At 71.0% G+C, this 57533-nt stretch carries 50 protein-coding genes, 3 pseudogenes and 1 riboswitch (2 of these 54 running past the window's edge); of the genes and pseudogenes, 29 read left to right on the top strand and 24 right to left on the bottom strand.

Going from position 1 to position 57533, the window contains the following annotated elements:
- The 6 genes and pseudogenes from OO67_RS39990 to OO67_RS21695 all read right to left on the bottom strand — a co-directional run.
- A pseudogene (locus OO67_RS39990) lies at positions 1 to 538 on the bottom strand (pectate lyase) (its annotated part extends 152 nt beyond the left edge of the window); the annotation flags it as partial.
- A gap of 75 nt (positions 539 to 613) precedes the next feature.
- Positions 614 to 1093, bottom strand: a pseudogene (locus OO67_RS39985) (RICIN domain-containing protein); the annotation flags it as partial.
- Between the two features lie 242 nt (positions 1094 to 1335).
- Positions 1336 to 2328 (bottom strand): LacI family DNA-binding transcriptional regulator, encoded by a 993-nt coding sequence (locus OO67_RS21705; protein WP_033302717.1) that lies wholly within the window; start codon positions 2326 to 2328, stop codon positions 1336 to 1338.
- A gap of 522 nt (positions 2329 to 2850) precedes the next feature.
- Positions 2851 to 5289: a Tex family protein gene (locus OO67_RS21700; protein WP_033302716.1), complete on the bottom strand. Its 2439-nt coding sequence runs from the start codon at positions 5287 to 5289 to the stop codon at positions 2851 to 2853.
- 218 nt (positions 5290 to 5507) lie between these two features.
- Positions 5508 to 5639 carry an LPFR motif small protein gene (locus OO67_RS40510; RefSeq protein ID WP_274383015.1) on the bottom strand — a complete coding sequence of 44 codons (132 nt, stop codon included), beginning with the start codon at positions 5637 to 5639 and terminating at the stop codon, positions 5508 to 5510.
- Positions 5640 to 5706: 67 nt separating this feature from the next.
- Entirely contained in the window at positions 5707 to 6570 is an 864-nt protein-coding gene (locus OO67_RS21695; RefSeq protein ID WP_033302715.1) for an SCO6745 family protein, read from the bottom strand.
- Positions 6571 to 6704: 134 nt separating this feature from the next.
- Between OO67_RS21695 and OO67_RS21690 the strand changes: the two genes are divergently transcribed.
- Both OO67_RS21690 and OO67_RS21685 read left to right on the top strand, forming a co-directional pair.
- Positions 6705 to 7661, top strand: a complete 957-nt coding sequence (locus OO67_RS21690) for a GlxA family transcriptional regulator (RefSeq protein ID WP_033302837.1) — start codon at positions 6705 to 6707, stop codon at positions 7659 to 7661.
- A 47-nt stretch (positions 7662 to 7708) separates the two neighbouring features.
- A complete protein-coding gene (locus OO67_RS21685; RefSeq protein WP_033302714.1) occupies positions 7709 to 8344 on the top strand; it encodes a DJ-1/PfpI family protein in 636 nt (211 codons plus the stop codon).
- On the opposite strand, the gene OO67_RS21680 is transcribed toward OO67_RS21685, so the two are convergent.
- Positions 8331 to 9131, bottom strand: coding sequence for an enoyl-CoA hydratase/isomerase family protein (locus OO67_RS21680; protein ID WP_033302713.1), 801 nt, complete (start codon positions 9129 to 9131; stop codon positions 8331 to 8333). The genes OO67_RS21685 and OO67_RS21680 overlap by 14 nt on opposite strands.
- Positions 9132 to 9211: 80 nt before the next feature.
- Between OO67_RS21680 and OO67_RS21675 the strand changes: the two genes are divergently transcribed.
- Positions 9212 to 9799: an HdeD family acid-resistance protein gene (locus OO67_RS21675; protein WP_033302712.1), complete on the top strand. Its 588-nt coding sequence runs from the start codon at positions 9212 to 9214 to the stop codon at positions 9797 to 9799.
- A gap of 147 nt (positions 9800 to 9946) precedes the next feature.
- Positions 9947 to 10402, top strand: a complete 456-nt coding sequence (locus OO67_RS21670) for an ATP-binding protein (protein ID WP_033302711.1) — start codon at positions 9947 to 9949, stop codon at positions 10400 to 10402.
- Between the two features lie 23 nt (positions 10403 to 10425).
- On the opposite strand, the gene idi is transcribed toward OO67_RS21670, so the two are convergent.
- From idi to galE, 4 genes are all read right to left on the bottom strand, one after another.
- On the bottom strand, positions 10426 to 11019 hold the full coding sequence (idi, locus tag OO67_RS21665; protein ID WP_033302710.1) for an isopentenyl-diphosphate Delta-isomerase: 594 nt from the start codon (positions 11017 to 11019) through the stop codon (positions 10426 to 10428).
- 148 nt (positions 11020 to 11167) lie between these two features.
- Positions 11168 to 12421: a bifunctional class I SAM-dependent methyltransferase/N-acetyltransferase gene (locus OO67_RS21660; protein WP_033302709.1), complete on the bottom strand. Its 1254-nt coding sequence runs from the start codon at positions 12419 to 12421 to the stop codon at positions 11168 to 11170.
- Between the two features lie 218 nt (positions 12422 to 12639).
- Positions 12640 to 13581 carry a cation diffusion facilitator family transporter gene (locus OO67_RS21655; protein ID WP_033302708.1) on the bottom strand — a complete coding sequence of 314 codons (942 nt, stop codon included), beginning with the start codon at positions 13579 to 13581 and terminating at the stop codon, positions 12640 to 12642.
- A gap of 164 nt (positions 13582 to 13745) precedes the next feature.
- The gene (gene galE / locus OO67_RS21650; protein ID WP_033302707.1) at positions 13746 to 14732 is read right to left on the bottom strand and encodes a UDP-glucose 4-epimerase GalE; all 987 of its coding nucleotides are present in this window, start codon (positions 14730 to 14732) and stop codon (positions 13746 to 13748) included.
- Between the two features lie 307 nt (positions 14733 to 15039).
- On the opposite strand from galE, the gene OO67_RS21645 reads away from it, so the two are divergent.
- From OO67_RS21645 to OO67_RS39070, 17 genes are all read left to right on the top strand, one after another.
- A complete protein-coding gene (locus OO67_RS21645) occupies positions 15040 to 16794 on the top strand; it encodes a DUF5941 domain-containing protein (protein ID WP_033302706.1) in 1755 nt (584 codons plus the stop codon).
- Entirely contained in the window at positions 16791 to 17528 is a 738-nt protein-coding gene (locus tag OO67_RS21640; protein ID WP_033302705.1) for a phosphocholine cytidylyltransferase family protein, read from the top strand. Before OO67_RS21645 ends, OO67_RS21640 begins: the two co-directional genes overlap by 4 nt.
- On the top strand, positions 17516 to 18577 hold the full coding sequence (locus OO67_RS21635) for an iron-containing alcohol dehydrogenase family protein (protein ID WP_033302704.1): 1062 nt from the start codon (positions 17516 to 17518) through the stop codon (positions 18575 to 18577). The genes OO67_RS21640 and OO67_RS21635 overlap by 13 nt, the downstream gene beginning before the upstream one ends.
- Entirely contained in the window at positions 18555 to 19334 is a 780-nt protein-coding gene (locus OO67_RS21630; RefSeq protein ID WP_078598149.1) for a CDP-alcohol phosphatidyltransferase family protein, read from the top strand. Before OO67_RS21635 ends, OO67_RS21630 begins: the two co-directional genes overlap by 23 nt.
- An 8-nt stretch (positions 19335 to 19342) precedes the next feature.
- On the top strand, positions 19343 to 20215 hold the full coding sequence (locus OO67_RS21625; RefSeq protein WP_208861064.1) for a glycosyltransferase family 2 protein: 873 nt from the start codon (positions 19343 to 19345) through the stop codon (positions 20213 to 20215).
- A 110-nt stretch (positions 20216 to 20325) separates the two neighbouring features.
- A complete protein-coding gene (locus tag OO67_RS21620; protein ID WP_033302701.1) occupies positions 20326 to 21255 on the top strand; it encodes an ABC transporter permease in 930 nt (309 codons plus the stop codon).
- Positions 21248 to 22033 carry an ABC transporter ATP-binding protein gene (locus OO67_RS21615; RefSeq protein ID WP_033302700.1) on the top strand — a complete coding sequence of 262 codons (786 nt, stop codon included), beginning with the start codon at positions 21248 to 21250 and terminating at the stop codon, positions 22031 to 22033. Before OO67_RS21620 ends, OO67_RS21615 begins: the two co-directional genes overlap by 8 nt.
- A 415-nt stretch (positions 22034 to 22448) precedes the next feature.
- Positions 22449 to 23369 (top strand): squalene synthase HpnC, encoded by a 921-nt coding sequence (hpnC, locus tag OO67_RS21610; protein WP_033302699.1) that lies wholly within the window; start codon positions 22449 to 22451, stop codon positions 23367 to 23369.
- Positions 23370 to 23398: 29 nt separating this feature from the next.
- Entirely contained in the window at positions 23399 to 24319 is a 921-nt protein-coding gene (hpnD, locus tag OO67_RS21605) for a presqualene diphosphate synthase HpnD (RefSeq protein ID WP_208861058.1), read from the top strand.
- Between the two features lie 115 nt (positions 24320 to 24434).
- Positions 24435 to 25823, top strand: a complete 1389-nt coding sequence (gene hpnE, locus OO67_RS21600) for a hydroxysqualene dehydroxylase HpnE (protein WP_033302698.1) — start codon at positions 24435 to 24437, stop codon at positions 25821 to 25823.
- Positions 25820 to 26923 carry a polyprenyl synthetase family protein gene (locus OO67_RS21595; protein WP_051709636.1) on the top strand — a complete coding sequence of 368 codons (1104 nt, stop codon included), beginning with the start codon at positions 25820 to 25822 and terminating at the stop codon, positions 26921 to 26923. The genes hpnE and OO67_RS21595 overlap by 4 nt, the downstream gene beginning before the upstream one ends.
- 104 nt (positions 26924 to 27027) lie before the next feature.
- Positions 27028 to 29040: a squalene--hopene cyclase gene (gene shc, locus OO67_RS21590; protein ID WP_033302696.1), complete on the top strand. Its 2013-nt coding sequence runs from the start codon at positions 27028 to 27030 to the stop codon at positions 29038 to 29040.
- 4 nt (positions 29041 to 29044) lie between these two features.
- On the top strand, positions 29045 to 29704 hold the full coding sequence (locus tag OO67_RS21585) for a phosphorylase family protein (RefSeq protein WP_033302695.1): 660 nt from the start codon (positions 29045 to 29047) through the stop codon (positions 29702 to 29704).
- A 6-nt stretch (positions 29705 to 29710) separates the two neighbouring features.
- Positions 29711 to 30730, top strand: a complete 1020-nt coding sequence (gene hpnH / locus OO67_RS21580; RefSeq protein ID WP_033302694.1) for an adenosyl-hopene transferase HpnH — start codon at positions 29711 to 29713, stop codon at positions 30728 to 30730.
- 245 nt (positions 30731 to 30975) lie between these two features.
- Complete coding sequence (locus tag OO67_RS21575; RefSeq protein ID WP_033302693.1) at positions 30976 to 32370, top strand: aspartate aminotransferase family protein; 1395 nt, start codon at positions 30976 to 30978, stop codon at positions 32368 to 32370.
- 58 nt (positions 32371 to 32428) lie between these two features.
- On the top strand, positions 32429 to 33046 hold the full coding sequence (locus tag OO67_RS21570) for a helix-turn-helix domain-containing protein (protein WP_033302692.1): 618 nt from the start codon (positions 32429 to 32431) through the stop codon (positions 33044 to 33046).
- A gap of 118 nt (positions 33047 to 33164) precedes the next feature.
- Positions 33165 to 33338: a DUF6126 family protein gene (locus tag OO67_RS39070; protein WP_167748667.1), complete on the top strand. Its 174-nt coding sequence runs from the start codon at positions 33165 to 33167 to the stop codon at positions 33336 to 33338.
- Between the two features lie 9 nt (positions 33339 to 33347).
- On the opposite strand, the gene OO67_RS21565 is transcribed toward OO67_RS39070, so the two are convergent.
- A complete protein-coding gene (locus OO67_RS21565) occupies positions 33348 to 34172 on the bottom strand; it encodes a tyrosine-protein phosphatase (protein ID WP_033302691.1) in 825 nt (274 codons plus the stop codon).
- 411 nt (positions 34173 to 34583) lie between these two features.
- Positions 34584 to 34744: riboswitch (cyclic di-AMP (ydaO/yuaA leader) on the top strand.
- A 3-nt stretch (positions 34745 to 34747) separates the two neighbouring features.
- Here OO67_RS21565 and OO67_RS21560 point away from each other — a divergent pair.
- Together OO67_RS21560 and OO67_RS21555 are read left to right on the top strand one after the other, a co-directional pair.
- Complete coding sequence (locus OO67_RS21560) at positions 34748 to 35695, top strand: M23 family metallopeptidase (protein WP_033302690.1); 948 nt, start codon at positions 34748 to 34750, stop codon at positions 35693 to 35695.
- Positions 35696 to 35858: 163 nt separating this feature from the next.
- Entirely contained in the window at positions 35859 to 36686 is an 828-nt protein-coding gene (locus OO67_RS21555; protein WP_033302689.1) for an SGNH/GDSL hydrolase family protein, read from the top strand.
- Between the two features lie 18 nt (positions 36687 to 36704).
- Here the strand turns inward: OO67_RS21555 and OO67_RS21550 are convergent, their stop codons facing one another.
- Genes OO67_RS21550 through OO67_RS21525 form a run of 6 tightly spaced genes read right to left on the bottom strand, consistent with a single transcriptional unit; the run spans position 36705 to position 42969 of the window.
- Entirely contained in the window at positions 36705 to 37622 is a 918-nt protein-coding gene (locus OO67_RS21550) for an STM4011 family radical SAM protein (RefSeq protein ID WP_208861063.1), read from the bottom strand.
- Positions 37623 to 37636: 14 nt separating this feature from the next.
- Positions 37637 to 38995 carry an STM4012 family radical SAM protein gene (locus tag OO67_RS21545; RefSeq protein WP_033302687.1) on the bottom strand — a complete coding sequence of 453 codons (1359 nt, stop codon included), beginning with the start codon at positions 38993 to 38995 and terminating at the stop codon, positions 37637 to 37639.
- Positions 38992 to 39804, bottom strand: coding sequence for an STM4013/SEN3800 family hydrolase (locus OO67_RS21540; RefSeq protein ID WP_208861062.1), 813 nt, complete (start codon positions 39802 to 39804; stop codon positions 38992 to 38994). Before OO67_RS21540 ends, OO67_RS21545 begins: the two co-directional genes overlap by 4 nt.
- Positions 39805 to 39841: 37 nt before the next feature.
- Positions 39842 to 41050, bottom strand: a complete 1209-nt coding sequence (locus OO67_RS21535; protein ID WP_244300283.1) for an STM4014 family protein — start codon at positions 41048 to 41050, stop codon at positions 39842 to 39844.
- Complete coding sequence (locus OO67_RS21530) at positions 41031 to 42002, bottom strand: STM4015 family protein (RefSeq protein ID WP_033302685.1); 972 nt, start codon at positions 42000 to 42002, stop codon at positions 41031 to 41033. The genes OO67_RS21535 and OO67_RS21530 overlap by 20 nt, the downstream gene beginning before the upstream one ends.
- Positions 42003 to 42009: 7 nt before the next feature.
- Positions 42010 to 42969, bottom strand: coding sequence for an STM4015 family protein (locus OO67_RS21525; protein ID WP_033302684.1), 960 nt, complete (start codon positions 42967 to 42969; stop codon positions 42010 to 42012).
- Between the two features lie 261 nt (positions 42970 to 43230).
- Between OO67_RS21525 and OO67_RS21520 the strand changes: the two genes are divergently transcribed.
- Both OO67_RS21520 and OO67_RS21515 read left to right on the top strand, forming a co-directional pair.
- The gene (locus OO67_RS21520) at positions 43231 to 43557 is read left to right on the top strand and encodes a hypothetical protein (protein ID WP_033302683.1); all 327 of its coding nucleotides are present in this window, start codon (positions 43231 to 43233) and stop codon (positions 43555 to 43557) included.
- Positions 43558 to 43670: 113 nt separating this feature from the next.
- On the top strand, positions 43671 to 44672 hold the full coding sequence (locus OO67_RS21515; protein ID WP_033302682.1) for a DUF6745 domain-containing protein: 1002 nt from the start codon (positions 43671 to 43673) through the stop codon (positions 44670 to 44672).
- 69 nt (positions 44673 to 44741) lie between these two features.
- Here OO67_RS21515 and OO67_RS21510 read toward each other — a convergent pair whose 3' ends face one another.
- Positions 44742 to 45353: a TetR/AcrR family transcriptional regulator gene (locus OO67_RS21510; protein WP_244300282.1), complete on the bottom strand. Its 612-nt coding sequence runs from the start codon at positions 45351 to 45353 to the stop codon at positions 44742 to 44744.
- A gap of 217 nt (positions 45354 to 45570) precedes the next feature.
- The gene (locus tag OO67_RS21505) at positions 45571 to 46770 is read right to left on the bottom strand and encodes a Glu/Leu/Phe/Val dehydrogenase dimerization domain-containing protein (protein ID WP_033302680.1); all 1200 of its coding nucleotides are present in this window, start codon (positions 46768 to 46770) and stop codon (positions 45571 to 45573) included.
- Positions 46771 to 46923: 153 nt separating this feature from the next.
- Between OO67_RS21505 and OO67_RS21500 the strand changes: the two genes are divergently transcribed.
- Positions 46924 to 47364: a PPOX class F420-dependent oxidoreductase gene (locus OO67_RS21500; RefSeq protein WP_033302679.1), complete on the top strand. Its 441-nt coding sequence runs from the start codon at positions 46924 to 46926 to the stop codon at positions 47362 to 47364.
- Positions 47365 to 47484: 120 nt separating this feature from the next.
- Positions 47485 to 48681, top strand: a complete 1197-nt coding sequence (locus OO67_RS21495) for an MBL fold metallo-hydrolase (protein ID WP_033302678.1) — start codon at positions 47485 to 47487, stop codon at positions 48679 to 48681.
- Positions 48682 to 49032: 351 nt separating this feature from the next.
- Here OO67_RS21495 and OO67_RS39980 read toward each other — a convergent pair.
- A pseudogene (locus OO67_RS39980) lies at positions 49033 to 49278 on the bottom strand (helix-turn-helix domain-containing protein); the annotation flags it as partial.
- Positions 49279 to 49622: 344 nt separating this feature from the next.
- Between OO67_RS39980 and OO67_RS21490 the strand changes: the two are divergent.
- On the top strand, positions 49623 to 51920 hold the full coding sequence (locus tag OO67_RS21490) for an MMPL family transporter (protein WP_078598147.1): 2298 nt from the start codon (positions 49623 to 49625) through the stop codon (positions 51918 to 51920).
- A 122-nt stretch (positions 51921 to 52042) separates the two neighbouring features.
- Here OO67_RS21490 and OO67_RS21485 read toward each other — a convergent pair whose 3' ends face one another.
- Together OO67_RS21485 and OO67_RS21480 are read right to left on the bottom strand one after the other, a co-directional pair.
- Positions 52043 to 52897 (bottom strand): pentapeptide repeat-containing protein, encoded by an 855-nt coding sequence (locus tag OO67_RS21485; protein ID WP_033302677.1) that lies wholly within the window; start codon positions 52895 to 52897, stop codon positions 52043 to 52045.
- Between the two features lie 408 nt (positions 52898 to 53305).
- Positions 53306 to 54373 (bottom strand): NAD(P)-dependent alcohol dehydrogenase, encoded by a 1068-nt coding sequence (locus OO67_RS21480; RefSeq protein ID WP_033302676.1) that lies wholly within the window; start codon positions 54371 to 54373, stop codon positions 53306 to 53308.
- A gap of 101 nt (positions 54374 to 54474) precedes the next feature.
- Here OO67_RS21480 and OO67_RS21475 point away from each other — a divergent pair, with 101 nt between their 5' ends.
- Positions 54475 to 55068: a TetR/AcrR family transcriptional regulator gene (locus OO67_RS21475; protein WP_033302675.1), complete on the top strand. Its 594-nt coding sequence runs from the start codon at positions 54475 to 54477 to the stop codon at positions 55066 to 55068.
- 2103 nt (positions 55069 to 57171) lie between these two features.
- Here the strand turns inward: OO67_RS21475 and OO67_RS21470 are convergent.
- Positions 57172 to 57533, bottom strand: the final stretch of a protein-coding gene (locus OO67_RS21470) for an SDR family oxidoreductase (RefSeq protein ID WP_033302674.1). The gene runs 376 nt beyond the window's last position; 362 of the gene's 738 nt are visible here — the last part of the coding sequence; the start codon falls outside the window, past its right edge — the gene reads right to left on this strand; the stop codon is at positions 57172 to 57174.

Below are 57533 nucleotides of genomic sequence, written 5' to 3'. Positions count from 1 at the left end.
AGATCCGGGCCGTGTCACCGTAGTTGGTGTTGATGCCGACCAGGCTCGTGCCGGGGGCCGTCGCCCAGATGTTCTGCAGCTGGATGTGCCGGGCGTTCTGCGTGGAGCAGTTGCCGCAGGAACGGACCAGCTTGCCGAAGTCGTCGACCTGGAAGTTCTTCACGACCAGGGTGCCGACGCCGTTGTGCTGGAACACCTTGTCCTCGGCCAGCCTCGCCCCGCCGCCGTCGATCGTGCGGACCGTCGAGGAGGAGCCGCCGCGGAAGGTCGCGGCGTCCTCGCCCACGTCCTCCCACCAGACGTTCTTGATCGTGCAGGTGCCGGCGCAGTGCACACCGTCGGCGGCCGGAGCGCCGAGGATGACGTTCTGCAGGGTGGCGCCGTCCGCCAGCTTGATCATCGGGGGCTGGTCCTCGTCCTGACCACCGCTGCCCAGGTCACCGCTGCCGTACAGACGCTTCATGCCACCGTCGTACGTGCCCGAGACCTCGATGGTCGAGGAGACGGCCTGGCTGCCGTTGGCGCTCGGCCAGGACGGCCGGTCGGTCGGCGGGTCGGTGGGCGGATCGGTCGGCGGATCCGTCGGCGGGTCCGTGGGAACGGTGCCGGAGGCGGTGAAGGTCCAGCTCTTGCTGCTCACCGAGTCGCAGGAGTTCTGCTGGATCAGGGCGCCCGACGCGGACGAGCTGTCCTTCACGTTGAGGCACTTGCCGCCGTTGCTGTTGACGACGCGGTAGGTGTTGCCGCTGACCGCGGTCAGGGTCCACACCTGGGTGGCGGCGCCGCTGCAGTTCTGCTGCTCGACGGCCTTGCCGGCACTGGTGGAGGCGTCCCGCACGCCGGCGCACTTGGCGCTGTTCGCGGCGGCCAGGGTGTAGCCGCTGCCTGAGGCGGTGAGCTTCCAGGTCTGGTTGGCGGCGCCGTTGCAGGCACTCTGAGCGAGCTGCGTCCCCGCTGAGGCGCTGGAGCCCGGTACACCCAGACACAGACCGCTGGCGGCGTTCGCCAGTCTGTACGAGCCCGCGGCCGGAGCTGCCGAGGCGGAGCCGGTCGCGAAGAGAGCGGTGAGTCCCGCGGCGAGCAGCGAGACCACGGCGACGAAGGTGGCGGCCGCGCGGCCGCCACGTCTCCTGACGTGCTGATTATCAGTGCGCACTGGCTATTCCTTTCACCGCCTGCGGCGTCCTCCGCAGGCACCTGTCAGTGGTTGGTGCGGTGGTGAAGGCCGTCCCCGGTTCCGGAACAAGATTCCGTATGATGAACCAGGTTCGAGTATGCGAACAGCGGTGACGGTACGTCACCCATTTCGAGCGGTCAACAAGGTGGTGCGGACGATCAGCCGGCCGACGGACCGGAGGTCGCGGTGGAATCCCTGACGACCAGTGAGGTGGCCAGTGTGGTCTGCGCCGTGGCACGGGCGGTGCCGGCCGTTTCGACCGTCTCGATCAGCAGGTCGACGGCCGTCCTGCCCGCCGGGGCGGTGGGCATGGCTACCGTGGTGAGCCGCGGCCGGTTCAGCCGTCCTGCCACGGTGTCGTCCACGCCGACCACGCTGACGTCGCGCGGCACCAGCACCTCCCGGTCGTCGAGCCCTTCGATGAGCCCGATGGCGACCAGGTCGTTGTAGGCGATCACACCGGTGGCTCCTGTCCTCAGTACGGCGGCCGTCGCCTTGATCCCGCCCTGCTCCGTCGGCGCGTTGGGGCCGAGCACGTCCAGCCGGATTCCCTGCTCCGCCGCCGCCCGGCCGGCGGCCCGTCGCATCTCCGCGCTGGTCCACGACCCGCGCGGGCCGCCGACCAGGGCCAGATGCCCGTGGCCCAGTCCCGCGAGGTGTTCCACCGCGAGGGTCGCGCCGTGGGCCACGTCCATCAGTACGGCGGAGAGCCCCGTCACCTGACGGTTGACCAGGACGAACGGCAGGTCACCGCCCAGCCGGGCGATCACGTCGTTGGCCAGCCGGGGGCTGACCAGGACGATGCCGTCGACCTGGCGCGCCAGGGTCTGGATCAGCTCCTCCTCGGCGTGGACGTCCTCGTCGGTGTCCGCCACGAACACCTGGTAGCCACGGACGCGCGCGTATGCCTGGGCCGCCTTGATGAGCGGCGGGTAGAAGGGGTTGGCGATGTCGGAGACGATCAGCCCGAGATTCCGGGTGCGGCCCGTGGTCAGCGCCCGTGCCGTCTCGTTGGGCTGGTAGCCCAGCTCCGCGGCGACGGCCAGGACCCGGTCCCGGGTCTCCCGCTTCACGAGGTGGGAGGCCGAGAAGGCCCGCGAGACGGTGGAGACGTGAACCCCCGCGGCCTGCGCGACATCACGGATGGTCATCGCCACGCTTGTTTCCCCTTGCCCGTCCTGCGGCACCGGCCGCCTGCCCCTGAACGTACCTCTGCCGGCCCTCGGTGCATACAGGGGACCGCGGAGGCGTGAACGCCCTCTCGGTCCGGTGGTCTGCAACCGGTTGCACAACAGGAGGTGCGTCAAGGAGCTGACAAGGCCCGGGTGTTGCCGAGGACTCCGGCTCCGGCCGCCAGGGCGAAGGGGGTCCAGGTGGGTGCTCGTGTCGTGCGGGACATCGGCTGTCCTTTCCGCCAGGTGGTCGGTGCGTGCGCGGGAGACGGGGGGAGCCCTCTACTCCGGCATGCGCTTCTTGCTGCCGGGATGCAACCGGTGCGGTGCAACCGGTTGCATCCCGGGTTGGCCCTCAGAGTGATGGCGAGTCCTGAGCATGTCAATGCTTCCGGCAGGACTCGTTCCGCGTGACGGTGTCGTGCCCTGTCGGCGGGGCCTGGGCCCGTGAAAACGGAAGCGGGCGGACAGGGCCACGCCCCGTCCGCCCGCGCATCCGCCTCAGCGCTTGCGGCCGCCCCGGTCCGAGCCGTCCGTCAGGCCCGCGCGCCGCAGCGCGTCAGCCATCGCGCTGTTGGCCGGAGCCGCGGCAGCGCGCGGTGCGCCACCGCCGCTGCCGCCGCCCGTGCGCCTGTCACGGCGCTGACCGGCACCTCCCTGACGGCTGTCCTGCCCCTGGCCCTGCCTCTGCCGGGGAGGTCGCTCACCGCCACCCTGCGCGTTCCGGTCGCGCTTCGGGCCCTGCCCGCCGCCCTGGCCCGCCGTGGCCTCGTCATCGAGCCGCAAGGTCAGGGAGACACGCTTGCGTGGGATGTCGACGTCCATGACCTTCACCTTCACGATGTCGCCGGGCTTCACGACATCCCTCGGGTCCTTGACGAACGTCCGCGACATCGCCGACACGTGGACGAGACCGTCCTGGTGGACGCCGACGTCCACGAACGCGCCGAAGGCCGCCACGTTCGTCACGACGCCCTCCAGCACCATCCCGGGGGCCAGGTCGCCGAGCTTCTCGACGCCCTCCTTGAACGTGGCCGTCCGGAAGGCGGGCCTCGGGTCGCGGCCGGGCTTCTCGAGTTCCCTGAGGATGTCGGTGACCGTCGGCAGACCGAACTTCTCGTCCACGAACTCGTCCGGCCGCAACGACCGGAGGGTGTCCGTGTTGCCGATCAGCGATGCGACGTCGCCGCCTGTCCGCTTCACCATCGTGCGGACCACGGGATACGCCTCCGGGTGCACGCTCGACGCGTCCAGAGGGTCGTCGCCACCCCGGATCCGGAGGAAGCCCGCACACTGCTCGTACGCCTTCGGGCCCAGCCGTGCCACGTCCTTGAGCGCGCGGCGGGAGCGGAAGGGGCCGTTCGCGTCCCGGTGGGACACGATGTTCTCCGCGAGCCCGGAGCCGATGCCGGACACACGGGAGAGCAGCGGCGCCGACGCGGTGTTGACGTCGACCCCGACGCCGTTCACGCAGTCCTCGACCACGGCGTCCAGGGAGCGGGACAACTTCACCTCGGACAGGTCGTGCTGGTACTGGCCGACGCCGATGGACTTCGGGTCGATCTTCACCAGTTCGGCCAGCGGATCCTGCAGCCGGCGCGCGATCGAGACCGCGCCGCGCAACGAGACGTCCATGTCCGGGAGTTCCTGCGAGGCGAAGGCCGACGCCGAGTACACGGAAGCGCCCGCTTCCGACACCATCACCTTCGTGAGCTTCAGCTCGGGGTGCTTGTCGCACAGCTCGCCCGCGAGCTTGTCGGTCTCGCGGGAGGCCGTACCGTTGCCGATCGCGATCAGATCGACACGGTGCTCCCTGGCGAGCCGCTCCAGCGTGGCCAGCGACTGGTCCCACTTGTTCGCCGGCACATGCGGGTGGATGACATCCGTCGCGACGACCTTGCCGGTCGCGTCCACGACGGCGACCTTCACGCCCGTACGGAAGCCGGGGTCGAGCCCCAGGGTCGCCCGGGTGCCGGCCGGGGCGGCGAGCAGCAGATCACGCAGGTTCGACGCGAACACACGTACGGCCTCGTCCTCCGCGGCCGTACGCAGCCGCAGCCGCATGTCGATCCCGAGGTGCACCAGGATCCGGGTGCGCCAGGCCCAGCGCACCGTGTCGCCGAGCCATTTGTCCCCCGGCCTGCCACGGTCCGCGACGCCGAACCGGCGGGCGATCATGTTCTCGTACGACGACGGGCCCGGCTGCTCCGACGGTTCCTCCGGTTCCAGGACCAGGTCGAGCACGTCCTCCTTCTCGCCCCGGAGCATGGCGAGGACGCGGTGCGAGGGCAGCGCGGTGAACGGCTCGGCGAAGTCGAAGTAGTCGGCGAACTTCGCGCCCGCCTCCTCCTTGCCCTCCCGTACCTTCGCGACGACCCTGCCGCGCGACCACATGCGCTCGCGCAGCTCGCCGGTGAGGTCGGCGTCCTCCGAGAAGCGCTCGGTCAGGATCGCCCGGGCGCCCTCCAGTGCCGCCGCCGGGTCCGCCACGCCCTTCTCGGTGTCCGCGAACGGCGCGGCGGCGGTGAGCGGGTCCACCGACGGGTCGCCGAGCAGCGCGTCGGCCAGCGGCTCCAGGCCCGCCTCGCGCGCGATCTGCGCCTTCGTGCGTCGCTTCGGCTTGAACGGGAGGTAGATGTCCTCCAGCCGCGCCTTGGTGTCGGCCGCCCGGATCTGCGCCTCCAGGGCGGCGTCGAGCTTGCCCTGCTCACGTACGGACTCGAGGACCGCCGTACGGCGGTCCTCGAGTTCCCGCAGATACCGCAGCCTCTCCTCGAGCGTGCGCAGTTGCGCATCGTCGAGCATCTCGGTCGCTTCCTTGCGGTAGCGCGCGATGAACGGCACGGTCGACCCGCCGTCGAGCAAGTCGACGGCCGCCTTCACCTGACGCTCACGTACGCCGAGCTCCTCGGCGATCCTGCCTTCGATGGACGTCGTCACGGTTTTCCCGACTCGCCTTCTCGTACTGGCTGTGCTGGCTGTGCCACTGGGGTGGTCCACACCCGGGTGGGCCCCTTCGCCTGCATTGTGCCGGGTGGCCGGGGGCCGTGTCGCGTGACCTGGTCGGTCACGGTGCCGATCACGGCCCCGACGTCCTCTCGAACCGGCCGCCCGTCCGGATCACTCCGGGCCGGCGGGCCTGATCCGGACGAACGGTCCTACGCGCGCCGGGTCCTGCCGCTGCGCGACGCGCCGCCGAAAAGGCCTGCCAGGAGCCGGAAGGGCAGAGTCACCACGGTGGCCACGGCCGATCCGACGGTACTCAGGGCGTTTGCTATCGCACGGAACACGGTGTGCCTCCTTCGTAGGGTGTGCCTACCGCCTGGCCTGTCCCGCGCGCCGTAAACGTGTGCGGAGTCAGCCCTTGCCGACCAGGTCCTCGGGGAACGCCCCGGCGGCGGCCGCCGCGAACAGGAATCCGCGGCCCAGTTCGGTGAGCCGCTCCACGCCCTCGGCGCCCAGGTGCTCGTACGGCGCGGCGTCCATACGGTCCGTCGCCGCCTCCAGTTCCGCCCTGAGCGCGGTGCCCGCGTCCGTCAGCTCGCCCTCCCCGTCCAGCACGCCCCGGTCGCGCAGCCGCTCCACCGCCGCGTCCCAGTCCGCGCGACGCCAGCCGCGGGTGGCGAGGATCCAGCGAGGGGCCATGCCCTTGCCGGTGGCGGTGTGGCTGACCAGGGCCTCGAGGGGGTCGAGACCGGCCCCGAGCAGGGCGGCCAGGTGCCCGTCGCCGCGGTGTTCGCGCAGCAGCGTCGCCGCGTGCCAGTACGCCAGGTGCGGCTGCTCCGGCACGTCCAGATCCGCGTGCGCGGCGTACAGCGGACGGGCGTGGCGGGTGCAGGCCTCGGCGGCCCGCAGGGCGAGCCCGGCCGCCTCCGCCATCTCGGGGGAGGTGATGGTCTCCTCGCCGAGCACCCGGCGCAGCGTCGAGTCGGCCGCCCTCAGGCGTGCGTCGAGTGCCGCCTGCGGCGAGATGTCCGACCACACGGAGGGCAGGTGGCGGGCCACCAGCTCGTGGTTGAAGTTGTAGAAGGTCGCGGTGACCGCGCCCGCGCCGGTCGCGCCCAGGGCCGCGCCGCGCGCGGCGAAGTAGACCCGGCTGTCGTTGTCGACGCCGAGCTCCCCGAACTCCTTGCCGAGGTCGGGAGAGAAGTAGACACAGGAGTGCAGCGGGTTGAGCGCGTTGTGGCAGCGGCGTCCTGCACGCGGCGGAAGAGTACTCATGGCAGCACGTTACCGACTGGTTGGTACGTAGACCAGACCCCGGTGGGACGCCGACGGGCCGCGAGGAGCGCATGGCAGGAAAGGTGGGAAACTCGTCATTGCGGCCATCGGGCCGTCCGCCCAGGATGGCGGACATGAAGCAGCGATCCGTGCTCGTCGTCCTCTTCCAGGGCGTGCAGAGCCTCGATGTGAGCGGCCCGGCGGAGGTGTTCGCCGGAGCGTCCCGCTTCCCCGGCGTCTCGTACGACCTGCGCACCGCCTCCCTGGACGGCGCGCCGGTCCGCTGCTCCAGTGGTCTCACCCTTGTCCCCGACGGGACGCTCGCGGACGCCCCGGCGCCCGATCTGCTCCTCGTGCCGGGAGGCGCCGGAACGAGGACACCGGACCCGGAGCTGATCGGCTGGCTCCGGGCACACGCCCCACGGGCCCGGCAGCTGGTGTCGGTGTGCACCGGCGCCCTCCTCCTCGCCGAGGCGGGCCAGCTGGACGGCCACCGGGTGACCACCCACTGGTCGGTCTGCGAGACGCTCGCCCGGATGTACCCGGCGGTGCACGTGGACCCGGACCCGATCTTCGTACGCGACGGGCGGCTGGCGACGTCGGCCGGCGTCACCGCCGGCATCGACCTCGCGCTCGCCCTGGTCGAGGAGGAACACGGGCGCGAAGTGGCGCTCACCGTCGCCCGCCACCTGGTGGTGTTCCTGCGGCGGCCGGGCAACCAGGCACAGTTCAGCGCCCAGCTCACCGCGCAGACCGCCGTCCGCGAGCCCCTGCGCGAGGTCCAGCACTGGATCACCGGGCATCCGGACGCAGACCTCTCGGTGGAGGCACTCGCGGCCCGAGCCGGACTCTCTCCCCGCCACTTCTCCCGCGCCTTCCAGGCCGAGACGGGCCTGACCCCCGGCAGGTACGTCGAGCGCGTACGCCTGGAACAGGCCCGACGGCTTCTGGAGGACACGAACGACGGCGTCACCGGCATCTCCCGTGCCAGCGGTTACGGCACCCCGGAGGCGATGCGCCGCGCCTTCGTCAAGGCCCTCGGAACGGCGCCCGCCGAATACCGGCGCCGCTTCCGCGCCCAGCCCGCCTGATGGGACGGCGGCCCCGCCGGCCACAGCGCAGCAACGGAAGGAACCTCATGCAGATCGCCGTCGTCCTCTTCGACCGCTTCACCGCGCTCGACGCCGTGGGCCCGTACGAGATGCTCAGCCGGGCCCCCGGCGCCGAGCCCGTCTTCGTCGCCGAGCGGACCGGGGCGGTGCGCAACGACAGCGGCAGCCTCTCGCTCGTCGCCGACCGCACACTCGCCGACACACCCGCCCCCGACGTGGTGATCGTGCCGGGAGGTCCCGGGCAGAGCGACCAGATGGAGAACCAGGCCCTGCTCGGCTGGCTGCGGACGGTCGATGCCACCAGCACGTGGACGACCTCGGTGTGCACCGGTTCCCTGCTGCTCGCCGCGGCCGGACTGCTCACCGGCCGGCGTGCCACCTCGCACTGGCTCGCACTCGACGTCCTGGAGACCTTCGGAGCCGCGCCCACAGGCGAGCGGGTGGTCTTCGACGGCAAGTACGTCACCGCCGCCGGTGTCTCCGCCGGGATAGACATGGGCCTCACCCTGCTCGGCAGGATCGCGGGCGACGAACACGCGAGGACCGTCCAGCTGCTCACCGAGTACGACCCCCAGCCGCCCTACGACTGCGGATCGCCGGAGAAGGCCCCGGCGGCCATGGTCGGGGAGTGGCGGGCCAGGAGCCGGTTCATCCTGACGTAGGCGCGGGCCCGGAGCGCCCCGTCGTCCGGGCGAAGCGGGGAGTGCGGTGCTCCAGGAAGGCGGCGACCCCCTCGGCGGTGTCGCCGCTGCCGCGTGCCTGCCGCGACCAGTACGCGTCCCGGTCCCGCCGCCCGTCGGCGAACTCCTTCGCCGCGGCCTGGGTCAGTTGCGAACGCGACGCCAGAACCCGTGCGAACGTACGTACCCGGTCCTCCAGTCCGCCCTCCGGCAGCACCTCGTCCACCAGCCCCGTGCGCAGCGCCCGTTCCGTCCCGATCAGCTCCCCGGAGAACAGCAGGAACTTCGTGGTGGCCGGGCCGACGAGCGCGACCAGCCGACGCGTCGACGAGGAGGGGTAGACGATCCCGAGCTTCGCCGGGGTGACACCGAAGGAAGCACCCTCCTCGGCGAACCGCAGGTCGCACGCGGCCGCGAGCTGGCTGCCCCCGCCCACACAGAACCCGCGGACGGCGGCCAGCGTCGGCCGGGGGAAGGCCGCCAGAGCCTCCTCGGCCTGCACGGTGAGGTCCTGCGGCCACCCGTCCGGATCCAGCAGGGAGGCGATGTCCGCACCCGCGCAGAAGGTGTCACCGGCGCCGGTGAGCACGAGGACGCGTACGGCGGGGTCGGCGGCCAGCTCCTCCAGGAGCACGGGAAGCGCCCGCCACATGTCCGAGGTCATGGCGTTGCGCTTGGCGGGGTTGCTGATGACGACGGTGGCGATGCCGTCCACGACCGTGTGCTCCAGCCGCGGATCGGTCCGGGCCGTCTGCTCCCTGGGATCCATGCGCCGGATGCTATCCGCAGGGCCCGAACCTATGATCAGGAAGGGGCCGCAGAGCGGACACGCGCCGTGAGGAGCTGTCGATGGCCGGACCCACGACCGAGGGCAAGAGACTGAACCGGAGCTTCGGCGGGCTCGCGCTGCTCGGCGTCCTGCTGGTCGTCGCGGGGCTCGTCGGCCTCGTCTACACCGGGGTCGCCACACTCACCTCGATGATCCTGTTCGGCTGGCTGCTGCTCGTCGGCGGACTCGTCGGCCTCCTCCACGCGGTCCAGGCCCGTGGCACCGCCTACTTCTGGCTGGGCGTCGTGGTCGCCGCGCTGAACATCGCCGCCGGCGTCGTCGTCATCCGGCATCCGGAAGGCACCGCCGAGGCGCTGACGATGTTCGCCGCGTTGCTCTTCCTCACCGGGGGAGTGTTCCGGCTGGTCGGCAGCGTCGTCGTCCGCGGGCCCCAGTTCGGCTGGACGCTGCTCCAAGGGGCGTTCGGGCTCCTGCTGGGGCTGCTGGTTCTCTTCGACTGGCCCCACAGCAGTCTCTACGTGCTCGGCTTCTTCTTCTCCCTCGCCCTGCTGTTCGACGGGCTCGGACTGATCGCGATCGGTGTGGGCGGACGACGGGTCGTCGGTCTGGTGACGGACCAGATGACGCCCGAAGAAGGTGAGAAGTAGTCCAATCACCTGACGCTGTCATACCCGCTCGGTCAATCTGCGCCTGTAAGCGACCACTTGTGGTCAAGGCTGCGATCCGGACCACCCTGTTCCCGACACTCGTTACCCGATGGTCAGTGGCAGCGAGTCGAGAGCGGGTGGCGGTCCATGGAGAGCCGTGGGAGTGTTCCGGCCCATCCCGTGCCGTACGAGGGCGTGTGGCGCTTCACCGCCCCCGCTGTCGACGTATCGGTGCCGCAGGCCCGGCACGCGGTACGCGACCTGCTCGACCGGCAGCGTGTGCCCGTCGAGGACGACATCCTCCAGGGGCTGCTGCTGATCGTGTCCGAACTGGTCACCAACGCCGTCCGGCACGCCGCGCTCCTCTCGCCCGAGCTGGCGGTGGAGGTGGCCATCGGAGCGGAATGGATCAGGGTCTCCGTCGAGGACAACCACCCCTACCGCCCGACGGCACTGGTCACCGACTACGCGCAGACCGGCGGACGCGGGCTGCTCCTGGTGCGTGAGATCACCGCCGAGGCAGGCGGCACCTGCGACGTGGAGCACACCGCGGGCGGCGGAAAGATCATCTGGGCGGCGCTGCCACTGAAGACGCAGCTCTGACCGCCTCTGCCCGGCGCGTGGCCTCACCAGCCCGCGGACGGCCCCGTCAGTTCCCTGATCGCGGGACGCGCGGCGTCCAGCACGGTCATGAACCACGCCGAGAACGGCGCGGCGGCATGCCGTTCCGCGAGCTCACCCGAGGTCACGAAGGCCGTCTCCCCGACCTCTTCCTGGTCCGGCCGCAGGCGCTCCTGCACCATCCCGACGAACAGGTGGTTGAACTCCTGCTCCACCAGGCCCGAGACCGGGTCGGGATGGTTGTAGCGGACCGTGCCGGCGGCGGCGAGCAGTGAGGGCGAGACCCCCAGCTCCTCGTACGTACGCCGGGCGGCCGCCGCGAACGGCGCCTCTCCCGGATACGGGTGGCCACAACAGGTGTTCGACCACACGCCGGGGGAGTGGTACTTGCCGAGCGCACGACGCTGCAGCAGCAGCCGCCCCTGCTCGTCGAAGAGGAAGACGGAGAACGCGCGGTGAAGCTGGCCGGGGGCCTGGTGAGCGGCGAGCTTCTCCGCGGTGCCGATGGTGGTGCCGTTCTCGTCGACCAGTTCGAGCATGATCGCGTCTGCTGTGCCGTTCGACGAGCTGTGCGCCGCGGTGGCTGGTGTGGTCGGCATACCCATCCTTCGCTTTGGTCCCCGGCCTCGTGCGCCGGGCCCCTCGAGTGCGGTCAAGTCTGCCGTACAAAAGCCGCTTGTCCGCACTTCGGGTCCTGGCATGTCCGTCCCGCCCCGCCCTGGAAGGCGCGGCGGGACGGACACCGCGTCAGACTCCGAAGGCCGCCGGATAACGGATCACGCCCGTGGGCACCGGCACGGAATCGTCGAGGACCAGCGCCATCATCGCCTCGTCGGGTACCTCGAAGCCCGGCCTGATCCCGGACCGCGAGGCCGGTTCGAACCCGAAGGCCGGGTAGTACCCAGGATGACCGAGCACCAGGACGAGTGACTCCCCGCGCAGCCGTGCGGCATCCAGCACCGCCCGGACCACCGCCCGCCCGGCGCCCGCCCGCTGGTGGTGCGGCGCGGTGGCCACCGGAGCCAGTGCGAGCGCCGGGGCGTTCCCGACCAGGCACCGGGTCAGCAGGGCGTGGGCCGCGACGGACCCGTCCGGGGCCTCGGCCACGTACGACAGGCCGGGCAGCCACGCGCCGGGGTCCGTGCGCAGGGCGTCGACCAGATCGGCTTCGGCCCGGGTCGGGAAGGCGGCCGCCACCACCCCGTGCACCGCGTCGCGGTCGGCCGCCGTCTCAGGGCGGGTACGCCAGCGGGGATCGGAGGGGCGCAGCACGTAGCCGGCGTAGCCGTACTCCGACCCGTGGCGGCGACGCACCTCAAGCTCCTCGCGGGTGGCCGCGAGCGCCTCCGGCATGCCGGGAGCCGACGGATCCGCCGCGGCGACCCGGTCGGCCAGCGGGACGTAGTACTCGTCCCAGTCGCTGTCGGGCTGTACCAGTACGCCGAGGACATGGCAGCCCGCCTCCACGGCCGCCGCGGTGTTCTCCGCGACGGGCCGCAGCGGGGCCTGCCGGTCCCAGAAGGCGCGCGCACCGGCCGACGGGGAGCCCGTGGTCCAGACGCAGTCGGTGACCACCATCGTGCCGCCGGGGGCGAGCAGCCGCTGCCAGTCCCGCAGCGCGGTGTCGAACCCGATGATGTACGCCGAACCCTCGGCCCAGACCAGGTCGTAGGACCCGTCGTCGAAGCCGGGCCCGACGAGGTCGGCCATGTCCGCCCGGACGGTACGGATCCGGTCACCGAGCCCTCGGGCCCCGGCGGCCTCGGTGAGCTCGTCGAGGAACGGCTGGTGCAGATCGACCGCCGTCACCTCCGCGCCCGCCTCGGCGGCGAGCAGCAGGGATGCCCTGCCCGGGCCGCAGCCCAGGTCCAGAACGCGCGGACGGTCCGGCAGCGAGCCCGCCATGGCGAGCAGTCGCCGCGTCGTGGCATCGGAGCCCGGGCTCTGCCGGGGCAGCCGGTGGTGCAGTTCGAAGAAAGCGTTGTACGTGTGGTCGGTCAAGGCGGGAAACCCTTGGGTGAGAGGGTCCCGGCCGACGCCGCGTGCGGAGTGCCGAGCGGTCAGCCGGTGACCCGGAAGATGCGGACGGACCGATTGCTGCGCGGGGCAGCCTTCGTCGCGACAGTCATCGAACTCAGCGCCTTCACTCGTCACCGGCCTCCGGGCTCGGAGGCATCGACGCAGACCTTAACACCGGTCGCCGAAGGGCGTCCCCCGGCTCAGTGGCAGAGCCGGGCCTCGTGCTCCGCGTGCCCGCTGGGCTCCAGCTGGAAGGTGCAGTGCTCGACGTCGAAGTGATCGCCGAGGCAGCCCTGCAGATCGTGCAGGAGCTTCTCGTGCCCGATCGAGTCCAGCATCTCCTGGTGCACGACCACGTGGGCGGAGAGGACCGGCATACCCGAGGTGATCGTCCAGGCGTGCAGGTCATGGACGTCCAGCACGCCGGGCAGGGCCGTGATGTGGGCGCGTACCTCGTCCATGTCGACCCCCTTGGGCGCCGACTCGAGCAGGACGTCGAGCGTCTCCCGCAGGAGTTTCACCGTCCGGGGGACGATCATGAGGCCGATCAGCAGCGAGGCGATGGGGTCGGCGGCCTGCCAGCCGGTGGCCATGATGATGCCCGCCGACACGAGCACCGTCACCGAGCCGAGCGTGTCCGCGACGACTTCGAGATAGGCCCCCCGCACGTTGAGGCTGTCCCGCTGCCCGCGCATCAGCAGGGAGAGGGAGACCATGTTGGCCACCATGCCGATGGCGGCGAACGTGATGGCCAGGCCTCCCCTGGTCTCCGCCGGCGTGATGAAGCGGTCGACCGCCTCGAAGACCAGATAACCGCCGACGCCGAGGAGCAGCAGGCAGTTGGCGAGCGCGGCGAGGATCTCGGCCCGGGCGAAACCGAAGGTGCGGTTGGGGCCTGAGGGCCTGTTGGCGAAGTGGATGGCCAGCAGGGCCATGCCCAGCCCCAGGGCGTCGGTCGCCATATGGGCCGCGTCCGCGATCAGGGCGAGCGAGTCGGCGAGGAGCCCGCCGACGATCTCCACGACCATGACGCCGAGCGTGATGCCCAGGGCGACCCGGAGCCGGCCCCGGTACGCGGCGGCGGCCGTCCCCGTGGGCGGCGGTGCCCCGTGCGCGTGCCCGTGATCGTGGCCAGCCCCCATGCGAACGCCTCCGGAACCCGTCGTGCCCTTCGGGCGCACCTCGCCCGACGCGGCCAGTGAACTACGGGGGCGGGGTAGGGGGCAACACGGCACTGAACACCGTTGTCATATGCTCTGACCTGCGGAAACGACTGCAGGTCAGAGCCTTGCCGGAATGCGCGTCCTCACCGCGCGGCGCGGGCCTCCGGATGCCGCAGGCACCAGCCCTCCCAAGCCGACTCCACCATCTCGCGCATCCCGCGGCGTGCCGTCCAGCCCAGCTCCTCGGTCATCCGGGCGGCCGAAGCGACCGCCCGGGCGGCGTCTCCCGGCCTGCGCGGCTCGACCACGGGTTCCGTGGGCAGACCGGTGACCTCACCCACCAGCTCGGCGAGCCGGCGCACGGACACGCCTTCGCCCCGGCCGATGTTCACGGTGAGGTCGCCTCCGCCCGAGTCCTCGTCCAGATGCCTGGCCACGGCGAGGTGCGCCTCCGCCAGGTCGGCGACATGGATGTAGTCCCGTACAGCCGTGCCGTCCGGTGTCGGGTAGTCGTCGCCGAAGATGCGAGGCGCGTCCCCACGCGTCAGCCGGTCGAAGAACATCGGTACGACGTTGAAGACGCCGGTGTCGGCCAGCTCGGGTGCGGCGGACCCCGCCACGTTGAAGTACCGCAGGCAGGCCGTCGAGACGCCGTGGGCCCGCCCCGTCGCGCGCACCAGCCACTCCCCGGCGAGCTTGGTCTCGCCGTACGGGTTGATCGGCGCGCACGGAGTCTCCTCCGTGATGAGCTCCACGTCCGGGACGCCGTAGACGGCTGCCGAGGAGGAGAAGAGGAAGCGCCTCACCCCTGCCGCGACCACGGCCTCCAGCAGGACGGAGAGCCCGGTCACGTTCTCCCGGTAGTAGAGCAGCGGTTTCTCGACGGACTCACCGACCTGCTTCTTCGCCGCGAGGTGCACCACCCCCGTGACGGCGTGCTCCGCCAGCACCCGGTCGAGCACATCGCGGTCCGAGGCCGATCCACGCACCAGCGTGACGTCCGCCGGCAGTCTCGCCTCGATGCCCGTCGAGATGTCGTCGAGGACGACGACCCGTTCGCCGGCTCCCGTCATGGCCTTCGCCACATGTGCCCCGATGTAACCGGCCCCGCCTGTGATCAACCACGTCATGCACGTCAGCTTATGCGCTGTTCCGGACGCGGTTTGTGGGTCGAGGCGTTGATCGACGATAGTGATCGCGAGCGGCCCCGCATGGTGGCCGATTCGCCCGAACGGAGCACAAACGGGCGATGAACTCGGTCTTCCGTTCATCCGATAGCCTCAGCCGACGTGCCGCCGGCCCGTCTTCGGGCCGCCATGCCGCGCGCCGTTCCCGTTCAGCACCAAGGAGTGAGTTCGTCTGTCGACCGCCATCCTCACCGGTGCGCCGGTACCCGGATCGTCGCTCGAGGACGATCTGCGGGCACTCGGCTTTGACGTGACTGCCGCAGCCGACGCCACCGAGGCCGCCGAGCTGCTGGCCGCAGTCCCCGCGAGCAGGCGCGTGGCGCTCGTGGACCCCCGCTTCGTCGGCCACCTCCACGCCCTCAGGCTCGGACTCACCGACCCCCGCTTCACCGCCGCGTCGATCCCCGGAGCGCTCACCGCGCAGCCCGGGGCCCGCCCCGCGCTGCTCCGTGCCCTTCAGCGGGCCGTGGCCGCCGTCGGCGCCGGGAGCCCCGTCGCGCCGTCCGATGCCGCGCCCGTCACCGAGGACCGCACGGTGCCCGGCCGGCTGGCCGTGGCCCTGGACGCCGAAGGCACCGCCGTGCAACGCCCCGAGCTCGGTTCGCTCACGGCCGAGGTGCCCACCGGACCCGAGGAGCGCGCCGCCGCGCAGGCCGCCGTCGCCGCCGTCGACGACGAGGCCGTACGGCTGCGCAGCGCGGTGAAGGCCCACGACGGCTTCTTCACCACGTTCTTCATCAGCCCGTACTCCCGCCACATCGCCCGCTGGTGCGCCCGCCGGGGCCTCACCCCGAACCAGGTCACCACCGCCTCGCTGATCACCGCGCTCATCGCGGCGGGCAGCGCGGCGACCGGCACCCGCGGCGGCTACGTCGCGGCCGGGGTGCTCCTGCTCCTCTCCTTCGTCCTGGACTGCACCGACGGGCAGCTCGCCCGGTACTCGCTCCAGTACTCGACGATGGGCGCCTGGCTGGACGCCACCTTCGACCGGGCCAAGGAGTACGCGTACTACGCGGGTCTCGCCCTCGGCGCCGCCCGCGGCGGCGACGACGTATGGGTGCTCGCGCTCGGCGCCATGGTGCTCCAGGCCTGTCGTCATGTGGTCGACTTCTCGTTCAACGAGGCCAATCACGACGCGGTGTCCAACACGAGCCCCACCGCCGCCCTCTCCGACAAGCTCGACAGCGTCGGCTGGACGGTGTGGCTGCGCCGGATGATAGTCCTGCCCATCGGGGAACGCTGGGCCATGATCGCCGTGCTCACCGCAGTGACCACGCCCCGGATCGTCTTCTACGCCCTGCTCGTCGGCTGCGCCCTGGCGGCCTGCTACACCACGGCCGGCCGGCTGCTGCGCTCGCTGACCCGCAAGGCGCAGCGCACCGACCGCGCGGGCCGGGCACTGGCCGACCTCGCCGACTCGGGTCCGCTCGCCCAGGCCGTCGCGGCCGTGCTCCGGCGTCCGGGCGGCGGCTTCACAGCTCCGTTCCTGGCACTCGCCGGAGCGCTGGTGATGGTCGCAGCGGCCCTCTTCGCCCCCTACGGCGGCCCGCTGACCGTGGGCGCCGCGGCCGTGTACGTGGTCGTCTCCGGGCTGGCCGTCTCGCGGCCGCTCAAGGGCGCGCTCGACTGGCTCGTCCCCCCGGTCTTCCGGGCCGCCGAGTACTGCACGATCCTGGTGCTGGCCGCCCGCAGCGACGTGCCGCACGCCGTTCCCGCGGCATTCGGTCTGGTTTCGGCCGTCGCCTACCATCACTACGACACGGTGTACCGCATCCGGGGCGGCACCGGAGCACCGCCGCAGTGGCTGGTGCGTGCCGTCGGTGGCCACGAGGGCCGCACGCTGGCCGTGGCCGTCCTCGCCGCCCTGCTGACCCACGGTTCAGGTTTCACCACGGCTCTCACCGCGCTCGCGGCGGCCGTGGCTCTGGTGGTGCTCGTGGAGTCCATCCGCTTCTGGGTGTCCTCCTCCGCCCCCGCCGTACACGACGAAGGAGAACTCGCATGATCGGCCTCGTACTGGCTGCCGGTGCCGGACGCCGCCTGCGTCCGTACACGGACACGCTGCCCAAGGCACTGGTGCCGGTGGACGGCGAGAAGACGGTCCTGGACCTGACGCTGGCCAACTTCGCGGCGGTCGGACTCACCGAGGTCGCGGTCGTCGTCGGTTACCGCAAGGAAGCGGTCTACGCCCGCAAGGCCGAGTTCGAGGCGAAGTACGGCGTGACGCTGACCCTCATCGACAACGACAAGGCCGAGGAGTGGAACAACGCCTACTCCCTCTGGTGCGCGCGTGAGGTCCTGAAGAAGGGTGTCATCCTCGCCAACGGTGACACCGTGCACCCGGTCTCCGTCGAGAAGACCCTCCTGGACGCGCGTGGCAAGGGCCAGAAGATCATCCTCGCCCTCGACACGGTGAAGACACTCGCCGACGAGGAGATGAAGGTCATCACCGAGGACGGCAAGGGCGTCCGGCGGATCACCAAGCTGATGGACCCGGCCGGCGCGACCGGCGAGTACATCGGTGTCACGCTGATCGAGCCCGAGGCCGCCGAGGAGCTCGCGGACGCCCTGAAGGCCACCTTCGAGCGCGACCCCGACCTGTACTACGAGGACGGCTACCAGGAGCTGGTGAACCGCGGCTTCACGGTCGACGTCGCGCCCATCGGCGAGGTGATCTGGGTCGAGATCGACAACCACGACGACCTCGCCAGGGGCAGGGAGATCGCGTGCCGGTACTGACCCGCCTCATCCCGTCCCCGGTCGTCGTCGACATCCGGCGCGGCGCGATGGACGATCTGGCCGGTCTCCTTGCCGACCAGCGGATCTCCGCCTCGGGCAAGCTCGCCGTCGCGATCAGCGGGGGTTCCGGGCGTGCCCTGCGCGAGAGGCTCGCTCCGGCGTTGCCGGGGGCCGACTGGTACCCGGTCGCCGACGGCACGATCGACTCCGCGGTGAGGCTGGCCGACGGCATCAAGGGCAACCGCTACGACGCAGTGGTCGGTCTCGGCGGCGGCAAGATCATCGACGTGGCGAAGTACGCAGCGGCACGGGTGGGCATGCCCATGGTCGCCGTCGCCACGAACCTGTCCCACGACGGGCTCTGCTCGCCGGTCGCGACCCTGGACAACGACAACGGGCGCGGCTCCTACGGGGTCCCCACCCCGATCGCCGTGGTCATCGACCTCGATGTGATCCGTGAGGCACCCGCACGCTATGTGCGCTCGGGTGTCGGCGACGCGGTATCCAACATCTCGTGCGTGGCCGACTGGGAGCTCGCCCACGCGGTGCGCGGCGAGGACATCGACGGTCTCGCGGCGGCCATGGCCCGGCAGGCCGGCGAAGCGGTCCTGCGCCACCCCGGCGGGGTCGGCGACGACGCCTTCCTCAAGGTGCTTGCCGAAGGCCTCGTCCTGACCGGCATCTCGATGTCGATCGCCGGGGACTCCCGGCCCGCCTCGGGCGCCTGCCACGAGATCAACCACGCCTTCGACCTGCTGTACCCGAGGCGCGCGGCCAGTCACGGAGAGCAGGTCGGCCTCGGCGCCTGCTTCGCCATGCACCTGCGGGGCGAACACGAGGAGTCCGTCCTCATGGCGTCCGTACTGCGGCGCCACGAACTGCCGGTGCTGCCCGCCGAGATCGGCTTCACCACCGACGAGTTCGTGCGGGCCGTGGAGTACGCCCCGCAGACGCGCCCGGGGCGCTTCACGATCCTGGAACACCTCAACCTGTCCACCGACCAGATCAGGGACGCGTACGCCGACTATGCAAAAGCCATCCATAGCTGAACTCCGCCCGGTCGTGCACCCTCCGGGTGTGAAGGACCGGCGCAGTGGCGAGCACTGGGCGGGTCGGCTCTACATGCGCGAGATCTCGCTGCGCATCGACCGGCACCTGGTGAACACCAAGGTCACGCCGAACCAGCTGACCTACGTGATGACCGTCGCCGGTGTGCTCGCGGCGCCCGCCCTGCTGATCCCGGGTATCCCCGGGGCCCTGCTCGGTGTGCTCGCGGTCCAGCTCTACCTGCTGTTCGACTGCGTCGACGGCGAAGTGGCCCGCTGGAAGAAGCAGTACTCGCTGGGCGGGGTCTACCTGGACCGGGTGGCCGCCTATCTGTGCGACGCGGCGGTGCTGGTCGGCTTCGGCCTGCGTGCCGCCGACCTGTGGGGCCCGGGACGCATCGACTGGCTGTGGGCCTTCCTGGGCACCCTCGCCGCGCTCGGCGCCATCCTGATCAAGGCCGAGACCGACCTCGTCGGCGTCGCCCGCCACCAGGGCGGGCTGCCGCCCGTCAAGGAGGCCGCTTCCGAGCCGCGCTCCTCCGGCATGGCGTTCGCCCGGCGTGCCGCGGGCGCGCTCAAGTTCCACCGGCTGATCCTGGGCATCGAGGCGTCGCTGGTCATCCTGGTGGTCGCCGTCCTCGACACGGTCAGGGACGACCTCTTCTTCAGCCGTCTCGCCGTCGCGGTCCTGGCAGGTATCGCCCTCCTCCAGACCGTCCTGCACCTGGTGTCGATCCTGGCGTCCAGCAGGCTGAAGTGAGCTCACCCATGAAACTCGGCGCGGTCATCATCACCATGGGCAACCGCCCCGACGAACTGCGCGCCCTGCTCGATTCGGTCGCCGGGCAGGACGGCGACCGGATCGAGGTGGTCGTCGTCGGCAACGGCGCCCCGGTCCCCGACGTCCCCCCGGGCGTACGGACCGTGGAGCTGCCCGAGAATCTGGGTATTCCGGGTGGCCGCAACGTCGGCATCGAGGCGTTCGGCCCCTCCGGAGCCGATGTGGACGCCCTGCTCTTCCTCGACGACGACGGGCACCTGCCCCGCACCGACACCGCCGAGCTGTGCCGGCAGGCGTTCGAGGCGGACCCGAAGCTCGGCATCATCACCTTCCGCATCGCGGACCCGGACACCGGTGTCACCCAGCGACGGCACGTGCCGCGGCTGCGGGCCTCCGACCCGATGCGCTCGTCACGCGTCACCACGTTCCTCGGTGGTGCGAACGCCGTGCGCAGCCAGGTGATCGCCGAGGCCGGCCCGCTCCCCGGCGAGTTCTTCTACGCGCACGAGGAGACCGACCTCGCCTGGCGGGCCCTGGACGCCGGCTGGATGATCGACTACCGCGCCGACATGGTGCTGAACCACCCCACCACCGCCCCCTCACGGCACGCGGTCTACCACCGCATGGTGGCCCGCAACCGCGTCTGGCTCGCCCGCCGGAACCTGCCCGCACCGCTGGTGCCCCTCTACGTAGGGGTGTGGCTGCTCCTCACTCTGGTCCGCAGGCCCTCCCCGCCCGCCCTCAAAGCGTGGTTCGGAGGCTTCCGGGAGGGCTGGACCACGCCCTGCGGACCCCGGCGCCCCATGAGGTGGCGTACGGTATGGCGGCTGACCAGACTGGGCCGGCCACCGGTGATCTGAGAGGCTTCTGTCTCTGAGACCATGAGCCGTATCCATTCCGTACGGGGTACCTGTCCGCCTTGGCCGCGCCCGCGACCGGCTGCGCATCGTGAAGACGAGAGTTCTTAACTGTGAGTGACACGACCCATGACGGCGGGATTGCGCTGAGCAGCCCGCCGTCCGCCGACGAGGGACTGAGCGCGTCCCAGCTGGCCGACAAGTACGGCTTGACGGTGAGCGGCGCCCGGCCCGGGCTGTTCGCGTACATCCGGCAGCTCTGGGGCCGGCGGCATTTCATCCTGGCGTTCTCGAGGGCGAAGCTGACCGCGCAGTACAGCCAGGCGAAACTCGGCCAGCTGTGGCAGGTGGCCACACCGCTGCTGAACGCCCTGGTCTACTTCCTGATCTTCGGCCTGATCCTCGGCACCAGCAGGGGGATGAGCCAGGAGGTCTTCGTTCCGTTCCTGGTGACCGGGGTCTTCGTCTTCACCTTCACCCAGAGCTCCGTCATGGCGGGGGTGCGCTCGATCTCCGGGAACATCGGCCTGGTCAGGGCGCTGCACTTCCCCCGGGCCTCGCTGCCCGTCTCGTTCTCGCTCCAGCAGCTCCAGCAGCTTCTGTACTCCATGGTCGTGCTGTTCGCGGTGGCGATGGGCTTCGGCAGCTATCCCAGGCTGTCCTGGCTGCTGATCATCCCGGCACTGGCCCTGCAGTTCGTGTTCAACACCGGGCTGGCCCTGGTCATGGCCCGGCTGGGCAGCAAGACCCCCGACCTCGCCCAGCTGATGCCGTTCATCATGCGCACCTGGATGTACGGCTCCGGCGTCATGTTCTCCATCCCCGTGATGCTGGAGGGGAAGCCCCAGTGGATCGCCGATGTGCTGCAGTACAACCCGGCGGCCATCTACATGGACCTGGTCCGCTTCGCACTGATCGACGGGTACGGCTCCGAGAACCTGCCGGACCACGTCTGGGCCGTCGGGCTCGTCTGGGCGCTCGTGGTGGGCGTCGTGGGCTTCGTGTACTTCTGGAAGGCAGAGGAACGGTACGGCCGTGGCTGAGGAATCGTCCCAGGGACACATCCCCACCGTGATCGCGGACGACGTGCACATCGTGTACCGGGTCAGCGGCACGGGCGGCGGCAAGGGCAGCGCCACCGCGGCACTGAGCCGGATCATGCGCCGCGGCAAGGGCGAACCGCGCGGCGTGCGCAAGGTGCACGCGGTGCGGGGCGTCTCCTTCACCGCCTACCGAGGGCAGGCCATCGGCCTCATCGGGACCAACGGTTCCGGCAAGTCCACCCTGCTGCGGGCCATCGCGGGCCTGCTGCCGACCGAGCACGGCAAGGTCTACACCGACGGTCAGCCGTCCTTGCTGGGTGTCAACGCGGCCCTCATGAGCGACCTGACCGGCGAGCGGAACGTCGTGCTCGGCGGCCTCGCGATGGGCATGAGCCGCGAGGAGATCCGGGCGCGGTACCAGGACATCGTGGACTTCTCCGGGATCAACGAGAAGGGCGACTTCATCACGCTGCCGATGCGGACGTACTCGTCCGGCATGGCGGCCCGGCTCCGCTTCTCGATCGCGGCCGCCAAGAACCACGACGTCCTCATGATCGACGAGGCGCTGGCCACCGGTGACCGCAAGTTCCGGGTCCGCTCCGAGGAGCGGATCCGCGAACTGCGCAAGGAGGCGGGCACCGTCTTCCTGGTCAGCCACAACAACAAGACCATCAGGGACACCTGCGACCGGGTGCTGTGGCTGGAGAAGGGCGAGCTCCTGATGGACGGCCCCACCGAAGAGGTGCTGAAGGCCTACGAGCGGGAGACGGGCAAGTAACCGTCGCGTGCGTGGCCCCCGCCGGAGTACGGAGGCGGGGGCCTCGCGGTGTGCGTGTGCGCGGCGGGAGGACCCCGTCGCGCCCCGGGAGGATCTCCTCCCGGCGGATGACGTCAATCGGCCCCGATCCGGGGAGGGTTGACGGCGGCCGGCACGTCGGCCGAGGGGGGCGCCGCACCCCGGCGCGGCCCTCTGAGCTGTACAACGTAAGCTGTGACGGTGCTGATTCGCGGCATGTGGGGTGATACGCCCCCGGCGCATCGCCCGTTGTGTGCGTGTCGCACTCGGCCGGACGAGCGGCGTGTCCGAAAAGGGATGTTTTGGGTCGGCAGTGTAGAACGGGAGATATGACGGCAATGATGGAAGATCTCCAGCCTCGACGTGGTTTCGCCGTCCCCGCGTCGGGCGGTACGCAGTGACCCGTACCCATCAGGCGCGCGTCGACGCCACCGCGACCGCCACGCTCGACAAGGCCGCGGACGAGAACTTCCCCGTGGCCCCCTTCTTCCTGCCCCGCGCCTGGCGCGACGACCTGATGGCCGTCTACGGATTCGCCCGCCTCGTCGACGACATCGGTGACGGCGACCTGGCGCCCGGCGGCGCCGACGCCCGTCACCTCGGCCTCGAACCCGGACGGAGCGAGGACCGGCTCGCCGCGCTGGACGCCCTCGAAGCCGATCTGCACCGAGTCTTCTCGTCCACCGGCGACGGTCCGCGCCACCCCCTGATGCGCGCCCTGCGCCCCACCGTGCGGCGCTGCGCGCTCACCCCCGAACCGTTCCTGGGACTGGTCGAGGCCAACCGGCAGGACCAGAAGATCCGCCGCTACGGGACCTACGGGGACCTGCTCGCCTACTGCGAGCTCTCCGCCAACCCCGTCGGCCGGCTCGTCCTGCAGATCACCGGTACCGCGAGCCCCGAGCGCATCCGCCGCTCCGACGCCGTCTGCACCGCCCTGCAGATCGCCGAGCACCTCCAGGACGTCGCCGAGGACCTCGGTCGCGACCGGATCTACCTGCCCGCCGAGGACATGGCCCGCTTCCACGTCGGCGAACCGGACCTGGCCGCACCGTCCGCGGGCGCGGCGGTACGCGCCCTGGTCGCGTACGAGGCGGAGCGCGCCCGTGGCCTGCTGGACGAGGGCGTCCCCCTGGTGGGCAGCGTCCACGGCCGGCTCAAGCTGCTGCTCGCCGGATTCGTCGGCGGCGGGCGGGCGGCACTCGGCGCGATCTCGGCCGCCGGCTTCGACGTACTGCCCGGACCGCCCAAGCCCACCGCGCCCAGACTGCTGCGCGAAGTGGGAGACGTCCTGCGAAGAGCGCACAGAGAGGGGTGAGCCGGACCGTGGAGGGACAGACGACGTACATGTCGGCACCGGTACAGGCCGCATACAGCTACTGCGAGGCCGTCACCGGGCAGCAGGCCCGCAATTTCGCGTACGGCATCCGACTGCTGCCGTACGAGAAGCGGCAGGCCATGTCGGCGCTGTACGCCTTCTCCCGTCGGGTCGACGACATCGGCGACGGCGAACTGGATCCGGGGACCAAGCGCGCCCGGCTGGAGGACACCCGTCTCCTGCTCGGCCGGATCCGGGACAAGGCGGTCGACGAGGACGACACCGACCCGGTCGCGGTCGCCCTGGCCGACGCCGCGCGCCGGTTCCCGCTGCCGCTCGGTGGCCTCGACGAGCTCATCGACGGCGTGCTGATGGACGTGCGCGGCGCGACCTACGAGACCTGGGGCGACCTGAAGACGTACTGCCGGTGTGTCGCGGGTGCCATCGGGCGCCTCAGCCTGGGCGTCTTCGGCACGGAGGCGGGGGCACCCGGAGCCGAACGGGCCGCGGAGTACGCCGACACCCTCGGCCTCGCGCTCCAGCTCACCAACATCCTGCGTGACGTCCGTGAGGACGCCGGCAACGGGCGTACGTACCTGCCCGCCGACGACCTCGCCAAATTCGGCTGCTCCGCCGGATTCCACCGGGCCACCCCGCCCCCCGGGTCCGACTTCGCCGGCCTGGTGCACTTCGAGGTCCGGCGCGCACGGGCACTCTTCGCCGAGGGCTACCGGCTCCTGCCCATGCTGGACCGCCGCAGCGGGGCCTGCGTGGCCGCCATGGCCGGCATCTACCGCCGGCTCCTCGACCGGATCGAACGCGATCCCGAGGCCGTCCTGCGCGGCAGGGTCTCGCTGCCCGGCCACGAGAAGGCGTACGTTGCGGTGCGCGGCCTTTCGGGCCTCGACGCGCGCTACATCTCACGCCGGACGGCCAGGGGGAGGGTCTGATGAAGGGAGCGAACCGACGTGCGGGGCGGGCAACCTCCCGGGACCTCCGTGCGTCCCTGTCTGCGACGGCGCGGCGTACACCGCTGACCGCGGCGGCACGGCGAAGGGAGCAGGCATGACCGGCCGGAGCCCTCGGTCCTCCCACGCGGTGGTCGTCGGCGGCGGGCTCGCAGGCGTCACCGCCGCGCTGCGTCTCGCCGACGCGGGGCTCGGCGTGACCCTGCTCGAAGGCCGCCCCCGGCTCGGCGGGCTCGCCTTCTCCTTCCGGCGCGGCGACCTGTCGGTCGACAACGGCCAGCACGTCTACCTGCGCTGCTGTACGGCCTACCGCTGGTTCCTCGACCGGATCGAAGGGACCCACCTCGCCCCGCTGCAGGACCGTCTCGACGTGCCCGTACTCGACGTGGGCCGGTCCGCCGGGCCGAGGCTCGGACGGCTGCGCCGCACCGGGCTGCCCGTGCCGCTGCACCTCGCGGGTGGGCTCGCCGCCTACCCGCACCTGTCACTCGCCGAGAAGGCGGGCGTCGCCCGTGCCGCACTGGCGCTGGGCCGTCTCGACCCCGCCGACCCCGCGCTCGACGGCATCGACTTCGCCACCTGGCTCCGCCGCCAGGGGCAGTCGCACCGCACCATCGAGGCGCTCTGGGACCTCGTGGGCGTCGCCACGCTCAACGCCACCGCTGAGAACGCCTCCATGGCGCTCGCCGCCAAGGTCTTCAAGACGGGTCTCCTCTCCGAACCCGGGGCCGCCGACATCGGCTGGGCCGCCGTGCCGCTCGGGGACCTCCACGACACCCTCGCCCGCAAGGCGCTCGAATCGGCGGGCGTGGCGATCCACCTGCGCACCCGGGTGGGGTCCCTCACCCGCGCCGAGGACGGGCGGTGGGCCGTCGGGACCGACGGCGAAAGCTTCGACGCGGACACCGTCGTCCTGGCCGTGCCGCAGGGGGAGACCCACCGTCTGCTGCCCGAGGGAGCCCTCGACGACCCCGGGCGGCTGCTCGACCTCACCGACGCACCGATCCTGAACGTGCACGTCGTCTACGACCGCAAGGTGTTGCGCAGGCCGTTCTTCGCCGCGCTCGGGTCACCCGTGCAATGGGTCTTCGACCGCACCGCGTCCTCCGGTCTCCAGGGCGGCGGCCAGTACCTCGCGGTGTCCCAGTCCGCGGCGCAGGACGAGATCGACCTGCCCGTCGCGGAACTGCGCACCCGTTACCTGCCCGAGCTGGAGCGGCTTCTCCCGGCGGCGGAAGGAGCCGGGATCCGCGACTTCTTCGTCACCCGGGAACGCACCGCGACCTTCGCACCCACACCGGGGGTGGGACGTCTGAGGCCGGGCACCCACACCCGCGCCGCCGGGCTGCACCTGGCGGGAGCCTGGACCGCCACCGGCTGGCCCGCCACGATGGAGGGTGCCGTCCGCAGTGGCCGCACCGCCGCGGACGCCGCGCTCCAGGCCCTCGGCCGGCCACACGAACATCCGCTGCAGGAGGCGGCATGAGCAGTACCACCGGAACAAGAGGAGAGTCTGTGACCCCGGCGAATCCGGCTTACGACACCGTGGCGGACACCACGGACGTCACCGCGCTTCTGGAGCGCGGAAGGGCCCTGTCAGCGCCGGTGCTGCGAGCTGCCGTGGACCGGCTGGCGCCGCCCATGGACACCGTCGCGGCTTACCACTTCGGCTGGATCGATGCCCAGGGACAACCGGCCGACGGCGACGGAGGCAAGGCCGTGCGTCCCGCGCTGGCCCTTCTGTCCGCGGAGGCGGCGGGCGCCCCGGCGGAGGCCGGGATCCCCGGAGCCGTGGCGGTCGAACTCGTGCACAACTTCTCGCTGCTGCACGACGACCTGATGGACGGCGACGAGCAGCGCCGCCACCGCGACACGGTCTGGAAGGTGCACGGCCCCGCCCAGGCGATCCTCGTCGGCGACGCGCTCTTCGCCCTGGCCAACGAGATCCTGCTGGAGCTCGGCACCGTCGAGGCCGGGCGTGCCGCCCGCCGGCTGACGACGGCCAGCCGCAAGCTGATCGACGGACAGGCCCAGGACATCTCCTACGAGCACCGCGAGCGGGTCACCGTCGAGGAGTGCCTGGAGATGGAGGGCAACAAGACGGGCGCCCTGCTCGCCTGCGCCGTCTCCATCGGCGCCGTGCTCGGCGGAGCCGACGACCGTACCGCCGACGTCCTCGAGGCGTACGGCTACCACCTCGGCCTCGCCTTCCAGGCGGTCGACGACCTGCTCGGGATCTGGGGCGACCCGGAGTCCACGGGCAAGCAGACCTGGAGCGATCTGCGCCAGCGCAAGAAGTCCCTGCCCGTCGTCGCGGCGCTCGCCGCGGGCGGACCCGCCTCCGAGCGCCTGGGCGAACTGCTCGCCGCCGACGCCAAGAGCAGCGACTTCGACAGCTTCTCCGAAGAGGAGTTCGCCGCTCGTGCGGCACTCATCGAGGAGGCGGGCGGCCGCGAGTGGACCGCCCAGGAGGCCCGCCGTCAGCACGCGGTAGCCATCGAGGCGCTGCACGGCGTCGACATGCCGGAACGAGTGCGGGCGCAGCTCACCGAGCTCGCCGACTTCGTGGTCGTACGAAAGAGATGATCACCATCCAGATATGACTCGCAGTCGCCGGCGGGCGCCCCACGGGGCGCCCGCCGACGGAGACCCCAGCACAGCAGAGGACCAAACTGCACGAAGGGGAAGCCATGACAGCGACGACCGACGGAAGCACCGGGGCAGCGAACCTCCGCGCAGCCACGGCAAGCGATCCGACCGAATCAACCATCGCCGCGGACGACTTGTTCGCCGTCGCGCGGCTGGCCGCGGAACGCTCGGTGGAGCACCTCCTCGGCAGGCAGGACGAGCAGGGCTGGTGGAAGGGAGACCTCGCCACCAACGTCACCATGGACGCGGAGGACCTGCTGCTCCGCCAGTTCCTCGGGATCCAGGACCCGGACACCGTCAAGGCGGCGGCCCGCTTCATCCGGGGCGAGCAGCTCGGCGACGGCACCTGGAACACCTTCTACGAGGGGCCGGCCGACCTCTCCGCCACCATCGAGGCGTACGTGGCCCTGCGGCTGGCCGGAGACCGGCCGGACGACCCCCACATGAGACGCGCCGCCGGCTGGGTCAGGGACCAGGGTGGCATCGCGGAGTCCCGGGTCTTCACCCGGATCTGGCTCGCGCTCTTCGGCTGGTGGAAGTGGGACGATCTTCCTGAGCTCCCGCCCGAGCTGATGTTCTTCCCGAAGTGGGTCCCGCTCAACATCTACGACTTCGGCTGCTGGGCCCGCCAGACCATCGTGCCGCTCACCATCGTGTCCGCGATGCGGCCCGTCCGCCCCGCCCCTTTCCCCCTGGACGAACTGCACACCGACCCGGCGTGCCCCCGTCCGTCCAAGCCCGCTGCTTTTGCGGCCAGTTGGGACGGCGTCTTCCAGCGGCTCGACAAGGCGCTGCACGTCTACCACAGGATCGCCCCGCGCCGGCTGCGGCGCATCGCCATGAACGCCGCCGCCCGCTGGATCATCGAACGTCAGGAGAACGACGGCTGCTGGGGCGGCATCCAGCCGCCCGCGGTGTACTCCGTCATCGCCCTGCACCTGCTCGGCTACGACCTGGACCACCCTGTCATGCGGGCGGGACTGGACTCGCTCGACCGGTTCACCGTGTGGCGTGAGGACGGGGCCCGCATGGTCGAGGCCTGCCAGTCCCCGGTCTGGGACACCTGCCTCGCCACCATCGCCCTGGCCGACGCGGGGGTGAGCCCCGACCATCCGGCGCTGGTCAGAGCGGCCGACTGGATGCTCGGCGAGGAGATCGTGCGGCCCGGCGACTGGTCCGTCCGCAAGCCCGGACTGGCCCCGGGCGGCTGGGCCTTCGAGTTCCACAACGACAACTACCCCGACATCGACGACACGGCAGAAGTCGTCCTGGCACTGCGCCGAGTGCGCCACCCCGACCCCGCGAGGGTCGAGGCGGCCATCGAACGCGGAGTGCGCTGGAACCTCGGCATGCAGTCACGCAACGGCGCCTGGGGGGCCTTCGACGCGGACAACACCAGCCCGTTCCCCAACCGGCTGCCGTTCTGCGACTTCGGTGAGGTCATCGACCCGCCGTCGGCCGACGTCACCGGACACGTGGTGGAGATGCTCGCCGTCGAGGGGCGGGCGAACCATCCCCGTACCCGGCGGGGCATCGAGTGGCTGCTCGCGGAACAGGAGCCGAACGGGGCGTGGTTCGGCCGGTGGGGCGTCAACTACATCTACGGCACGGGCTCCGTGGTGCCCGCTCTCGTCGCGGCCGGGCTGCCGGCCGCGCACCCGTCGGTGCGAAGGGCCGTCGACTGGCTGAAGTCCGTCCAGAACGACGACGGTGGCTGGGGCGAGGACCTGCGTTCCTACCGTGAGGAGAAGTGGATCGGCCACGGCAGTTCGACCGCCTCCCAGACCGCGTGGGCGCTGCTCGCCCTCCTGTCCGCGGGAGAGCGGGAGAGCAGGTCCGTGGAGCGGGGGGTCGCCTGGCTGGCGGAGACCCAGCAGGCCGACGGCTCCTGGGACGAGCCGCACTTCACCGGGACCGGCTTCCCGTGGGACTTCTCCATCAACTACCACCTCTACCGGCAGGTCTTCCCACTCACCGCACTCGGCCGGTACGTGTACGGCGACCCCTTCGCCACCGCCACCGGCATCGGCGCGGGCACAGGCAAGGGGGCCTGAACCGATGGGTGGTGCACAGGAGCCGCCCGGTCCCACCACACCACTGCTGATCGCCTGCGCTCTCGGCATCGAGCGTTTCGCCCTGCGTACCGGCAGGAGGAGCGGCGTGCCGGGCCCCGGCCCCGTGAGCATCATCAGGTCCGGGATGGGTCCCCGGGCCGCGGAGAGCGCCGTCCGGCACGCGCTGGGACTGGACGGAGCCGGAGGCACCGCGGTCATCGCCTCCGGATTCTGCGCCGGTCTGGAACCCGGCATGCACCCCGGGGACCTCGTGGTGGCCGAGGAGACCCGGGACACCGGTGGCACCACGGCCTGCACGGGCACCGGCCTGCTGGTCGACGCACTGGTCAGGGCGGTGCCCGGACGCACGGTCCACACCGGCCCGCTGAACGGCTCCGGACATGTCGTCCGGGGCCCGGAGCGGGCCGGGCTCCTGGCCACCGGCGCCATCGCGGTGGACATGGAATCCGCCGCCACCCTTCGCACAGCGGTACGGACGGGGCCACGCCCGGTTGCGGCCGTACGGGTGGTCGTGGACGCTCCAGAGCATGAGCTCGTCCGTATCGGCACGGTCCGCGGTGGAATATCGGCATTCCGTGTTCTCCGTGCTGTCCTTCCGGCTTTCCATGAATGGCACCGATCTTTGCTGCTCCCCAGGAGGTGAGCCCAGATGGCCATGCCGCTCCGTCAGTCCATCAAGGTTGCGACGTATCTCTTCGAACAGAAGCTCCGCAGGCGTGAGAAGTTCCCGCTGATCGTCGAGCTGGAGCCCTTGTTCGCCTGCAACCTGGCGTGCGAGGGCTGCGGGAAGATCCAGCACCCGGCCGGCGTGCTCAAGCAGCGCATGCCGGTGGCGCAGGCGGTCGGGGCGGTCCTGGAATCAGGTGCCCCGATGGTCTCCATCGCCGGTGGAGAGCCGCTCATGCACCCGCAGATCGACGAGATCGTGCGCCAGCTGGTGGCGAAGAAGAAGTATGTCTTCCTCTGCACCAACGCCATGCTGATGCGCAAGAAGCTCGACAAGTTCACCCCGTCGCCCTACTTCGCCTTCGCCGTGCACATCGACGGTCTGCGCGAGCGGCACGACGAGTCGGTCGCCAAGGAAGGCGTCTTCGACGAGGCGGTGGAGGCGATGAAGGAGGCCAAGCGGCGCGGCTTCCGGGTCACGACCAACTCCACCTTCTTCAACACCGACACCCCCCAGACCGTCATCGAGGTCCTCAACTACCTCAACGACGAACTGAAGGTCGACGAGATGATGATCTCGCCCGCCTACGCCTACGAGAAGGCACCCGACCAGGAACACTTCCTGGGCGTCGAGCAGACCCGCGAACTCTTCAAGAAGTCCTTCGCGGGCGGCAACCGCGGCCGCTGGAGGCTCAACCACTCCCCGCTCTTCCTGGACTTCCTGGAGGGCAAGGCCGATTTCCCGTGCACGGCCTGGGCGATCCCGAACTACTCGCTCTTCGGCTGGCAGCGGCCCTGCTACCTCATGAGCGACGGGTACGTCCCCACCTACAGGGAGCTCATCGAGGACACCGACTGGGACAAGTACGGCCGGGGCAAGGACCCGCGCTGCGCCAACTGCATGGCGCACTGCGGCTACGAGCCCACCGCCGTGCTCGCCACCATGGGATCGCTGAAGGAGTCCCTGCGAGCGGCCCGGGAGACCGTCGGCGGGAGCCGGTGACGTCCTGACGACGGGCGAGCCGGCCGCACCGGGACTCCCGGGCTGCCGGCCGCCCCTCGCGGAACGCGGCGCGTCGTGGCGGCGGGCGGGCACACCGGTGCCGGTGCGGGCGACGACCGCGTGGCCGCACGGTGTATCCGGGCGGCGCGACGCGGCGCCCACGAGCGGCTGCCTGGTTCACCGCACCTGCCGGGCGCGGTGACGGCAGTGGGAGAGCGGAACATGCCGAAGAAGGGGAACGGGGCATGAAGGACGAACAGCCGGGCTTCGATCTGGCGCGGCTCCTCACGGAACGAGGCTCCGAACGCTACGAGCTGCACACCCGGCACCTCAACCACCAGCTGCCGCGGATGCTGCACACCCTCGGTTTCGACAAGGTCTACGAGCGGGCCGAGGGCGCGCACTTCTGGGACGCGGAGGGCAACGACTACCTCGACATGCTGGCCGGCTTCGGCGTGATGGGTCTCGGCAGGCACCATCCCGTCGTACGCAAGGCGCTCCACGACGTCCTGGACGCCTCGCTCGCCGACCTCACCCGCTTCGACTGCCAGCCGCTGCCCGGGCTGCTGGCCGAGAAGCTGCTGGCCCACAGCCCGCATCTGGACCGGGTGTTCTTCGGCAACAGCGGCACGGAGGCGGTCGAGACCGCACTCAAATTCGCCCGGTACGCGACCGGCAGGCCACGGATCCTCTACTGCGACCACGCCTTCCACGGACTGACGACCGGCTCGCTCTCCGTCAACGGCGAGAAGAGCTTCCGGGACGGGTTCGCGCCCCTGCTGCCCGACACGGCCATCGCGCTCGGCGACCTCGACGCGCTGCGACGTGAGCTGAAGCGCGGTGATGTGGCCGGACTGGTCGTGGAACCGGTCCAGGGCAAGGGCGTCCATGCCTCACCGCCCGGCTTCCTGCGCGAGGCGCAGGAACTGCTGCACCGGCACAAGGCCGTGCTCATCGCCGACGAGGTGCAGACAGGGCTCGGCAGGACCGGCGACTTCTACGCGTATCAGCACGAGGAGGGAGTCGAACCCGACCTGCTCTGTGTCGCCAAGGCGCTCTCCGGCGGGTACGTACCGGTGGGTGCGACGCTCGGCAAGGACTGGATCTTCAAGCGCGTCTACTCGTCCATGGACCGGGTCCTCGTCCATTCCGCGAGCTTCGGATCCAATGCCCAGGCCATGGCGGCCGGCCTCGCCGTCCTCGCCGTGATGGAGCAGGAGGAGACCGTGGCGAACGCCCGTCGCACCGGTGACCTGCTGCGTGAACGGCTTGCCGGGCTCGTCGGCCGCTACGAGCTGCTGCACGAGGTCCGCGGCCGCGGCCTGATGATCGGCATCGAGTTCGGCCGGCCGTCCTCCCTCAAGCTCCGCAGCCGGTGGACGATGCTCCAGGCGGCGCGCAGAGGTCTCTTCGCGCAGATGGTGGTGGTGCCGCTGCTGCAGAAGCACCGGATCCTCACCCAGGTCTCGGGTGACCACCTCGAGGTGATCAAGCTGATCCCGCCACTCGTCATCGGAGAGCCGGAGGTCGACCGCTTCGTGACCGCCTTCACCGCCGTCATGGACGACGCGCACAGTGGGGGCGGGCTGATGTGGGACTTCGGCCGGACACTGGTGAGACAGGCCGTCGCCGACCGCTGACTTTTGCCCCTGAGGCAAATTATTTGCCTCAGGGGAAAGATTATGGCCCAATGGCGGTATGAATCCTCCTGACGGAGGGGTGGCCGACGAGCTCCCTGGGATCGCACCGCGCCTGCGCGATCTGCGCCGCAGCCGCGGCTTCACCCTGGAGAGCGCAGCCGGCCGGGCCGGGCTCTCCCCGGCCCACCTCTCCAGGCTCGAGACAGGCCGGAGGCAGCCCTCGCTGCCGATGCTTCTCGGCCTCGCCCGTGTCTACGGTACGACTGTCTCCGAGCTCCTGGGCGAAATGCCGCCCGAGCGTGACGCGATCGTCCGGGGCGGCCCGCTCGAGGGCGCGCCCGGCGGTGGAGCGGGTGGCTGGCTCTACCGGCAGGCGGGCGGATCGGGCCGCGCCATGCAGGCGCTCAGGGTCCGCGTCCCGTACGGCACCGAGGGTGATCTCGTACGTGTCCACCCCGGGGAGGAGTGGCTGTACGTCCTCGACGGCCGGCTGCGGGTCGTGCTCGGGGAGACCGTGCACGACCTGGATCCGGGTGACAGCGCGCACTTCGACTCACTCACCCCGCACCGGATCGCGGCGCTCGACGTGGGTGGGGCGCGGCTGCTCTTCGTGCACACGCTGCTGCAGAGCCCGGCCGCCGAGCTGTGCCTGGGCAGCGGGGTCCACCGGCTCTGACCGCCGCCCGCCCCTCCCCGGCGTGCGCCCCCCTTGCGCGCACCCCCCGTCGCGGCGCACCCTCGTCGCCGCGCATCCTTCGTCACCCCGGCCCGAGCGGCCGGAAGAGAGGACCGCCATGTCCGATCCGGAGTACTACGACCCACTCACCCCGCGCAGGCCGAAGAGTGCGGACACACAGGAGCGGCGGATGCCCCGCGGCGTCGTGATCCGGCTCTTCGCCTACCTGGTGGCCGGCCACGTCATCGCGGCCTTCCTCTTCCTTCTCTTCACCGTGGCCGGGAAGGGCTGATCCCCGCCGTCACGCGTCCTCGACGAGGCGCTCACGCAGCTTCTCGCGAGTTTCGTGGCTGATCTTCAGCCCTTCGAGGAGGTAGCGGTCCGTGCTGCCCCAGATCTCCTCGATGGTGGCGAACGCCGCGTCGAGGTATTCGGCGTGCGCGCCGAAGAGCGGGTTGAGCAGCTCCATCACCTCGTCGGACATTCCCGTCGGCGAGGTGTCGCTGCGCCGCACCCTGTAGCGCCGGTGCGCGTCGTTCGACTTGAGGTAGTCGGCCTCGATGGCCTCCTTCTCGACGCCGACCGCGAGCAACGACACGGCGATCGACAGGCCGGCCCGGTCCTTGCCCGCCGCACAGTGCATCAGCGCCGGCACGCTGTCCTCCGCCAGCGCGTGCAGTACGCGGCTGTGTTCGGCTGTGCGGTCCCTGATGATCGAGCGGTAGGAGGCGATCATCCGCTCCGTTCCCTTGCCGTCGGCCAGGATCGAGCGCAGCTGCTGGATGTTCCCGTCGCGCACCAGCCGCCAGAACTCCGCACCGTCGGCCGGGTCGGAGAGGGGAATGCTGACATTCCGGACGCCGGGCAGTTCGACGTCGAGGCCGTCGAGCTTGTGGTCGGCCGCGTTGCGGAAGTCGAAGATCGTGTGCAGGCCGAGCCCGGCGAGGAAGGCGGCGTCCTCCTCGGTGGCGTGTGCGAGGTGGCCGCTGCGGTAGAGGCGCCCGTACCGCACGGCGCGGCCGTCCACGGTGGGAAGCCCGCCGACGTCGCGGAAGTTGCGGACCCCGGTCAGATCGACGTCCGTCGGCTCGGGGCCGGCGGGCGGGACCTCTGGCAGCTGCGTCACAAGGGCTCCTGGAGTGTCGGGCGCCGGCGCCGCTCGCCGACGGGGCACGCCCGCGACGATACGACATGGATGCATCGGGCAGCAGTCTCGGTCGCTCCGGCGTCGACGCCGAGGAGGCGGTGACCGTGACGTGTCCGTATTGGTGTATTTAGTGGAACATGCCCTACTTGTGCGGGAGATGGGGTGGAGCGGGTGAGCGGGATCATATCCGTGACGGTGCGTGGTGAAGGGGCCGACGGGTATTCCTGACGCCGCGCGGAAAGCGAAGATCCGTAATCCACGGAGTGTGACGGGAATTCCGCGCCGGAAATGAAGCACGGATTCCGGTGCGTAATCCGCGGCTTGTCCGGGGTGTCCCGGCTCGCTTACGGTCACGGTCAATCCGGACGGAACGCCTAATCCTGCCGCCGCCCGGAATCCGCACCGACTCACGTGTGGCAGGAGCGGGGGAACCAGGTAAGCCGCCGGCCGGAGGGATCCGGCACGGCTAGGGGTCAAGACGCGCACCGCGCGGCCGGGCATCTCCAGCCCGAACCCGACAGCTCACCTCGCAGGCGCCGGAGAGGAAATTCCCCATGCCCGCAAAAGGCAAGCACCGTCGTACGAAGACCGGCCAGATCTCCCGGGGCGTCCTCGCCGCGGGGACCGGCGGCGCCGTTCTCGCCCTTCCGCTGATCGGCGCCACCGGCGCCCACGCCGCCGAGCAGGCCGCACCGGCGGCCAAGTCCGCCGCCGCGCACAGCGCCCCCGCCTCGGTGGCCAAGAGCTCCCCGAAGACCTACTCCGTGGTCTCCGGCGACTACCTGGCGAAGATCGCGGCCGACCAGAAGATCAAGGGTGGCTGGCAGAAGCTGTACCAGGACAACCGTGACGTCGTCGGCGAGAACCCTGGCCTGATCTTCCCGGGCATGAAGCTGACCCTCGGCGCCAAGGCGTCCGGCTCCGCCGAGAAGCCCGCCGCGGCCGCCCCCTCGGCGGCGAAGAAGGCCGCTCCGGTGGAGAAGGCCGCTCCGGTGGAGAAGGCCGCTCCGGCGGAGAAGCCCGCCGCCCCGGCCGCCCCGGCGGAGAAGAAGGCCGCGTCGACCACCGGCTCCGGCGCGTCGGAGAGCAGCAGCTCCGGCTACGCGTCCCCGGTCGAGAACGCCAACGTCACCACCCAGTACCGCGCCTCCGGGGCCAGCTGGTCCAGCGGCTACCACACCGGGTCCGACTTCCAGGCGGCCTCCGGCACCAGCGTCCGCTCCATCGGCCCGGGCACCGTGGTCTCCGCGGGCTGGAGCGGCTCGTACGGGAACGAGGTCGTCATCCAGCACACCGACGGCATGTACTCCCAGTACGCGCACCTGACGTCGCTCGAGGTCTCGGCCGGTCAGACCGTGACCGGCGGCCAGCAGATCGGCCTGTCCGGCTCCACCGGCAACTCCACCGGCCCGCACCTCCACTTCGAGGTCCGTACCGGCCCGAGCTACGGCTCGGACGTCGACCCGATCGCCTACCTGCGTTCGCACGGCGTCTCGATCTGAGGCCCACCACCTGAGGGTGAACAAGAGGGGCGGTGCGCGGCGGCGCACCGCCCCTCTTCTTATTCCTGCTTTACCAAAAACTGACCGGGTGGTCTTTCTCACCACCCGTCAACCCCTTATTACGGTCGCGTAGGTCACATTCGAAGGTGCAGGATAAGCCCTTGTGGCAGACGATTCGAGAAAAAATCAACGAGGCATCATCGGGTCGTACACGGCGATCGGCGACAGCTTCACCGAAGGGGTCGGAGACCCCGGCCCGGGCGGCACGCTCATCGGCTGGGCGGACCGGTTGGCGGTCCTCCTCGCGGACCGGCTCCCCGTCCCGGACGCGGTGGTCGGCCCCCCGGACGACACACAGGGGAACTTCCGGTATGCCAATCTCGCCGTGCGCGGACGTCTCCTCGACCAGATAGTCGAGGAACAGGTACCCCGCGCCAAGGAGCTGGCACCTGATCTGGTGAGCTTCTGCGCGGGCGGCAACGACATCCTCCGTCCCGGTTCGGACCCGGACGCCGTGGCGGAACGCTTCGAACGCGCCGTCGCCGATCTGACGCAGGCGGTCGGCACCGTCATGGTCACCACCGGCTTCGACACCCGTACGATGCCCGTACTCAGACACCTGCGGGGCAAGATCGCCATGTACACCGCGCATGTCCGGTCCATCGCCGACCGCTACGACTGCCCGGTGCTGGACCTGTGGTCCCTGCGGTCCGTGCAGGACAGGCGGGCCTGGGACAGCGACCGGCTGCACCTCTCGCCGGAGGGTCACACCCGGGTCGCGTTGCGCGCCGCCCAGGTCCTCGGTCTCGATGTGCCTGCCGACCCCGACCAGGTATGGCCCCCGCAGGCGCAGCGCGGGACGCTCGAGGTGCGGCGCGACGACATCCAGTGGGCGCGTGAGTACCTCGTCCCCTGGATCGGCCGCCGGCTGCGGGGGGAGTCCTCCGGGGACCACGTCGCGGCCAAGCGCCCCGACCTGCTGCCGCTCTGACCGCCTGCCGGCGCGTCGTCAGCGGATGACGAGGGGGAGCAGAGGCCTCGCAGAGGTGGGGGGCGCGAGCCCGTCCGGGGCGGGTAGCCGCATCGGACGGGCGGGTATCCGCTCCAGCACGCCGCCCGCGAAGACGTCGTACAGAGGCAGCGTCTCCAGGTGCACGTAGCCGATGTGGCAGTCGCACACATCGAGCGGGCAGCCGCGCGGGCCGAGCGAGTTCCGGTAGCTCCCGTCGTAGAGATTGCCCAGCTCCGCACGGACGAAGTGACAGCGGCGCACCGTCCCGTCACCGTCCACCGAGATGACCGACTCGCCGGTCCGGCAGGGCAGCCCGGCCGTGCGGTGCGGGTGCCTGCTGTAGGGGAACAGCGGGTCGAGGGCCGTCCATCGGCCCGCCTGCTCGTCGGTGTAGGTGTGGCCCTCGGCGGCGTTGACCCAGAGATACACCTCGGGCGGCAGCGCGGAGCGCAGGCGGCGGGCCTCCTCCAGGTGCTCGTCGAGACCGACGACCCCCACGCTGTAGCGCACCCCGAGCGCCGTCAGCTCCCGGCACCGGCCCAGGAACCGCTCGTACGGTGTCTGGCCCGGGTGGTACGTGCACCACAGGGCGACCTTGTCGCGCTCCGCCTCGGCCAGCCAGGCCGTACGGCCGCTGAGATTCGTCTGGATCGCGACCCGGCCGATGTGCTCGAGCCGTGACAGCTCGACGAGAGCCTTCCGGTACCAGGACCGCACCAGCCCCTCGCCCCACGGGGTGAACAGCACCGACAAGCTGTCGCCGGTCTGCGCGGCTGCCCACCCGGTGAACCGCTCCAGGGCCGCCCGGTCGGACCTGAGCTGCGCCCCGCTGTCCCGTCGCTTGGCGAACGGGCAGTAGGGGCAGTCGTAGTCGCAGGAGGCCAGCGGGCCCCGGTAAAGGATCGTCAGGTCCATGCTCATCGGTCGGCTCACTTCGCCTCGTACGCGGCCATCGCGGCCCGCACGGCCGGGGAGAACAGCTCCGGGCCCAGGGCGTCGGAGTGTGCCAGGCCTTCGGGGGAGAGCCGCAGCAAGGACGGGCCCTCCGTACCGTCCAGCCAGCCGCGCGCGGTGAAGAGGGCCAGCTCGGCAGGGAAGTCCTCGTACGGATCCGTGCCGAAGCGCTCGCGGTACTCGACGGGCCGCATGCCCTCGGCCTGGAGCAGCGACTGGAGGAGGTGGCGCCGGCGCGCCTCGCCGTCGTCGACGTAACGCCCGACCTCCGCGCGGGAGAAGTCGGCGGTCGTGGTGAAGCCGTCGATGATGCCCCGGATCTCCCGCATCTCCACCGCGTAGTCGAAGGAGTAGTGCAGGGAGGAGGTGTAGGAGCGTGCCCCGCAGCCGAGTCCGATCATGCCGTCGGTCTGGCAGGCGTAGTCGTCGGGACCCGCGTGCGGGGCGTCCGCGCGGCGGAACATCCGCATGGACACCTGCTCGTACCCATGGGACAGCAGATGGTCGCGCCCCACGCGGTACAGCCGCAGCCGCTGCTCGTCCCAGGCGGTGTCCGCCGTCTCCGTGCCGGTGCCCAGCCGGCCGAGACCGGTCAGTGGGCGCACGTACAGCGGGTAGAGATACAGCTCCTCCGGGCGCCAGGCCAGGGCGGCGTCCAGCGAGGTCCGCCAGGAGGACTCGGTCTGCCCTTCGATTCCGTAGATCAGGTCGATGTTGAGGACCGGGACGCGGGCGTCGCGGATCCGGCCGAGTGCCGCCTCCACCTCGGAGCGGCGCTGCGGGCGGACCGCGGCCCTGGCCTCCGCGTCGACGAAGCTCTGCACACCGATGCTGATCCGGGTGGCGCCCCGGTCGGCCAGCACGGCCAGCCGGTCCGCCGTTGCCGTCGCCGGCGAGGTCTCGACGGACAGAGGGATCGCTCCCAGGTCGGCGCCCATACGCTTCTCGGCGATGTCGCAGAGGCGTTCCAGCTCGCCGGCGGTGAGGAAGGTGGGGGTGCCGCCACCGAACGCGGCGGCGGCGAAGCGCACCGGCTCGTCGTCGCCGAGCGCGTCACGGACGGCGGTGGCCTGCCGGTCGAGCGCGTCGAGATAGCGCGTCGTCAGCTCGTCGGGAGCCCCGAGGCGGGTGAAGAGATTGCAGAAGCCGCAACGGACCTCGCAGAAGGGTATGTGGAGGTAGAGCGAGAGCGCGTCCTTGCGCTCCGCCGCCCAGAGATCGCTCAGCAGGGGACGTCCGGCCGGGTGGCCGGCGAGCGGCCGGTAGGCGGTCTTGTGCGGGTAGGCGTAGACGTAGCTGAGGTACGGGCGGGTGCTCTGCGTGGTGCCGGTCATCGGGTCGCCCCAGGTTCGAGGAAGAAATGGGCATAGGGCACGGTCCACACGGCTTCGTGACCGATCCGGTGGCCGGTGTAGCCGTCGTCGCCGTACGCCGTGCCGTGATCGGAGCAGACGATGGCGAAACACCTGCGGCGGCTGCTCGCCGCCGCGAAGAGGCGTCCGATGTGCCGGTCCACGTACTCCAGGGCCGCGGCGTGGGTGGCCTTGGAATCACCGGCGTCGGCGGTGGCGCCGGGCAGGTGGAACCAGTTGGGCTGGTGCAGTGCCGACACGTTGACGAAGAGGAACAGCCGCTGTTCCTGCGGAAGTTCCGCCACGACCCGCTCCGCACGCGAGACCTGTGCCTCGAAGGACGTCGGAGAGGCGACACCGAACTCCGGCTCCCAGTGGCTCTCCTGGAACATGCCGGGCAGCACCGAGCCGAGCGGTGGCCGGCCGTTGAAGAAACCCACGCCGCCGACGCACACCGTGCGATAACCCACGGCGGCGAGGCCGGATAGGAGGTCGGGCGTCTCGTGGACGAAGGTGCCGCTCGCCGTCGACTCACTGCCCGCGAAGCGTGCGGCGAACAGTCTCGGGTGAGGGCCCGGTGCGGCCGGAGTCGGCAGGAAGCCGGCGAAGATCGCCTGGTGGGAGGCGTACGTGAAGCTCCCCGGTGCGTGTCTCCTCTCCCATACGCCGCCGGGCAGATGCCGGACGAGATTCGGGATGCGCCCGGCCGCGGCCAGCTCCTCTGCCACGTCGAAGCGAAGGGTGTCGAGGGTGACGAGCAGGAGGTCGTGGCTGCCCACGACCGCGTTCATGTCGGGTTCCGGGGCGTGTCCGTCCCGTGAGGGGAGATCAGGAGGCATCGATGACATGGTCGTTCCTTGTCCGCTCGTCACTCGTCGGGCCGGCAGCGCGCCGGGGCCCGAATCGGCCGCCCCCGCGCGGTGCGCCCGCCAGTACGGCTGCGACCTGCGCGCCGTAGGTGTCCAAGGCCTCCGCACCGCTGCCCGGCAAGCCGGTCAGACGTGGCAGGAGGTCCCCGAAGGCGTTCACCTCGCCGACGGCGAAGCGCCGCCAGCCCGTCGCGGGCAGAAGATCGACACCCACGCAGAGCGTGCCGGGGAAGCAGCTCGCCGCGCGCTCGCACACGGCCAGTGCCGCACTCCAACTGCCGCCCGCCGCCTCGACGGCGGCCCGCACCTCGTCCAGATCACCGCGCGCGCCGCCCAGGTGCAGATTGGTCATCGGGGACCGGCTGGTCCGTACGACGGCATGGGTCGCCCGCCCGGCCACCACCACGACCCGGAGGTCGGCGACGCGCCCCCGCTGGGACGCCTTGGGCAGCCAGCGCTCGATGTGCAGCCCGTCCGGTGCCAGGGCGTCGACGAGCGTCGCCACCTCCCGCTCCGTCGTGCAGTGCCGTACGCGCAGCGAGTTGAACAGCCTGCCTTGCTCGTCCCGCTCGACGGAGGTGGCCGCCCGTATCCTGCCCGGGCCGGCCGTTTCCAGGGCCATCACCCCCGAGGCGGAGGAGCCGTGCGCGGGCTTCACGAACACCCTCGGCATGCGGTGGTCCGACATCAGCCGACGGACATCCCCCCATCCCCGCACGGGGTACGTGTCGGGGCCCGAGGTGGGGGAGTCCGGCACCGGTACCCCGGCAGAGTCCAGGACGCCGTGGCAGAGCCGCTTGTCGAACAGCACGGCGATGTCCTGCGGGTCGTCCAGCAGCACCGCACCCGCCGCTGCGGCCGCCCGCGCCACGTCCCGCACGGCCGAGGTGAAGCGCGCGTACCAGCGGGCCGAACCCTCGACCCTGGACGGGTCGTCACCTCCGCGCAGCAGCCGGTCCACCTCGTCGTCCTCACCGGGCGAGTCGATGCGCACGGTCTCCCCGGGGAGGAAGACCGCCTCTCCCCTCAGCACTTCCCTCCAGGAGACGGTGCGCGCGGCGGGCAGTCCCGCGGCGCGCACGGCGTCCTGGAAGAGGCCGACCCTGCGGTTGGCGGGGATGCCGACGACCGCGAGGCGCGGCGGTCCGCTACTCGCTGACGGCGACATAGCGGGCCTCGTCGTCCTCGGGGTCCCAGTCGCGCGCCTCTTCGAGATCGACCCGGACGCCTGCCCGGGTGCACAGTTCCTCGATGCGGGACACGAACGGGTCCGAGAGGTAGTGATGGTGCAGATCCAGCGTGGACAGGTGGGTGAGCGGCTGGCCGTCGAGAAGAGCCTGCGCTCCCGCGTCGCCGAGAGTGCCCATCGCGAGGGAGAGCGACTCCAGCCGGGCGACCACCGGGGCCGAGGCGACAGCGGCGGCGATCTCGTCCTGGATCTCGCTGTTCTGGAGCCCGAGATGGCGCAGGCGCGGGAAGGTGGCGCCGGACAGCACGGGTGCCAGATCCGCGACCGTGGTGTCACCGCCGTACCACTCCGAGCCGAACCAGAACTCCAGGTGCTCGAGAGCGGGCAGTTCGGACGCGCCGACCGCACGGACGACATGTCCCGGCAGACCGCCCGACTCGAAGCGGAGTGTCTTCAGGGCGCCGTGCCGGAACGGAAGCAGCCGGAGACTCTCATCCCCGGGCACCGCGTCACCGCAGCCACGCACGCTCAGCTCCTCCAGAAGGGGAAGTGCTTCCACCACGGGAGTGATGTCGCACATCTCCAGCCAGGACAGCTCACACTCCTCACCCTCCACATCGGCGAGGAACAGTGCGCGCAGTCCAGGGAAACGGTGCGCGTCGGAGACGACAGTGGCGACGACCGGTGCGAAGGGTGTGTAGTCCTCCTCCCACCAGGGTCCGATCAGCAGCGCGCGGACCTGAGTGGTGTCGACCACGGCGAGGAAGTGCTGCCAGACCTCTTCGAACGGCAGCTCGTCCGCGAGGCAGTCCAGGCGCCAAGCCACGGAGCCTGCGGCGGGCAGTTCCCCTGCCGTCCCCGAGGGGCCGGGCAGGGGAAGGGTGAGGACCGGCAGGCCGTGAAAGACGTCGGGGTGTGTGATGTCGGTCATCGCGCCCTCACTCCGCGACCGCGGTGTAGCGGCCTTCGGCGCCGAGGCCGTCCCATGGTTCGCAGCGCCCTGACAGATCGACGGACACCCCGTGAGGCTCCAGGGCTTCCGAGATCCGGCGTTCCATGGGCTCGGTGAGGAAGTGGTGGTGGAGATCGAGCGAGGTGAGATGGGTGAGAGGCTGGCCCTCGAGCAGCGCGGCGGCGCCCTCGTCGCCCAGCGTGCCGTTCGACAGATCGAGCGTCCGGAGCTGTGCGACGACCGGCGCCGAACCGATCGCGGCGGCGATCTCGTTCTGCAACTCGCTGTTGCACAGGCCCAGGTGCCGCAGTCGGGGGAAGCGGGTACCGGAGAGCAGTGGCGCAAGATCCGGGACCACCGCATCGCCCCCGTAGGCGGAGACACCGAGCCAGAGCTCCAGCCGCTCCAGCGCCGGCAGCTCGCTGTCCAGTATTCCGCGCAGCGCCGCAGCCGGGAGCCCGCCGCTCTCGACGACGATCCCCTGCAGGGACTCGTGCTTGACGGGCGGGAACTCCAGGTCCGTGCCGCCGCGCACGCCGAGGTGGGTCAGTTCCGGGAACGCGGTGAGCAGAACGGTGACGTCCGACTGCTCGATCCACGAGATCTCGGCCTCCTCCATCACCAGGTCCCCGACGAAGACCGCCCTGAGCGAGGTCAGCCGGTCGGCCGCGGCGACGACGAGGCCGATGGGACAGGCTGAAGTCTCCTCGTAGGCCTCGCCCCACTGCCCGATGATGAGGGCTTCGACACCCGACGGATCGACGGCTTCCAGGAAGGCGTCGAACTCCTCCGCCCAGGTGCCTTCCCCGTCGTCGGGGTCGTACGGGTTGACGCTGATGCGCCAGGCCGCGGCATCGGCCGCTGGACGGGCCGTCCCGTCGGTCTCGCGCCGGAAATCGACGGCCGGGAGGCCGAGCAACTCGTGCAGGCGGTCCGCGTCGGACATGGCACTGAGCTCCTGATACTGGGGACGACTGATGTCCGCAAGGTTTATCAAGCGTCACTGACAACGGCGCGAGCGGGGCCGGGGGTTGCCGGCCCGCTTCGGGCGGCCGGGGCGCGGACTCTGCCTCCTGCACGCAGGGCGCGCTGCCTCCCACCGGCGGAGCGTGCGGAACGGGCTCGGCCGGCCGTCGATGTCAGACCCCCCTCGTAGCGTTTCACCTGTGGCCGGCGCAGGTGGTGCCGGCCCGGAGGGGAGAGGCCTGTGTACCGGCAGGGCGACGTACTGATCATGGCGCTGGGGGAGTCGGAGGTGCCCGCGCACTTCCTCGACGCACCGGGCGAACCGCGCGACGGGCGGGGAAGGCTGGTCCTGGCGCTGGGGGAGGTCACCGGACACGCGCACGCCGTGCAGGGGCCGGGCCGGCTGCACCGGGAGGCGGGGCCGTTCGGGCCGATGCTGCTTCAGCTCCCCGAGGGCGGACGCGTGGTCCACGAGGAGCACGCGGCGATAGCGCTGCCGAAGGGCTGGTTCCGCGTCGTGCGTCAGCGCGAGTACGCGCCGGGCGCGGTCCGGATCGTCGCGGACTGACCCTTGCGCGGTGGTGCGGGACGCACGCTGTGCGCACCGCGGTGGTGCGGGACGTGCCGTGACGTGCGGTGATGTGCGGTCAGGGAAACAGGAACAGGGGACGGGGAATACCGATGCAGTACGTGAACGCGTGGCGGGCCGTGGCGGCGGCCACGGGCAGGGCCGACCGGGGTGCGGCCGAGGACGGGGTGCGGCTCGCCTACCGGAGTGCGGGGCTCGAGGAGCCCGAGCGCATCATCTGGGCGGACTCGCCCCGGGCGGCCGTCGAGGTGGTGGAGAAGCTGTCCGGCGCGGGACGCCCGGTGCGCGAAGAAGTCCGCACCCGTCCCTGGGCGGAGGAGCGGCGCCGGATGTACGACGAGCTGGGCCCTGCCGGCTGGTCCGCCCTGTGGTCCGCCACCGGGGCCCAGCTGTGGGAGACCACGGCCGCACTGGCCGAGCGGATACGGACGGGAGTCGTCGCCGAGCTCGCGACACGGCCCGACGACGAGTCCGGCATCCGCCTCCTGCTGCTCGACGCGGTCCTCGGTCAGCACGACGCGGCCTGGCTCGCGGCCTTCGACGGCCGGGGCGACAGGCTGACCGGACTGGCGGAGGTCGCCAGGAACGCCGGTTGGTGGTGGCCCTACGAGCACGCCGTGGTGATCAGCGAGCGGCCCGATGTGCTCCACCGCGACGAGGCGGGACGGCTCGACCGGGGAGACGGACCGGCTCTCGCCTACGCGGACGGCTTCGCCCTGTACGCCTGGCGCGGGATGACCGTGCCGGCCGAGTTCCTGGACGGGCTGGCGAGCCTGACTCCGGACCGGATACGCGCCGAGGAGAACGCGGAGCTGCGCCGTGTGATGCTCGAGTACTACGGCTACGACCGCTACCTCGCGGAGTCGGGCGCGGAGCCGGTGCACCGGGACGAGACCGGCATACTCTGGCGCATCGCCATGGACGGTGACGAGGACGTCGTGATGGTGGAAGTCGTCAACTCCACCCCCGAGCCCGACGGCACCCACCGCACCTACTGGCTGCGCGTGCCGCCCAGGACCCGGACCGCCAAGGAGGGCGTCGCCTGGACCTTCGGGCTCGAGGGAGAGGCATACGCGCCGGTGCGCCAGACCTGACCGGATGCGTGCCGGCCTCGGCCGGCCGGTGCCGGGCCGGCACCCTCGGCCGGTCCGCGCCCGGCGGCTTCAGGCGGTCAGAACCGCGTGATCGATGCCGAGTTCGCGGGCGAGCGCCTCTTCGGTCCACTGCAGCATGGTGGCGCGGGAGAGCGGGCCCGCGTACGACGTCATCTGCACCGCCAGTCCGTCCAGGAGGGCTGTCAGCCGCCAGGCCACGGACATCGGATCCTCGCAGTGGAACTCACCCGCCGCCGCACCCTCCTCGATGACCTCGGCCAGCTCCGCCTTCCACTGCTGGTCGAGGTCTCCGGCCACGTCGCGCAGTACGGGATCCCGCAGGGAGGCCGCCCAGCCCTCGATCCACAGCCGCCACCCCTTGGCCTGCCCGGTCGGCGCGTACCAGCGAACGGCCGCCCGGAGCCGTCGGACCGCGCTGGTGCGGCGGGTCAGCAGCTTGCGCAGATGGGCGAGATCGGCCTCCGCGGCGTAGGCGAAGGCGGCGGCCACCAGTTTCTCCTTGGACGAGAAGTGGTAGAGCACCAGGGCATTGCTCACTCCGAGGACAGCGGCCACATCGGCGATCCTGACCGAGGAGACGCCCCGCACCTCGATCTGCTCGACGGCAGCGCGCAAGAGCTCCTCACGACGCTCCGCCACGCTCAGCCGCACTCTCGCCACGCGGCTACCTTAACCAACGCCCTGGTCCGGGCTGCCGCCCCGGTCCCCGGCGCCCTGGGCCGGGTCCGCAAGGACTGCCCGGCCCGCGAGGCCCGGTACTTCCCCGAGCTCCCGGCCCCGCTCGAGCAGGGGAGACCCCGACCGGCTCCCTCCTCCGCCTTGCGATGCACGGCACCGGACCCCGCTCCCTGATCCAGCCTGATCCGAACGAAAGACCCTAGCGGTACCAGCCGAACCGCTCCGCCATCACCGGCAGGCGGTCCGCGACGAGCGCGTGTGCGGCTGCCCGCGGCGTGCAGCCGTCCGCGGCCGCCCGTTCCAGGACGCGCTCGACGAGGGCCCGCATCGAGCGGCGGGTGTGCCCGAACGCCTCCTCCGCACCGGGGCCGATGTCCCCGAACAACGTCCACCACCACCAGGCGTTCGTACCGGAGTTGACGACCACATCGGGCAGCACCGTGATCCCGCGCTCGGTCAGCAGGGATTCCGCCTCCGGAAGCACCGGCATGTTCGCCGCCTCGACCACCCAGCGGGCCCTGACCGAGGCCTGGTTCTCGGCATCCACGGCATAGGACACGGCGGCCGGGACCAACACCTCCACATCGGCCGCCAGCCAGGCGTCGGCCGGCAGTTCCTGGTCCCCGTCCCGCAGCGCCCCGCGGTCCACCGTCCCGTGTGCGTCCCGTGCCGCCAGCAGGGCCTCGACATCCAGACCGGCCGGATTGGCGATGGTGCCCTTGAGATCGGCGACCGCGACGACGGTCAGCCCGGCCCGCGAGAGAAAGCGTGCTGTCGCCCCGCCCATGGTGCCGAGTCCCTGGAGGGAAACCCGGGCGGCGCTGTGCGCCACACCCGCCCGGTCCAGCGCGGTGAGAGCGGACTCCGCGACCCCGCACCCGCCGACCAGGGCGTCCAGCCCGATCCCGTCCACCGTGACGGCGAAGGCGTCCGCCAGCCGCCGCCGCGCCGCCGCCTCGTCGTCCAGGAGGGGATGGACCGCCTGGACCGTGGAGACGAGCCCGGCCTCCGCCGCCGCCCGGTCGACGAGGTCCTGGCTGAGCCCGAGATCCTCGCCGGTCGTCCAGGCATTCTCGATGTACGGGCGCATCGCCCGCAGGAAGCGGACGAGCACCCCGTAGGCGGCAGGGTCCCGCGGGTCGCAGTCGATACCTCCTTTGGCACCGCCCAGAGGGATGTACCGCGCCCGTGTGTCATCGGCATCGAAGTGAAGGGCCTCCTTCATGGTCATGCCCCGCGCGAGACCCGCCACCTCCGCGAGTGTGCAGCCCTTCCGCATCCGCAGGCCTCCGCTCGACACACCGCGCACCAGCCGGTCGACGACGAGGTATCCCTCGGTGCCGGTCACATGGTCCGTCCAGGTCAGGGAGATCAGTGGGGCGGGAGAAGGGGACGGCATGGGGCGGCTCCTGGAACCCGGTGTCGGCGTACTGAACAGCGAGTCAGTATCGGCAGGCGGAGCGCGGCTGTCAACGCGGGCCGGGACTCCGGGTGTGACGTTGTCGTACCCAGGACGCGGAATCCTGCGGGGTGCACGGACGTTGGAGTCGGCATGACGGACTTCGAACCCGGGCGCGAGGCGCTGCTCCGACTCTTCGGGGAGCACGACGGCGGGGTGCTCGTCACTCTCAAGCGTGACGGCAGGCCCCAGCTGTCCAACGTGAACCACGCCTACTACCCCGAAGAAGGGGTGATCCGTGTGTCCATCACGGAGGACCGGGCCAAGACCCGCAACCTCCGGCGTGACCCGCGGGCGAGCTACCACGTGACCGGCGAAGACCGGCGGGCCTGGACCGTCGCCGATGTCACGGCCGAGCTGACCCCGCCTGCCGCTGATCCCCACGACGCGACCGTGGAGCAGCTGGTCACCCTCTACCGTGACGTCCGGGGAGAGCATCCCGACTGGGACGACTACCGGCGGGTGATGGTCCAGGACCGCAGAGTCGCCCTGACCCTGCGGATCGAGCATGTCTACGGCCGCCCTCGTGCCTGACGCGACCCCCCTTACGGCACGGCTCCGGAATGCGCTCGACGGGCCTCCCTCCCCTGCCGAGCTCTCGCTCCGCCGCACCTCCCGACCATAATGAGACGACCGACTCCCTCAGGAGATGCTGTGACCGGCGCCGACCATCAGCCATCGCTCCGTACCCGACTCCGCTCGCTCCGTCCCGACGCCTTCGGCGCGGACCCGGCCGGGGCGCGGATGGAGCGGATCCGCCGTTCGCCCAACTTCGCCGACGGAGTGTTCCAGAATCCGGAAGGAGCCCGGACCCGCCCGTCCGGCTCCATGATCGAATTCGCCAAGGTGTACTTCCGCAAGGAGGAACGGGCCCGCAGATCCCCGCTCGGTACCGTGCCCGTCCATGCCACGACCCTTGCCGATCTGGCCGCGCCCCCGGCGACGGGCCTGCGGGTGACCTGGCTGGGCCACTCCAGTGTGCTCGTCGAGATCGATGGCCGACGGGTGCTGTTCGACCCGGTATGGGGCGAGCGATGCTCGCCGTTCGCGTTCGCCGGGCCCAAGCGGCTGCACCCTGTCCCGCTGCCGCTCGCCTCGCTCGGGTCCGTCGACGCCGTCGTGATCTCCCACGACCATTACGACCACCTCGACCTGCCCACGATCAGGGCCCTGGCCGGGACGGACACGGTCTTCGCGGTGCCGCTCGGTGTCGGCGCCCACCTGGAGCGGTGGGGTGTGGCGCTGGACCGCATCCACGAGCTCGACTGGAACGAGACGGCGCAGATCGCGGGCATCAGCCTGACCGCCACTCCCGCGCGGCATTTCTGCGGGCGTGGGCTGCGCAATCAGCAGCACACGCTCTGGGCGTCGTGGGTCGTCGCGGGCCCGGAGCACCGGGTCTACCACAGCGGGGACACCGGCTATTTCTCCGGCTTCCAGGCCATCGGGGCCGAGCACGGCCCCTTCGACGTGACAATGATCCAGGTCGGTGCCTATTCGGAGTACTGGCCGGACATCCACATGACACCGGCGGAGGGCATGCGGGCGCACCTGGACCTCCAGGGCGGAAGGGCGCACGGCACGCTGCTGCCCATCCACTGGGGCACGTTCAACCTGGCCCCGCATCCGTGGTCGGAGCCCGGGGAGTGGATGAAGGACGCCGCCGACGAGGCAGGGCAGGCGGTGGCGTTCCCCCGGCCGGGTGAGCCGTTCGAACCGTCTGGTGAGCTTCCCTCGGATCCCTGGTGGCGTGCGGTGTCGGCGCCCGTCGCGCATCCGTGGCGTCGCCCGGGGGCAGCGGGTGCGGCACCGGTGCACCGGGAGCAAGTCGATCTTGCGGGCGAGCGGTGACGGAAGGCGGGGAGCGGGGGACACCTCGAGCAGCTCGCCCGGATACCCGGGGAGGGGCGCCAGGCGGTTCACAGTGCGGACATGGCGCCCCTGCTGCGTTTGCCACCTGGATGTTCCTCGGTCCAGGTGACTGCCCTGGGGCGGGACGCGGATCTGATGATCAGACGCCGCTGACCGGGTGCGGGGATGTCGGCTGACCGAGTTCCCCGTGGCCGCAAGAACGGGGTGCTCACCCATGGGGTCGGCCTGGTGATCGATGGCGCGAAAGTCGACGGAGGGCGCACTCTCAGGACAGGGGGCTCGTCCCGCAGCCGAAACACCGGAGGGCGGAACACCGGCTCGGCTGGACTGGCGGCGGTGATTCTGGTCGCGCCAGGACCGAGGTGAAATCCCGTACGCCTGTTGGAAGACTTTGCTGATGTGGGTCGCATCCACGAAGCCCCAACTCCGGCCCGTAGCCGCGATGGTTCGCAGCGGGGTGTGCGGGCCTGCCGGTTCGCGCCGGCATTCCGCCAAGCGGTGCGAGCGGATTCAGTCACCGAGGCTGATGCCTGAACGGGCCAACACCGTGTAGAGGTGTCGGACCGAGATGCCAGGAGTTGCGCCAAGACCCCGCTCGCCAGCAAGACCGATTCATCTCACAGCCGGGACCGAGGGATGCCAAGCGTCGCCCCGCGCGGAGGCCGTAGCGGGACAGCGCCGGTACGACGGCCGTAGCGGGACAGCGCCGGTACGACTTTTCAGGCGTCAGGGTGAAGTCACGGCCCAGCCGGTGTCGCAACAGAGCAGGTCGCCGATAAAAGGACCGCATGATCAGCACCTCCCGCGGGGTCACGTCCACCATGCCTTCACAGCCGTTGCCCTGCCATGTGCCTGTGCCTGCGCGCTGAGTGCGGCACGTTGACCGCAGGCCGCCTCCGCTCCGTGAAAGGCACTTCCGCATGCCCCGTTCTGTGAACGCTTCGAAGCGTTCCGTGCCGTCGGATGCCGCCGCGGTGGCCCCGCCCAGCGGAGACAGGGGCGGTCTGACGGCCCTCGCCACGTTCTGCGCGCTGCACGCACGGACCCTGTTGGCCGCTCACGCGCTGCTGGCGGTTCTGCTGGGCGTCCTGGGCGCGGGCGCGTTCACCACGCTGTCTTCCGGCGGGTACACCGCGAGCGGCACCGAGGCGGCCCGCGCGGAGACGGTGCTGGCGCGGCAACTCGGCGCGGGTTCGGCCGACATGACGGTCCACGCGCGCACGGAAGCCGGTGTCGACAGTGCGGCTGCCCGAGCCGCCGGCCGGCATCTGAGTGCCTGGGCGGCCGACAGCAAGGGGGTGCGGCAGGCGGTGTCCTACTGGGACACCGGCCAGGAGCAGTTGCGCTCTGTGGACGGCCGCGCTGCCCTGTTGCGTCTGGACCTCGAGGGCGACGAGTTCGCCGCGATGCGTACGGCCGAACGTCTGACACCGGGGCTGGCGAGGGAGGCAGGAGTCCTCGAGGTGGAGTTCACCGGTCCGGCCGTCGTCAACTCGGAGGCGTCCCGGCAGAGTCAGCGCGACCTGTTGCGTGCTGAACTCATCGTTCTGCCACTGACGTTCACGATCCTCGTGCTCGCTTTCGGCTCGCTCGTCGCAGCCCTGCTGCCGACCGTGACGGCCGCGGGAGCTGTCGCAGGCGCGTTCGCGGTGCTGAGACTGGTGAACGAGTTCACTCCCATGTCGGTCTTCGCACTGAACATCGCGGCTGCGCTGGGCTTCGGGCTGGCGGTCGACTATGCCCTCTTCGTGGTCACGCGTTTCCGTGATGAGCTGGCCGGCGGACACACGGTCACCGATGCGGTCGTGCGAAGTATGAGGACAGCCGGACGCACCGCGCTGTACTCCGCCCTCACGGTGGCCGCGGTCCTCGCCGTGGTCCTGGTCTTCCCCGTGCCGTTCCTGCGGTCCCTGGCCATCGCCGGGATCACGGTGGTACTTCTGGGAGCCGCTGTCACGGTGACGGCGCTGCCCGCCCTGTTGGCCCTGACCGGACATCGCGTGAACCGGTGGGACCCCCTGTCGCGATGGCGCTCCGGTGCCGGGCGCACGTCGGACAGCGCTACGTGGAGGGCGATCGCCCAGGTGACCACCGGACGACCGGTGCTGTCCCTGTGCCTGAGCATCGTCGTTCTGGTCCTGATGGCGGTGCCCTTCGCGCATGCCCGGTTCGGGATCGTCGACGCACGGGTCCTGCCGGCGGACACACCGGCGAGGGTGACGGCCCAGCACATCGACGAAGCCTTCTCCGTCGACAGTGACCGTACGCTTGCCGTCGCACTGCCCGGGACGAACGCCTGGGCCGGCCGTGAGCAGCTCGACGCCTACGCGGCCCGTCTCTCGCAGCTCTCCGGTGTCGGCGCGGTCCAGGCCGCGACCGGGGTCTACCGGCACGGGAAGCGCGTGGAAACCGCCCCTGCCGGTGTGCCGGGAGCGGTGGCGCCGCAGGGCACCTGGCTCGCGGTATCGACGACCGCGCCTCCGCAGAGTGATGCCGCCCACGAGGTACTGCACCGAGTGCGGCAGCTCCCCGCGCCGGGCCCTCGCCTGGTGGGCGGGCGTCCCGCGCAGACCGCTGACACCCTCGCGGTCATGTCCGAACGGCTGCCCTCGGCCGCACTGCTCGCAGCCATGGCGACCCTCACCGTCCTGCTGGCCTTCACCCGCGCTCTGCTGGTGCCCGTGAAAGCCGTCGTCGTCGCGGCGCTGAGCTTGACCGCGAGTCTGGGCGCTCTCGTCTGGATCTTCCAGGAGGGCCACGGCCGCGGGCTGGTCGGAGACTTCACCGTCACCGGCCACCTGGAGACCACGATGCCCCTCCTCATGTTCACCCTCGCCTTCGGCGCCTCGGTGGACTACGAACTCTTCCTGATGGCCCGCATCAAGGAGGAGTACCTGGCCACGGGGGACCACATCCAGGCGATCATCACCGGCATCGCCCGCACCGGGCGCCTCGTCACCGCGGCGGCGCTCGTCGTCGCCGTCGCCATGACGGCCCTGGCCAGTTCGGGCATCACCATGCTGAAGGTGCTGGGCGTCGGCCTCGCCATCGCTGTCCTGGTCGATGCCACCATCGTCCGCGGGGTCCTCGTCCCGGCGGCCATGCGCCTCACCGGTGCGGCCAACTGGTGGATGCCGCGGCTGTCACGCCGGCCACCGCGGACGCACACGCCCGGCGCGCCTGCCGTGACGGGCCCAGCGACGGAGCGATCGACCTGATCACCTCCGGGACGGCCACGCTCACGGGTTCCGCAGGGATGAGCCCGAGCGGGTCGCCGGCGGCCGGCCGGCCCGGGAAACCGTGGCTTCCCAAGCGTGGCGTGCACGGGGAGTCCTGCCTCCTACGAAGCCGGGCCGGCGGTCCGGGCTCCAGTGCCCCAGTGTCCGGGCCGCTGGAGCGCCGCCGGGATTTTGGTCGTCAAGTCGCCCCGCGCGGCGTTGAGCTGCGGCTGCGTGAGGAACAGAGCTCCCGTCAGATCCGCCCCGCAGAGATTCGTGTCCCGCAGGTCCGCACCGATGAGGTCCGCCTCCCGGAGATCCGCGCCGGACAGGTCGGCGGCGATCAGGCGGGCGCCACGCATGCTGGCCCCGCGCAGCTTGGCGTTCCGCATGCGCTTGCCCATGAGATCGGCGCCCCGGTGGTCCTTCTTGCGGCCGGGCACCTCGGCGCGGGCAAGCTCGCCGGCCCGCAGCAGCAGTTCGTTCACTTCGCCGCGTACCGCAGGTACGTCGACGGCCAGCAGCGATTCGGCCGTGTCCCGGGTCATCGCGTCGATCCGGTCGTAGGCGCGGAGCAGAGCGCGGCGGACGGGCCGGGCGGCCGGGAGGCCCGTGGCCTCGGCGATGTACCGCAGCAGTTCGTGCAAGTGCCGCATGACCGGGAAGACGTCGTACATCGCGCCGGCCGACGCCGGCTCCTCGCGCCAGCTGCGGCCCTCGAAGGTCACCTGGGAGACCTTCTGCCCGGCCCCGAAACAGTCGAAGACCGTGCAGCCGTTGTAACCGCTGTCTCGCAGTCGCTCGTGGATACCGCAGCGGAAATCCTGCCGGAGGTTACCGCACGGGGTGCCGGCGGCCTTGTTCGCGGCGAAGTCCGCCGAGCGAGCGAAGGGCAGCGCCACGCAGCACAGGCCGAAGCAGTTCCCGCAGTCGGCCTCGAGGTCGGGGTTGACAGCGTTCGGGGTGGGCTGGGACAAGACGGGTGCTCTCCTGATGCGGCGGGGCGGTGGACCACTGCTGGACCCCCCTGCGATGTCTGGTCCTGCGGACGGAGGAAGGCAGCGGCCCACCCTATTCGGTCCCGTGTGCCGCCACCACTTGCGGCCCGCCCTCGCCCGCCTCCGGGGGGCGGGCCTGGAGCGGCTCCGCGAGAGCACACGAGTCGGTGCGACGGGGCCCGGCGCTTGACCTGAGCCGTGTTCCCTCTTCCGGGTCCTGTCTCCTCAGGCCGATCCGGAAACGGCCGAAGCTGGTCTCGTCCGGACCGGCCGGCCGTGGGGCCGGGCTGCCGTCGCCCCGGGCCCCTCGATGGCTGCGCGCCCGTGGCCCCGGCCGGGAAGCCGAGGCCACGGAGCGCCGGTACCTTGCTGTTCCCGGCTGCTCGCTCAGCTCGTCCGGCTGCCCGCCGCGAAGTCCAGGTCGGACATGTCGAGTACGAAGCGGTAGCGGACGTCGTTGCGCCGGAGACGGTCGAGGGCCTCGTTCACCTGCGTCGAGGGGAGCACCTCGATGTCGGCGGTGATGCCGTGCTGGGCACAGAAGTCGAGCATGGCGGCGGTCGCGAGCCTGCCGCCACTGCCTGCCGAGCTGAGTTTCTTCCGTCCCACGAGCAGGTCGGTCGTCTCCACGGTGACGGGTCCGAGGTGCCCGAGGTGGCTGAGTGTCCCGTCCATCGCGACCAGGCGCAGGTAAGGGCCGAGGTCGTGCGGGGCGGAGATGGTGTCGATCACGACGTCGAACCGGTCGCGGGTGTCAGCCATCTGTTCCGGGTCCGTGGAGACGACGAAACCGTGAGCGCCGAGACGGCGAGCGTCGTCCCGCTTGCCCGGTGAACGGCTGATGACCGAGGTGTCGGCGCCGAGCGCCACGGCGATCTTGACCGCGAGATGGCCCAGGCCGCCCAGCCCGGCCACGGCGACCCGTGTTCCCCGCCCCACACCGAGGGCGTGCAGCGGTTCCCAGACGGTGATGCCGGCACAGAGCAGCGGGGCGGCGGCGGCCGGATCCAGTCCGGCGGGAAGGGGATGGGCGAAGCGGTCGCGGACAACGTACTCGCGGGAGTAACCCCCCAGGGTCGTCGATCCGTCGTGCCGGTCGAGGCCGCCGTAGGTCAGGGTCGGGAAGGCGTGACAGAAATTCTCCTGACCGGCCAGGCACATGGCGCACGCGCCGCACGAATCGACGATATTGCCCACCGCGACGGGGTCGCCGACGGTGAAGCGTGTGACCGCGGGTCCCGCCCCGGTCACCACACCCGTGAACTCGTGCCCCGGCACCAGGGGACGGCCTGCTTCGCCGGACCTGACGCTGACGGCGTGCACATCGGTGTGGCAGACACCGCAATAGTCGACCCGGACCGCGAGGTCGTCGGGGCGCAGATCTCGTCGTTCCAGCCGCGTCAGGCGCAGGGCCGACGACGAGTCGTCCACCTGCCAGCCAACAGTGCTCCTCATGGCGCCTCCTTGTAGACAGACTGTTCGGTCTATTACGTTGACGCTTCCAGCCCGCTAGGCAAACCAACTGTTCTGTCTGCTCTGTCTGCTAGCGTGGAGGCATGGTTGACCAGCCCCTGACCGCGCGTGGAGCCGCGACGTACCAGCGCATCCTCGAAGTGGCGACCCAGGAGTTCGCCGAGTACGGGATCGCCGGTGCGCGCGTCGAGCGGATCGTGGGAGCGGCGCGCACGAACAAGGCGCAGCTCTACTCCTACTTCGGCAGCAAGGAAGGGCTCTTCGACGCCATCTTCTTCGGCTCGCTGGAGCGGATCGTGAACGTCGTCCCGATCGACGCCGCCGACCTCGCGGACTGGGCCGTACGCCTCTACGACGAGTATCTTCGCCGACCCGACCTCATCCGGCTGGCCACCTGGGCGCGCCTGGAGCGACGCCCGGCCGGCCATCTGGTGGGCGATCCCGACCCTCTCGACGACCAGAAGCTGCGCGCCATCGCCAAGGCCCAGGCCGCCGGTCTGGTGCGCCAGGGAGACCCGTTCGACGTCATGGCCATGGTGATCGCCATGTCCATGGCGTGGTCACCGGTCAGCAATGTCTACGCGGCGACGGCGCAGGAGCCCACCGAGCTGCACGAGCAGCGTCGAACGCTGCTCCGTGAGAGTGTCCGCCGCGCCATGACGGCCGATCACGTCTGAGGGCTCCTCCAGATCATCGGGCGGGCCGGAGGAAGGTCCGGGCATGTGGAGTCCGGCCCCGTCGTCGGAGACCGCGCAGGCGGGCCATGGACGTCGGGGGGCGGCCCGGTCCCGGGCCCGGCGCCACCGACTTCGGACGGGGCGAAACCCCTTGGGGTTGCCTGGCCGGCCCGGAGTGCACCAGTTCGGCTGGAGAGCCATGAGCTCTGCCGACCCGGAGGAACATGAGCTCTGCGTCCTCCGCCCGGTCCGACACGGAGTCTCAACGACACCTCGACGCGCAGGCCCTGCCTGCCTGCGCGCCTGACCGCTGACGAGCGAGGGGCCGTGCAGACCCGTTCGATCCGCTCCGTGAGAGGCGGTGTGCGCAGGGGGCGAGTTCAGCTCGCCGACCACCATGCTCGACTCGCCGGCTGCGCGCCACGTCACGGCAGGCAGGGCATGTCCGGCGGGTCGGTGGTTCGGTCGTCCGCCGTAAGGCATCGCCACCCGCCGCCCGGAAATCGGTGGAGCCGCACTCTCGTGTGCCGCTACCCTGCTCCCGCCCGCACTCGCCCTGTCAGGACGTGCCGATGTACACCGAGTGAGAACCCCGAGCGCTGATCCGTCGCGCGTCGCACATGTGCGCCGCGCTCCTTTTCGCTGCGGTCTTCCCACTGGAACCGGTGTATCTCTGTGTCCAAGAACCGGGTGGTCGTGCCCACCCGCCTGCCGATCGTTCTCCGTCGTTGTCACATGTGTGCCTCCGGGCGCATCCGGGTGGTGAGCGGCGAAGCCCGCGTCCTCTCGAACCACGGGCTTGTCGACGCCTGGCTCCTCGCACTGTGCCGCGAACGCGGTGACGCCACCGGACTCACCGTCCCGGAGCGGATGGAGGTGCGCTCCGTACTACCCGAACTCCTGTGTCTGCCATGCCACTTCAACCCCGGCCCGACAGGTGAACCCCACCAGGGCCGGGACGCGCGGCGCCGCGAGGTGGGCGTCTCGCGCCGGACCGCGCGGCCGGCCTGGCAGTCGCCGTACGGTCCACCGCCGCACCGGACGTGCCGCGGCCGGTGGGCGGCTGTGCCGGGGGCGGCCAGCTCGCGGTCCGCTTCGTGGCGCGCCTACCTGCGTGGTCGGGGTGACTGAACGCCGAAGGGTCCGGCTCTTCGCGAGCGCAGGCCGAGGGCCTGCCGTCCCGGAGACCTCCTCCCCGCAGTCCGCCTGAGTGGCGAGCTCTCGGCCGGCTCGACCGTCATTGCCGAGCGCTGATGCCTTCCGGCCTGGGCCTGCCCGGCATTCCGATCCGCCGGGCAGGCCCGGTGCGGATCAGTCACCTTCGGTGGTAGGCCCGGTGATGGGCGTCATCGGGTGCGAAGCCGGAGTCGTGTGAACGGCTGACGGGTTCGGGCGGTCCGTTGCGGTTGCCTGCGGCTGATCGCCAGCCAGGCGAGGTGGTGACTCGGACTTCACCGGCGCGGTCCCGCGGTGTCTACGAGAGACTTCGCTGAGGTTCCACAACCCTGCGCAGGCACTCGCGGTCGTTCTCGCTGATCAGCCCTTCCGGAAATGTACTGTCGTCCAGCAAGGCGCGCAGCGCGGAGGCGTGGGCGGTGAACGCAGCTCTGCACCACTCGCGTTCGGGGTGATCGCTCGGGCATGCCGTATGCCATGACCTCGTCGAATCCCGCGAGCTCCGAAAGGCACAACCGGCGCAGCCTGCCCAGGGCGTCCCTGCGCTCCTCGGGCGCCTCAGCCGGGTACCCGTCGACGTCTTTCGCCCTGCTCTGCACCATGCGGCGACCCTACTCCGGCCCGATACGCGTGCCGGCGGCCGAACCGGCCGCCGTCCAGGGGTTCGGCGCGCGGTCTGCGCCGAGCGCCACCGTCCCTGCGGTGTTCCTTCCGGGCGGACTTACTTCAGGACGTCCGCGCCATCGATCAGAGGACGTACTCCGGACCAGGGATCCACCACCCGGTCGTCCGGAACTGCGGTGGTCAGCGGGGTCGGCGGGTGCCGGCCGACGCCTGTTGGTCCGGTGGTCCGGGAATGGGCCGGCGCCGCCCTGCGCAGCAAGCAGTTGACGTTTCATCACAGGTCAACCAGTGCTTGATGCGGCACTAATGTGACGCCAGCCAGTCCGCGTAACGGGTGGGGGCGAGCGAGGCTTCGCCCTTGCCCGTGAGGACGTCTCCGCGAACGGCGGCGAACATTCCGGCGGTGTCGTCGGTGGTGACCGTACGGCTGTCCGACCGGGCCGCGAGAGCGATCCTGCCGAGCTCGTCGAGAGGGAACACCTCGGGACCCGCGATGTTGTGGATCCCTTGCAGGGGCGGGGCCGCGGCGGCTGCGGCGACCGCGTCGGCGACGTCCTGGGCGGCGATCGGCTGGATGGGGGTGGCGGGCAGCCGGACGGTGTCACCGTCGGCCGTCCAGCTAAGGACCGAGTCGATGAACTCCATGAACTGTGTGGCGCGGACAA

The organism is Streptomyces atroolivaceus, from assembly GCF_000717025.1.
Lineage (GTDB): Bacteria > Actinomycetota > Actinomycetes > Streptomycetales > Streptomycetaceae > Streptomyces > Streptomyces atroolivaceus.
The sequence above is the reverse complement of the archived record's forward strand: the minus strand, read 5'-3'. Positions and strand labels throughout refer to the sequence as shown.

Bases quoted from the DNA above. Each gene is read 5' to 3' on its own strand.
- OO67_RS21525 (WP_033302684.1), bottom strand. From the start codon at position 42,969: ATGTCCGACGCGGACCGCCTGCACGAGTTGCTCGGCCTCCCGGCCGTC.
- OO67_RS39070 (WP_167748667.1), top strand. From the start codon at position 33,165: ATGTCCGATCCGGAGTACTACGACCCACTCACCCCGCGCAGGCCGAAG.
- OO67_RS21540 (WP_208861062.1), bottom strand. From the start codon at position 39,804: ATGAACGCGGTCGTGGGCAGCCACGACCTCCTGCTCGTCACCCTCGAC.
- idi (WP_033302710.1), bottom strand. From the start codon at position 11,019: ATGCCGACCACACCAGCCACCGCGGCGCACAGCTCGTCGAACGGCACA.
- OO67_RS21505 (WP_033302680.1), bottom strand. From the start codon at position 46,770: ATGCCGTCCCCTTCTCCCGCCCCACTGATCTCCCTGACCTGGACGGAC.
- shc (WP_033302696.1), top strand. From the start codon at position 27,028: ATGACAGCGACGACCGACGGAAGCACCGGGGCAGCGAACCTCCGCGCA.
- OO67_RS21670 (WP_033302711.1), top strand. From the start codon at position 9,947: ATGGAGAGCCGTGGGAGTGTTCCGGCCCATCCCGTGCCGTACGAGGGC.
- OO67_RS21475 (WP_033302675.1), top strand. From the start codon at position 54,475: ATGGTTGACCAGCCCCTGACCGCGCGTGGAGCCGCGACGTACCAGCGC.
- OO67_RS21480 (WP_033302676.1), bottom strand. From the start codon at position 54,373: ATGAGGAGCACTGTTGGCTGGCAGGTGGACGACTCGTCGTCGGCCCTG.
- OO67_RS21625 (WP_208861064.1), top strand. From the start codon at position 19,343: ATGAAACTCGGCGCGGTCATCATCACCATGGGCAACCGCCCCGACGAA.
- OO67_RS21595 (WP_051709636.1), top strand. From the start codon at position 25,820: ATGAGCAGTACCACCGGAACAAGAGGAGAGTCTGTGACCCCGGCGAAT.
- OO67_RS21675 (WP_033302712.1), top strand. From the start codon at position 9,212: ATGGCCGGACCCACGACCGAGGGCAAGAGACTGAACCGGAGCTTCGGC.
- OO67_RS21550 (WP_208861063.1), bottom strand. From the start codon at position 37,622: ATGGACCTGACGATCCTTTACCGGGGCCCGCTGGCCTCCTGCGACTAC.
- hpnD (WP_208861058.1), top strand. From the start codon at position 23,399: ATGTCGGCACCGGTACAGGCCGCATACAGCTACTGCGAGGCCGTCACC.
- OO67_RS21490 (WP_078598147.1), top strand. From the start codon at position 49,623: ATGCCCCGTTCTGTGAACGCTTCGAAGCGTTCCGTGCCGTCGGATGCC.
- OO67_RS21575 (WP_033302693.1), top strand. From the start codon at position 30,976: ATGAAGGACGAACAGCCGGGCTTCGATCTGGCGCGGCTCCTCACGGAA.
- hpnE (WP_033302698.1), top strand. From the start codon at position 24,435: ATGACCGGCCGGAGCCCTCGGTCCTCCCACGCGGTGGTCGTCGGCGGC.
- galE (WP_033302707.1), bottom strand. From the start codon at position 14,732: ATGACGTGGTTGATCACAGGCGGGGCCGGTTACATCGGGGCACATGTG.
- OO67_RS21560 (WP_033302690.1), top strand. From the start codon at position 34,748: ATGCCCGCAAAAGGCAAGCACCGTCGTACGAAGACCGGCCAGATCTCC.
- OO67_RS21640 (WP_033302705.1), top strand. From the start codon at position 16,791: ATGATCGGCCTCGTACTGGCTGCCGGTGCCGGACGCCGCCTGCGTCCG.
- OO67_RS21500 (WP_033302679.1), top strand. From the start codon at position 46,924: ATGACGGACTTCGAACCCGGGCGCGAGGCGCTGCTCCGACTCTTCGGG.
- OO67_RS21695 (WP_033302715.1), bottom strand. From the start codon at position 6,570: ATGAGTACTCTTCCGCCGCGTGCAGGACGCCGCTGCCACAACGCGCTC.
- OO67_RS21530 (WP_033302685.1), bottom strand. From the start codon at position 42,002: ATGACCGACATCACACACCCCGACGTCTTTCACGGCCTGCCGGTCCTC.
- OO67_RS21680 (WP_033302713.1), bottom strand. From the start codon at position 9,131: ATGGATCCCAGGGAGCAGACGGCCCGGACCGATCCGCGGCTGGAGCAC.
- OO67_RS21690 (WP_033302837.1), top strand. From the start codon at position 6,705: ATGAAGCAGCGATCCGTGCTCGTCGTCCTCTTCCAGGGCGTGCAGAGC.
- OO67_RS21535 (WP_244300283.1), bottom strand. From the start codon at position 41,050: ATGTCGCCGTCAGCGAGTAGCGGACCGCCGCGCCTCGCGGTCGTCGGC.
- OO67_RS21545 (WP_033302687.1), bottom strand. From the start codon at position 38,995: ATGACCGGCACCACGCAGAGCACCCGCCCGTACCTCAGCTACGTCTAC.
- hpnH (WP_033302694.1), top strand. From the start codon at position 29,711: ATGGCCATGCCGCTCCGTCAGTCCATCAAGGTTGCGACGTATCTCTTC.
- OO67_RS21570 (WP_033302692.1), top strand. From the start codon at position 32,429: ATGAATCCTCCTGACGGAGGGGTGGCCGACGAGCTCCCTGGGATCGCA.
- OO67_RS21585 (WP_033302695.1), top strand. From the start codon at position 29,045: ATGGGTGGTGCACAGGAGCCGCCCGGTCCCACCACACCACTGCTGATC.
- OO67_RS21655 (WP_033302708.1), bottom strand. From the start codon at position 13,581: ATGGGGGCTGGCCACGATCACGGGCACGCGCACGGGGCACCGCCGCCC.
- OO67_RS21685 (WP_033302714.1), top strand. From the start codon at position 7,709: ATGCAGATCGCCGTCGTCCTCTTCGACCGCTTCACCGCGCTCGACGCC.
- OO67_RS21515 (WP_033302682.1), top strand. From the start codon at position 43,671: ATGCAGTACGTGAACGCGTGGCGGGCCGTGGCGGCGGCCACGGGCAGG.
- OO67_RS21705 (WP_033302717.1), bottom strand. From the start codon at position 2,328: ATGACCATCCGTGATGTCGCGCAGGCCGCGGGGGTTCACGTCTCCACC.
- OO67_RS21630 (WP_078598149.1), top strand. From the start codon at position 18,555: ATGCAAAAGCCATCCATAGCTGAACTCCGCCCGGTCGTGCACCCTCCG.